51 protein-coding genes, 3 tRNA genes and 1 pseudogene (1 of these 55 running past the window's edge) are annotated in these 50,267 nt (G+C 38.7%); 37 read left to right on the top strand and 18 right to left on the bottom strand.

The genetic code is table 11. The features are described 5' to 3' along the window. From IDJ76_RS16250 to IDJ76_RS16240, 3 genes are all read left to right on the top strand, one after another. Window positions 1-295: response regulator (locus IDJ76_RS16250; protein ID WP_191164440.1), on the top strand; the 295-nt coding region annotated here is incomplete at its 5' end. Window position 296: 1 nt separating this feature from the next. Continuing rightward, window positions 297-2,054, top strand: coding sequence for a PAS domain S-box protein (locus IDJ76_RS16245; RefSeq protein ID WP_191164438.1), 1,758 nt, complete (start codon window positions 297-299; stop codon window positions 2,052-2,054). A 235-nt stretch (window positions 2,055-2,289) separates the two neighbouring features. Further along, the gene (locus IDJ76_RS16240; RefSeq protein WP_191164436.1) at window positions 2,290-4,098 is read left to right on the top strand and encodes an ATP-binding protein; all 1,809 of its coding nucleotides are present in this window, start codon (window positions 2,290-2,292) and stop codon (window positions 4,096-4,098) included. An 810-nt stretch (window positions 4,099-4,908) separates the two neighbouring features. On the opposite strand, the gene IDJ76_RS16235 is transcribed toward IDJ76_RS16240, so the two are convergent. After that, entirely contained in the window at window positions 4,909-6,090 is a 1,182-nt protein-coding gene (locus IDJ76_RS16235) for a hypothetical protein (protein ID WP_191164434.1), read from the bottom strand. 1,041 nt (window positions 6,091-7,131) lie between these two features. Next, complete coding sequence (locus IDJ76_RS16230; protein ID WP_191164432.1) at window positions 7,132-10,101, bottom strand: sensor histidine kinase; 2,970 nt, start codon at window positions 10,099-10,101, stop codon at window positions 7,132-7,134. 96 nt (window positions 10,102-10,197) lie between these two features. Between IDJ76_RS16230 and IDJ76_RS16225 the strand changes: the two genes are divergently transcribed. The 17 genes from IDJ76_RS16225 (at window position 10,198) to gmhB (ending at window position 27,522) form a co-directional block, all read left to right on the top strand. Then, window positions 10,198-10,812, top strand: coding sequence for a response regulator (locus tag IDJ76_RS16225; RefSeq protein WP_191164431.1), 615 nt, complete (start codon window positions 10,198-10,200; stop codon window positions 10,810-10,812). Between the two features lie 177 nt (window positions 10,813-10,989). Then, the gene (locus IDJ76_RS16220) at window positions 10,990-12,384 is read left to right on the top strand and encodes an exopolysaccharide biosynthesis polyprenyl glycosylphosphotransferase (protein WP_191164428.1); all 1,395 of its coding nucleotides are present in this window, start codon (window positions 10,990-10,992) and stop codon (window positions 12,382-12,384) included. A 45-nt stretch (window positions 12,385-12,429) separates the two neighbouring features. After that, window positions 12,430-12,819 carry a response regulator gene (locus IDJ76_RS16215; protein ID WP_191164426.1) on the top strand — a complete coding sequence of 130 codons (390 nt, stop codon included), beginning with the start codon at window positions 12,430-12,432 and terminating at the stop codon, window positions 12,817-12,819. A 66-nt stretch (window positions 12,820-12,885) separates the two neighbouring features. Further along, on the top strand, window positions 12,886-13,659 hold the full coding sequence (locus IDJ76_RS16210; RefSeq protein ID WP_191164424.1) for a polysaccharide biosynthesis/export family protein: 774 nt from the start codon (window positions 12,886-12,888) through the stop codon (window positions 13,657-13,659). A 2-nt stretch (window positions 13,660-13,661) separates the two neighbouring features. After that, on the top strand, window positions 13,662-16,016 hold the full coding sequence (locus IDJ76_RS16205) for a GumC family protein (RefSeq protein WP_191164422.1): 2,355 nt from the start codon (window positions 13,662-13,664) through the stop codon (window positions 16,014-16,016). Between the two features lie 47 nt (window positions 16,017-16,063). After that, on the top strand, window positions 16,064-17,392 hold the full coding sequence (locus IDJ76_RS16200) for a flippase (protein ID WP_191164419.1): 1,329 nt from the start codon (window positions 16,064-16,066) through the stop codon (window positions 17,390-17,392). Window positions 17,393-17,444: 52 nt separating this feature from the next. After that, window positions 17,445-18,635 carry a hypothetical protein gene (locus IDJ76_RS16195; RefSeq protein ID WP_191164417.1) on the top strand — a complete coding sequence of 397 codons (1,191 nt, stop codon included), beginning with the start codon at window positions 17,445-17,447 and terminating at the stop codon, window positions 18,633-18,635. Then, entirely contained in the window at window positions 18,632-19,582 is a 951-nt protein-coding gene (locus IDJ76_RS16190; protein WP_191164415.1) for a glycosyltransferase family 2 protein, read from the top strand. The genes IDJ76_RS16195 and IDJ76_RS16190 overlap by 4 nt, the downstream gene beginning before the upstream one ends. Then, complete coding sequence (locus IDJ76_RS16185; RefSeq protein WP_191164413.1) at window positions 19,572-20,711, top strand: glycosyltransferase; 1,140 nt, start codon at window positions 19,572-19,574, stop codon at window positions 20,709-20,711. Before IDJ76_RS16190 ends, IDJ76_RS16185 begins: the two co-directional genes overlap by 11 nt. A gap of 3 nt (window positions 20,712-20,714) precedes the next feature. Next, window positions 20,715-21,935, top strand: a complete 1,221-nt coding sequence (locus IDJ76_RS16180; protein ID WP_191164411.1) for a glycosyltransferase — start codon at window positions 20,715-20,717, stop codon at window positions 21,933-21,935. Then, window positions 21,932-22,471: a serine acetyltransferase gene (locus IDJ76_RS16175; protein ID WP_191164409.1), complete on the top strand. Its 540-nt coding sequence runs from the start codon at window positions 21,932-21,934 to the stop codon at window positions 22,469-22,471. The genes IDJ76_RS16180 and IDJ76_RS16175 overlap by 4 nt, the downstream gene beginning before the upstream one ends. Beyond that, complete coding sequence (locus IDJ76_RS16170; RefSeq protein WP_191164407.1) at window positions 22,471-23,532, top strand: acyltransferase family protein; 1,062 nt, start codon at window positions 22,471-22,473, stop codon at window positions 23,530-23,532. Before IDJ76_RS16175 ends, IDJ76_RS16170 begins: the two co-directional genes overlap by 1 nt. Before the next feature lie 45 nt (window positions 23,533-23,577). Further along, on the top strand, window positions 23,578-24,696 hold the full coding sequence (locus IDJ76_RS16165; protein WP_191164405.1) for a glycosyltransferase: 1,119 nt from the start codon (window positions 23,578-23,580) through the stop codon (window positions 24,694-24,696). Between the two features lie 9 nt (window positions 24,697-24,705). Next, entirely contained in the window at window positions 24,706-25,734 is a 1,029-nt protein-coding gene (locus tag IDJ76_RS16160) for a GHMP family kinase ATP-binding protein (protein ID WP_191164403.1), read from the top strand. Between the two features lie 26 nt (window positions 25,735-25,760). After that, window positions 25,761-26,351, top strand: coding sequence for a D-sedoheptulose-7-phosphate isomerase (locus IDJ76_RS16155; RefSeq protein WP_191164401.1), 591 nt, complete (start codon window positions 25,761-25,763; stop codon window positions 26,349-26,351). Next, a complete protein-coding gene (locus tag IDJ76_RS16150; RefSeq protein ID WP_191164399.1) occupies window positions 26,351-27,031 on the top strand; it encodes a nucleotidyltransferase family protein in 681 nt (226 codons plus the stop codon). Before IDJ76_RS16155 ends, IDJ76_RS16150 begins: the two co-directional genes overlap by 1 nt. Next, a complete protein-coding gene (gmhB, locus tag IDJ76_RS16145) occupies window positions 27,028-27,522 on the top strand; it encodes a D-glycero-beta-D-manno-heptose 1,7-bisphosphate 7-phosphatase (RefSeq protein ID WP_191164397.1) in 495 nt (164 codons plus the stop codon). Before IDJ76_RS16150 ends, gmhB begins: the two co-directional genes overlap by 4 nt. Window positions 27,523-27,574: 52 nt before the next feature. On the opposite strand, the gene IDJ76_RS16140 is transcribed toward gmhB, so the two are convergent. Next, a complete protein-coding gene (locus IDJ76_RS16140; protein WP_191164396.1) occupies window positions 27,575-28,792 on the bottom strand; it encodes a hypothetical protein in 1,218 nt (405 codons plus the stop codon). Window positions 28,793-28,995: 203 nt separating this feature from the next. Between IDJ76_RS16140 and IDJ76_RS16135 the strand changes: the two genes are divergently transcribed. The 9 genes from IDJ76_RS16135 to IDJ76_RS16095 all read left to right on the top strand — a co-directional run bounded on the left by IDJ76_RS16135 (window position 28,996) and on the right by IDJ76_RS16095 (window position 34,630). After that, entirely contained in the window at window positions 28,996-29,151 is a 156-nt protein-coding gene (locus IDJ76_RS16135; RefSeq protein ID WP_191164394.1) for a hypothetical protein, read from the top strand. Window positions 29,152-29,326: 175 nt separating this feature from the next. Next, window positions 29,327-30,190, top strand: a complete 864-nt coding sequence (locus IDJ76_RS20860) for a glycosyltransferase family protein (RefSeq protein ID WP_224746361.1) — start codon at window positions 29,327-29,329, stop codon at window positions 30,188-30,190. Continuing rightward, window positions 30,190-30,675, top strand: coding sequence for a glycosyltransferase (locus tag IDJ76_RS16125; RefSeq protein ID WP_191164392.1), 486 nt, complete (start codon window positions 30,190-30,192; stop codon window positions 30,673-30,675). Before IDJ76_RS20860 ends, IDJ76_RS16125 begins: the two co-directional genes overlap by 1 nt. Window positions 30,676-30,712: 37 nt before the next feature. Further along, window positions 30,713-31,111, top strand: coding sequence for a hypothetical protein (locus tag IDJ76_RS16120; RefSeq protein WP_191164390.1), 399 nt, complete (start codon window positions 30,713-30,715; stop codon window positions 31,109-31,111). Between the two features lie 145 nt (window positions 31,112-31,256). Continuing rightward, the gene (locus IDJ76_RS16115; RefSeq protein ID WP_224746360.1) at window positions 31,257-32,405 is read left to right on the top strand and encodes an endo-1,4-beta-xylanase; all 1,149 of its coding nucleotides are present in this window, start codon (window positions 31,257-31,259) and stop codon (window positions 32,403-32,405) included. 660 nt (window positions 32,406-33,065) lie between these two features. Next, window positions 33,066-33,419 carry a plasmid mobilization protein gene (locus IDJ76_RS16110; protein WP_191164386.1) on the top strand — a complete coding sequence of 118 codons (354 nt, stop codon included), beginning with the start codon at window positions 33,066-33,068 and terminating at the stop codon, window positions 33,417-33,419. Window positions 33,420-33,438: 19 nt separating this feature from the next. Next, window positions 33,439-33,903, top strand: a complete 465-nt coding sequence (locus IDJ76_RS16105; protein WP_191164384.1) for a relaxase/mobilization nuclease domain-containing protein — start codon at window positions 33,439-33,441, stop codon at window positions 33,901-33,903. Window positions 33,904-34,065: 162 nt separating this feature from the next. Continuing rightward, entirely contained in the window at window positions 34,066-34,251 is a 186-nt protein-coding gene (locus IDJ76_RS16100; RefSeq protein WP_191164382.1) for a hypothetical protein, read from the top strand. Between the two features lie 19 nt (window positions 34,252-34,270). Then, the gene (locus tag IDJ76_RS16095) at window positions 34,271-34,630 is read left to right on the top strand and encodes a hypothetical protein (RefSeq protein WP_191164380.1); all 360 of its coding nucleotides are present in this window, start codon (window positions 34,271-34,273) and stop codon (window positions 34,628-34,630) included. A 129-nt stretch (window positions 34,631-34,759) separates the two neighbouring features. On the opposite strand, the gene IDJ76_RS16090 is transcribed toward IDJ76_RS16095, so the two are convergent. Then, complete coding sequence (locus tag IDJ76_RS16090; RefSeq protein ID WP_191164378.1) at window positions 34,760-35,923, bottom strand: S41 family peptidase; 1,164 nt, start codon at window positions 35,921-35,923, stop codon at window positions 34,760-34,762. Between IDJ76_RS16090 and IDJ76_RS16085 the strand changes: the two genes are divergently transcribed. The 6 genes and pseudogenes from IDJ76_RS16085 (at window position 35,863) to IDJ76_RS16070 (ending at window position 39,020) form a co-directional block, all read left to right on the top strand. After that, a complete protein-coding gene (locus IDJ76_RS16085) occupies window positions 35,863-36,600 on the top strand; it encodes a hypothetical protein (RefSeq protein WP_191164376.1) in 738 nt (245 codons plus the stop codon). The two genes, IDJ76_RS16090 and IDJ76_RS16085, sit on opposite strands and share 61 nt — an antisense overlap. A 15-nt stretch (window positions 36,601-36,615) precedes the next feature. Beyond that, window positions 36,616-37,059, top strand: a complete 444-nt coding sequence (locus tag IDJ76_RS16080; protein WP_191164374.1) for a HEPN domain-containing protein — start codon at window positions 36,616-36,618, stop codon at window positions 37,057-37,059. Window positions 37,060-37,411: 352 nt separating this feature from the next. Then, window positions 37,412-37,552 (top strand): hypothetical protein, encoded by a 141-nt coding sequence (locus tag IDJ76_RS16075; protein WP_191164372.1) that lies wholly within the window; start codon window positions 37,412-37,414, stop codon window positions 37,550-37,552. Between the two features lie 16 nt (window positions 37,553-37,568). Beyond that, window positions 37,569-37,706, top strand: a complete 138-nt coding sequence (locus tag IDJ76_RS20855; protein WP_224746359.1) for a recombinase family protein — start codon at window positions 37,569-37,571, stop codon at window positions 37,704-37,706. Window positions 37,707-37,724: 18 nt separating this feature from the next. Further along, window positions 37,725-38,015 (top strand): annotated as a pseudogene (locus IDJ76_RS21025) (recombinase family protein); the annotation flags it as partial. Then, on the top strand, window positions 37,998-39,020 hold the full coding sequence (locus tag IDJ76_RS16070) for a recombinase family protein (protein ID WP_317173973.1): 1,023 nt from the start codon (window positions 37,998-38,000) through the stop codon (window positions 39,018-39,020). The pseudogene IDJ76_RS21025 and the gene IDJ76_RS16070, both read left to right, overlap by 18 nt. Before the next feature lie 70 nt (window positions 39,021-39,090). Here the strand turns inward: IDJ76_RS16070 and IDJ76_RS16065 are convergent. The 3 genes from IDJ76_RS16065 to IDJ76_RS16055 form a co-directional block, all read right to left on the bottom strand. Further along, window positions 39,091-39,163, bottom strand: a tRNA-Lys gene (locus IDJ76_RS16065). Window positions 39,164-39,293: 130 nt separating this feature from the next. Next, entirely contained in the window at window positions 39,294-40,301 is a 1,008-nt protein-coding gene (locus IDJ76_RS16060) for a WD40/YVTN/BNR-like repeat-containing protein (protein ID WP_191164370.1), read from the bottom strand. Further along, window positions 40,298-40,732 (bottom strand): DUF2147 domain-containing protein, encoded by a 435-nt coding sequence (locus IDJ76_RS16055; RefSeq protein ID WP_191164368.1) that lies wholly within the window; start codon window positions 40,730-40,732, stop codon window positions 40,298-40,300. The genes IDJ76_RS16060 and IDJ76_RS16055 overlap by 4 nt, the downstream gene beginning before the upstream one ends. A gap of 117 nt (window positions 40,733-40,849) precedes the next feature. On the opposite strand from IDJ76_RS16055, the gene IDJ76_RS16050 reads away from it, so the two are divergent. Then, window positions 40,850-40,933 (top strand) — tRNA-Leu (locus IDJ76_RS16050). 91 nt (window positions 40,934-41,024) lie between these two features. Continuing rightward, window positions 41,025-41,108: transfer RNA gene (locus IDJ76_RS16045), tRNA-Leu, on the top strand. Window positions 41,109-41,121: 13 nt separating this feature from the next. Here IDJ76_RS16045 and IDJ76_RS16040 read toward each other — a convergent pair. The 11 genes from IDJ76_RS16040 to IDJ76_RS15990 all read right to left on the bottom strand — a co-directional run. Continuing rightward, window positions 41,122-41,571 carry a hypothetical protein gene (locus IDJ76_RS16040; RefSeq protein WP_191164365.1) on the bottom strand — a complete coding sequence of 150 codons (450 nt, stop codon included), beginning with the start codon at window positions 41,569-41,571 and terminating at the stop codon, window positions 41,122-41,124. Then, window positions 41,568-41,816, bottom strand: coding sequence for a hypothetical protein (locus IDJ76_RS16035; protein ID WP_191164363.1), 249 nt, complete (start codon window positions 41,814-41,816; stop codon window positions 41,568-41,570). Before IDJ76_RS16035 ends, IDJ76_RS16040 begins: the two co-directional genes overlap by 4 nt. Window positions 41,817-41,821: 5 nt before the next feature. Then, on the bottom strand, window positions 41,822-42,316 hold the full coding sequence (locus IDJ76_RS16030) for a lysozyme (RefSeq protein ID WP_224746358.1): 495 nt from the start codon (window positions 42,314-42,316) through the stop codon (window positions 41,822-41,824). Continuing rightward, window positions 42,276-42,518: a hypothetical protein gene (locus IDJ76_RS16025; protein ID WP_191164361.1), complete on the bottom strand. Its 243-nt coding sequence runs from the start codon at window positions 42,516-42,518 to the stop codon at window positions 42,276-42,278. Before IDJ76_RS16025 ends, IDJ76_RS16030 begins: the two co-directional genes overlap by 41 nt. A 7-nt stretch (window positions 42,519-42,525) precedes the next feature. Next, entirely contained in the window at window positions 42,526-42,885 is a 360-nt protein-coding gene (locus IDJ76_RS16020; protein WP_191164359.1) for a hypothetical protein, read from the bottom strand. Window positions 42,886-42,913: 28 nt separating this feature from the next. Continuing rightward, window positions 42,914-46,867 carry a beta strand repeat-containing protein gene (locus IDJ76_RS16015; RefSeq protein ID WP_191164357.1) on the bottom strand — a complete coding sequence of 1,318 codons (3,954 nt, stop codon included), beginning with the start codon at window positions 46,865-46,867 and terminating at the stop codon, window positions 42,914-42,916. Further along, window positions 46,864-47,772: a hypothetical protein gene (locus IDJ76_RS16010; protein ID WP_191164355.1), complete on the bottom strand. Its 909-nt coding sequence runs from the start codon at window positions 47,770-47,772 to the stop codon at window positions 46,864-46,866. The genes IDJ76_RS16015 and IDJ76_RS16010 overlap by 4 nt, the downstream gene beginning before the upstream one ends. Beyond that, complete coding sequence (locus IDJ76_RS16005) at window positions 47,772-48,386, bottom strand: DUF6712 family protein (protein ID WP_191164353.1); 615 nt, start codon at window positions 48,384-48,386, stop codon at window positions 47,772-47,774. The genes IDJ76_RS16010 and IDJ76_RS16005 overlap by 1 nt, the downstream gene beginning before the upstream one ends. 92 nt (window positions 48,387-48,478) lie before the next feature. Next, window positions 48,479-49,753: a hypothetical protein gene (locus IDJ76_RS16000; RefSeq protein ID WP_191164351.1), complete on the bottom strand. Its 1,275-nt coding sequence runs from the start codon at window positions 49,751-49,753 to the stop codon at window positions 48,479-48,481. Window positions 49,754-49,765: 12 nt separating this feature from the next. Then, window positions 49,766-50,014: a hypothetical protein gene (locus tag IDJ76_RS15995; protein ID WP_191164349.1), complete on the bottom strand. Its 249-nt coding sequence runs from the start codon at window positions 50,012-50,014 to the stop codon at window positions 49,766-49,768. A gap of 87 nt (window positions 50,015-50,101) precedes the next feature. Further along, window positions 50,102-50,267 carry the end of a hypothetical protein gene (locus IDJ76_RS15990; RefSeq protein ID WP_191164348.1) on the bottom strand. Its footprint extends 419 nt past the window's final position, so the window shows 166 of its 585 coding nt (coding positions 420-585); its start codon lies beyond the right edge, outside the window; its stop codon occupies window positions 50,102-50,104.

Here is a 50,267-nt window from a genome sequence, read left to right as displayed (position 1 = left end):
ACAAGCGCCTTATCAGGATGCGATAACACCTGATCTGATCCTGCTTGACATCAATCTGCCAAAAGTTGATGGAATAGAGGTTTTAATTCACATAAAGGAAAGCAAAGTTTTAAAGCGCATTCCTGTAATAATGTTGACGACATCATCTGCGGAAGCAGACATTTTAAAATCTTATAATAATCATGCAAATTGCTATATCACAAAGCCCATCAGCCTGGCGAGTTTTATGGATGTGGTATCAACCATTGAGGAGTTTTGGGTTTCCTTAGTTCAACTTCCGGTAAAGAAAATATGATATGCTATTCAACCCTATCAGCATCCTTGTTATTGAGGATAATTTTGGTGATTTTTTTTTAATAGAGACGTGTTTGCATGACACGCGTATTGATACTAAAAATATTCTACACGCACAAACATTGCAGCAGGGTATAGCAATTCTGTTATCCAATACCATCGATCTTATCCTGTTAGATTTAACACTGCCTGATAGCTTGGCAGGCAACTCATATATAGAAATACAATCTTACAAAAAAAACATTCCTGTTATTATTTTATCAGGGGCAAAAAATGAAGATATGGCACTTGATATTATGAAACAAGGTGCCCAAGATTATCTGCCCAAAGATGAATTAAACCCGAAAATATTAGAAAAAACGATTCTTTACTCCATTGAGCGAAAAAAGAACCTCACCTTATTAGACCAGTCGCAAGCCCAATACCGGCTTTTGTTTGACAATAATCCTTTGCCGATGTGGACTTACGATGTAGAAACTTTAAAATTCGAAATGGTTAATGATGCAGCAATAGAACATTATGGCTATAGTAGGGATGAGTTTTTGGGGATGACCATTTTAGAAATAAGACCGGATTCGGAAAAGCAACGTGTAAAAGAGTTCAATTTCGCAAAACATACTAATAGGTTAAAACATGCAGGTGAGTGGCAGCATTTAAAGAAAAGCGGAGAAATTATTAATGTGGAGATAACATCTCATCTTCTTGAATTTGATGAGAAAAAACTGAAGCTGATAGTAGTTTATGATGTTACTGATAAATTAAGAGCAAAGGAAGAACTTGAAAATAGTGAAAAGATATTTAGATCATTGGTAGAGTCTTTTCCGAACGGCGCGATATCGCTTCTTGATATCGATTTCAACTTTATATACACCAATGGCATGGCATACCAAAAATTAGGTTTAAACCCCAAACCTAATATCGGTCAAAAGTTTCTTTGGCGGGATCGCTATAAAAATGATAAAAAAAGGGTGTATTCAGAACTCGAAAAATGCTTAGCGGGAGAAACTGTATCGTTTGAGTTTAGCGGGATTAACAATGTGTACACCAGTGTAGCCGCGCCAATTTTTTCAGAACGAGGAATTGCGGAAAAAATAATTGTGATAACGCAGGATATTACCGATAAACACAAAGCAGAACAACACTTAAAATTGCTTGAGTCGGTGATCGTTAACAGTTCCAATGGCATCATGATCGTGAATTATCCAAACGGAAAAAAAAATGGCCTCGGAATTATTTTTGCGAATAAAGCACAACAGGAGATGACCGGCTACAGCTTGAACGAGTTACTGGGCAAAAACCCAAGGATTTTTCAGGGAATAGATACCGATAAGCACGCATTAGACCAGATCAGAAACGCTATCGATAAACGGCACAAGACTTCGGTTGAACTGATTAATTATAGAAAAGATGGCACAGCATACTGGGTGAATTTATCTGTTGTACCTATATTTAACAGTAAACGCAAATGCACGCATTTTATCGGCTTAAGTAAAGATATTACGGAACGAAAAATTTCTGAACAGGCTATGCAGAAAGCAAATGAAGAGTTAATGGAGAAGAATAACCGACTTTACGAAATAGCCATGATCAATTCCCATATCATCAGAAAACCTGTTGCCAATATTTTAGGCGCAATGGGGTTGATTGATAAATCCTTAATTAATAACGCAGTGATTGTAGAGTTAATTGAAAAGATTGAAATTAGTACCCAGGAAATGGATAGTGTAATACATGATATTGCAGCAAAAGCTGTAGTTTAAATGTTTGTGTTATTTTACCCATTATTAGGTTAAAAATAAGCCAAATTCCAAACTGTAAGTATGATATTCTCGTAATAGAGTTTATTAGAATCCAAGCACATCAACATTTCGGAAATTACCAATTAGCCTTTAGCGATTTTTTCTCAAACTAATTTCGGTATGTCAGTTCAGACAATATTTTTTTTCATTATTTTATTAATAAGATCCATAAAAATAGCTCACCTAATTTAATATCATGACTTTAACCTCCCGCTGGAAATTTATTTGGCCTTACGTGATTTTAATCATGACTATTCTGTTCATGGTGAGTTTAGATTCGCGCTTGATCAGTAATTCGATAAAAGAGCATAAAACCTATGCCAGAACGATCAACCTGGCTGGAAGGCAACGGATGCTGAGCCAAAAGATCATCAATGGGTTGCTATTGGCGGGCTTGAATGATACGAGCCGGAAACAGCTGATCCAAGACCTTCATGACTGGGATAAAATGCACACCTCCCTTCAACACGGAGACGACGTTAACGGACTAATGAATTTAGACGATACGCCACTCATCAATCTATTCTATGCAATAAATCCCAGCCAACAAAAACTTTACAAAGAAGTAGTAAAATTGTCGGACACTATCAACGGAGGTATTCAAAAGCGACCTTTAGATATCGCAGTGATTAAAAATGCAATAAGATTGCAAAAGGATTATCTGGCAAAGATGGATCATATTGTTTTTGCTACAGACAAGTATGTTGAGCAAAAGCTGACCAAGGCGGCTGACGACGAAATGCTGGCAGCCCTAATTTCGGGCGTTATTTTATTACTGGAAATATTACTGATTGTTTATCCATATCATAGAAAAGCAAACCGGGATTATGATAAAATAAAAATTCAAAGCCAGGAAATCGAGGATCAGAAAGAAGAGATCATCCAGCAAATGGATTTGTTGTCTCAACAGAACCTAACATTAGACAACCTGCAAAGAACGCAGAAATTAACACTTGATGCGATAAATGCCGGGGTTTGGGAATGGGATATCATTACCAACATGCAACAATGGTCAGGGAAATTCTACCAGCTTTTGGGTTACCAGCCTGATGAAATACCTGCCAGCTTTGATGCTTTTGTGAATGAATTACTTCACCCAGACGAAAAGGCAAAACTTGATGAAGCGATTAAAAATCATTTAGCAAAACACACTCTTTACCAATTAAATGTAAGGCTTCTCAACAAAAATGGTACCTATCGTTGGTATGAAACCTCTGGCAAAGCGGAGAGAAATGCCGATAATATTCCTACTAGGATGGCCGGATCAATCATTGATATTAACGATAAGGTCACTTATGAAAGGCAGCTTGAAATATCAAACGCTACAAAAGACAAATTACTGGCTATCTTATCTCATGACTTGCGGGCACCCATAGGCAGCTTAAAATCACTTGTAGATTGGCATAGGGAGGACTACATCTCAGACGAGGAGTTTAAAGAAAGCTTGCAAAAGATCAAAACGACAGTTACTAATCTGTCCGGATCACTGGATAATATTCTACAATGGGCAATGAGCCAGATAGGGGGATTTAAAACCAATCCGCAAAACACCGGTATTGAAGATGTACTTATATTAGTCTGGAATTTACTAAAAGAAACCGCTGATGATAAGGGAATCACAATGCATTGTAAATTACTGAAAGATGGTGTCGTGTATGTGGATCAAAATCATTTATTCTTAGTTCTAAGAAACCTGATCAGTAATGCGATTAAATTCACACCGTCTGGAGGGCGGATAGATATTATGGATTTTGTTAAAGACGACCATGTTTACATTAAGATCACGGACTCAGGGAAAGGCATGACGGCAGAACAAATAGCGCTGATTTTTGAAAATAATCAGATAAGCTCTACTCCTGGAACAAAGGGTGAAATGGGCTCGGGATTAGGATTGTCGATTGCCTTTGATATGTTAAAACGAAACAAGGGCGTACTGGAAATTACTAGCGAAGTTACTAAAGGCAGTTCTTTCATTGTAGTTATCCCGAAGGCAGAAGCCGTGTAAGTTTTCATGCAACCACACGATAGATTTACTCAATCTCTTTGAATACAAAACAAGTCTAAGTCTTTAAATTTTCAGAGTTTTAAGGGAAGACGTTGACGGATTTAAATGAGGACTACCTGAATATCTCCATTTGATTTAATTGACCAAAATAGAAAAAGCAAAGGAAACAATAAACTAACTTGATTGGTTTCCATTAGCAGCCCATAGGAAAATAGGCGCTTAAGTAACTTGTAATTCATTCAATAACTTTAATTGTTCAACAAATGGTTTGAATTATATCCAGTCTGGGGAAAAGATCGTTACCGAAACGTTTTGGATCAGAAGAAAAAGGACACGGGTTTATAAGGCATGAAGATACTTTTAAATGCTGCGGGTGAACAAAAGATTATTGTTAATTTTCTATATCAATGAGAGAAAAAATGCAATTTATTGCTTTAAACTTGTGATGTAGGCTTTCTTTATATGACAGGTCTGTATATTGCGGAATATAGACTTTCGTGATCAGCTTCACCTAAATTTACCGCGGAGAATAGATCAAGTCATCAATCGCCTAAACGATAAAATAAACAGGTATGATCTTCCTGAAGAATTGGCTTTGGTCGCTTTTTTTTCGCCTTTACACTCTCACCGCATACTCGTTGCCATGATTGCTTAATAAGTGAAATATATTTTAACCTATAAATGAAAAAATGTCCGCTTTGAATTAGCGCATTTTAGGTCTGATATCGGCTATCAGACAGTGTATTTACAGTTGCGAATCGAGAATTTGATATATCAATTTCAAAAGAATTAAGATCTCAACATTTTAATTTAAGAAGAGGAGTTTTGTACGCTTAACATATAAAGACGCTGATAAATATAAAGTACAAAAATAGTTGTGATTAGAAAACCATAATTTATTAGTGAGTCGGATGTTAAAGACGTTGCCATAATCATCCACAGATAGTACTTTAAATAATAGTAGGCCGCTGGAATTGTTATTGTAAAACTTTTAATAAAAATTAAAAGATATCCTAAAATTGAAAAAATTCCGAATGATATATATACTTCGACTAATCCCACATCGGATAGGAAATAACCATAACTATCTCCTAGCGCCAAAACAGCTTTCCCGTATCTTGAAGTATCATTAGCAAATCCATTCCCAAATATTTTACTGGCTAAATTGGGTGTAAACTGCGTCAGGAAATAGTCTGCTGCTTTGATTCTTATATAATCTTTTCCGGCCGAGGCGTCTTCTTTCTGTTGGTCCCGTAGCCCGTTGCTTAATTTGGTTTCCATGCTAATGAAAGCGTAGCCTGCGACGACAAATAATAGAACTACAGCGATTTTGTATTTTGGCTTTACCGATCTCAAAAAATGGATTAAATATAATAGCAACATAACAAAAATAGTTTGTCGAGTGACTTGCAGTACCACTATTACTATACCGATAATCGCATACGTAAACCAAAGGTATTTATACTTTGCGGCGGTGGTAGTTACTTTATTAATTGCTATAAAACAAGAAAGGAAAAAAACTCCGCCCCCAGGAAAGTTGACGCGTATGATTCCCCGGTCTTCTTTGAACTCTTCATGGAAACCAAAATACACTATATTACTATGTGTGAATTGAAAAAGAAATAAAATGATATAGAGTGTACCGTAAACCAAAACGATGGTTTCAATATTCCGGATAGAAATTTTTGAGTTCAATAAGTAAAAAAATATAGGCCATATTAAATAAGGAAGGGTTGTTGGCGCGTAAGAAAGTTCTTGTCCCCAAGTAATTTGAGCCATAAAAATGGAAAAAATTATTGCACTGGTGATTAATTGAATAGGCAAGACGAAACCACCCTTAAATTTAAAAAAATATGGCAACGAAATAAGGACTGCGATCAATATATAACCATAGGTGAGGTTTTTTAAAATTCCAGACTGTGCGATCGTTGCATCAAAGAATTTTATCGAGAAAATAACCAAAAAAATTACGAAACCCAACTTCAAGTTCATTCGGGGTTAATTAATTATAATTGCCAAGCGACTATTTTGCAAAGTAATAATTCTGGATTTAGTTGTCGTATCCTTTTTCGTAATTATATTTTTGAGCTAACCATAGACCTACCAGCATTTCCGATCAATTGCGCGAAATCATGATCATTATGCAGTTTACGAATTGCGTTATGGTAACTAGGTTGCAAATTGTATAACTTTCTTTATTGATAGCATCAGTTCTCTCAATTCTAATTATGTTAGTTGATACAGTAACTGAACTTAACATATCTTCTAATACTTTAATATTTATTCCACCTATGTATGTAAGCGGCATAACCATACATAGTGCATTTTTACATCAGGTACCTACCTTTTACTACTCACATCTTGAAGTGCCTTTTTATATGTATTGTAATAAAACCTTTTAGGCTTTATTACAGCTAAAATGTATCGCATAAACGTATTATAGCAAATATATCTAATCAATCGCAAATATATTGGACCTCGACGAATTCTTATTGAAAAATCATGAGCTTTATGAAATTGATTCTTTATCCTTTCGAAATCTTCATCTCCAGAATGTTCAACAACATATCCTACATCAAATGATTTGTCATTGCAAAATTTTGTGAGATAGTAGTTAAACGACTGATGGCCAGCTTTAAAAATCACGTTGTTTACAACATACTTGCTCACAAAAAGTATTTTTATATTACTTAACATTTGATTAATAATGTAAATTCTATTTTTAAATGCGTTATAAGTGGTTTAGCGGATATTTTCTAAAAACCCCATCATTCGTTTTTATGATTACTTTTTTTCGATGATTTTATTTTTTAAGGGCTTGAGATATTCTTTCATAATGGAAACTTTAAAGTAATGCGGATTAATCACGTTAAGCCCTTTTCGACGCAGCAAAATGTAAGTGAAAATGAAGAGGAACAGCTCTGTTACCACCAGGTTACTAAAGGAGCTGATGCAACCCCAGTGTTTTATCATTAAAAGATTTAAAAAAATACTTAAAATCCCTTTTAAGGCCGTTAAATTGGTTGAAATAACTTAAAATTCATCAGAAAAATGAGAACGTTTAAAGATATCGAAAACTAAGATTTGCCATTTTTTTAATGTCTCTTTAAATTTCTTGGTTTGTATTTCGCTAATTGGAATGGCAATGGTTATAGAAGTCCCTGATCCGTTATCTATAGTTAAAAGTGCTTTTAATCTTTTGACTCTTAATTTTATGTTTTCTATTCCCATGGAATCTATTTTTATATTGTCTTCATTAAAGCCAACGCCATCATCTTGTACGTTTAGATGAACAAAATTGTCATCCAATGTGATTAAAAGCGCGGCATTATTAGCTTTAGAATGTTTAATAGTATTATAGGCTAATTCTTTGCTTATCAAGTAGATATCTCTTCTTGCCTGACTGCTGATATTGACATTAATAATATCGTCAGGAATTAATGACTTAAATTCAATCGCTGAATTCTGAAATAAATTGCTCAGCTGGAATTGAATGTAGTAGAGTAGGTTTTCCAAGTTGTCATTTTCAATATTGGTGCTCCAAATAATTTCTCTTATTTTATCAGAAATTTCACTAACCATGGTGCTAATTTCAAGTATCTCTTTAACATCTTTACGCTTTTTACTGGCCAAGTCGGCATAAAGATGTATGGCAAATAATCCAGAGCCGATATCGTCGTGAATTTCTCCGCTTATCCGTAATCTTTCTGTCCGCAAGGATTCCTGCTCTGCGTAAAAGGCACGTTGAAATGCTATCGTGTTCAGATAATAGCTTATCAAAAAATAATTGATTAACGCTAACACAAATATTATTATAAAAATCCTGACCCAAGTACGTTGCCACCAAGGGGCCAAAATCTCGAATTTATAGGTAATCACCTGACCATTTAGATCAGATTTAGGATCAATTGAAACGGCTTTAAAGGTATACGAGCCTGGTTTTAATAGTGGGAAATTTAACACCCTTGCACCAGGCAACGAAACTTTCCATATCGGATCATTTCCGGTAGTCAAAGAATATTTTAAATAGATGCTTTTGCCGTAGTAGTACGATGGGATGCCTATTTCGAAAGAAAAGTTGTTTTGGGAGTAATGCAACGGTTGATGTTCAACTGTTGAGATCTTTTGATTATTTACTGTTATGCCAAGTAAGTAATTTTTAGGTGGGCTTTTAATTGTTTTTTTATCTAAGCTATACATAAGTAAACCATTTAATGTGGTTAAATATGCGTTCCCGTTCAACTCCTCAACATCGGTTACTTGTGCGTCCTGCCTCGTCGGTAAATCGTAATGGTTGATGAACTTAAGTGTAATTGGATCTAACAGCTGCAACGGCCCTGAGCCCATTATCCACAAATGACCGGCAATTGGTTTTAGCTTAAAAACGGATGTAGATAGTAATCCTTCCGATGATGAGACTTGTTTAATTGAATTGGAGTGATATATGAGTAAACCTTTGTTGAAAGTGCCTACATAAATGCTTCCGTTTATAAAGCAAACTGATGAGGAATAAATTGGCTGATTTTGATAAAAGATTTGAGTTAATGCTTTTGTGTTAATTTCAAATAAACCGTTTTTAAAGGCGACAATTAAACTTTTTTTTTTCGGATAATAACTAACGCTTCTGCATTTTTTGTTTAAATAAAACCAGTTGTTTTTTTCATCATATCTAAAAATGCCTCCCCATAAACCGGTAAATTTTTTTTTTAACGAATCTGATCTATTTTCAGGCATTGCAAATAGTCCATCCGTAGAAGCCATAAAAGTAAATTGATCTATTTTAATAATTTCCCTTACATATTTAATAGGGAGATCTGTGATAACATTATCGTTATCGATTTTCCGTGTAAAATTTATAAATCCAAGGTAAAGCGTACTGCCATCAATAGCCGTCAGTGAATTAATTGCGCCGACATTGCCACCGAAAGATTCAGTTTTTATTATTGAATTGCTGGCTGCATTATAAGTTAAAAACCGGCCTTTTTTTGTGCCGAAAAGCAGATTGTTTTTCCATTTGAGTGATGCACTGATCAAATCGCTGTTTGAGGTGACAGATTCGATATTGAGTTCAATTATCCCCGGGTTTTTTTTGTACTTTACAAAAAGGCCTTTGTCTAAGGTGCTTATCCATTGGTTGCCTTCCAGGTCTATTACTACATCAGATATGTTGAGGTTTTGTATATAATCTTTATTGCCAAGGTGATAACTGCCTTTAATTGTATTGACCCATTGCCCGGCTGCGCTTATTGTAGTTGAATTTATAAAACTTTCAAATGAAAAAGTTTGGGCAGTTTTAACAGTATCATTTTTAATAAATATTTTTTTTACCTTACCAGCCGGGTTAGTTTGTAAAAAAGCGGTGTCATTTAAGGTAGTTATGTTAAGTGTTGAAAGATTTGCTGCCGACCCTTTAAATAGGTCGTCACTTTGGATCTGCCTGTAGGCATCATTATTTTCATAAACAAACCAGCCAGATTTTCCGTTGACGATAACACGGTTTTTCAGCACCGCCAGCGAGGTTGTAGGTGATGTAGCGCTGTTATTGCTCTTAACGTATTTTGCTGTTAAAGATTGTGTGTTTAAAACAAATAAGCCTTTATCGCTTGTTGCTACAAGACTACGTCCAAATATGGCTATTTTGGGATATCGGGATTCTTCATCAGCTTTGTAAGCCCCCAGCAGCTTCATTTGCTCATATTCTATGTAAAATATTTGCCCAGTGAAGTTATTGAACCATATTTTCCCATCACTATCTTCGCAAAGCCCAGTTGCAGCGAGCGAAGATTGAGAAGGATTGGAAAAGTTAATAATATTAATCCCATCGTACCTGGAAACACCGAGGTCCGTTGCTATCCATAAAAATCCGTGTCTATCTACAAAAAGATCGTAGATGATTCGAGTGGGGAGGTCAAGTGCAGGTTGTAATGTGTTTGATTGAGAGCTGCTGTATTTGGGTAAAGTAATAAAAAATAGAACTATAGCAATTATTGCTTGCTTAAACATTTGAAATTTATTTTTTGTAAATTAATAAATCTTTAAAACATTTATCTACATTTTAAGATTTATAATTTATATTTAAAAAATAGAACTTATAATTATATGATATCTGTTGCCATTATTGAAGATCATGACCAATATCGTAAATTATTAGTTGATATTATTTCCCAGAATTCCATTTTCCGAATTTCCGGAGATTATTCATCGGCAGAAGAAGCATTAATATCCCTTATTGCAAGCCCTCCTGATATCGCGATAGTTGATATCCAGTTAAAAAATCTTTCAGGGATTGAGTTAATCAAACAAGCCAGGCAGCGGGTGCCAAACACTTTGTTTTTGATGTGCACTGCTTTTCAGAATAACGAAAACGTTTTTAATGCATTACGAGCCGGTGCCAGTGGATATATCGTAAAAGGATCATCTGCCGATGAGATTCAAAGTGCCATTATTGAATTATATAATGGGGGTGCACCAATGAGCCCTTATATTGCTAAAAAAGTTATTAGTCTTCTGCATGGTAAAGAGGAAACCAACAATTATAACCTGACCGAACGGGAGTTGGAGGTGCTTTCTTTACTAAGTAAAGGGTTATTATATAAAGAAATTGCCGACCAGCTTCATATAACTTTAAATACAGTAAAAAATCACTGTAAAAACATCTACAAGCGCTTGCACGTACAAAACCGGGTTGAAGCACTTAATAAGTTTAATGCATAGATATTAAATTTCAAGTGTCTGATTTTAAGATACTTATAATCCTATTCCCTATAGCCCTATAGGGCTATTTTCTGGCATCTGTTTTAACCACACCTTTGTCATGTCAATAAAGTGAATCGTAAACTTTATGGCCCATGTAGCAATATGAAATTTTATACTTCTATACTTTAAGTTATAATGGAAACCCGGAACGTATTTATCTTAATCTTCCTGTTTTCGGTACTTGACCTGGTCGGTATCAATTGTTCGCATTTATTGGTATTGTATCTTTTAGGCAAAAGCGGGGATACAATTTCATTTAATTACGTTTTAATTATACTGCTTAATTTATCATGGTTTGCATCAGCTTACTTAATAAAATTATATAGGACAAAAAATGTCCAAAGCATGGGCACAATATTATTTAAAAGCATTCTTACTTTTTGTTTCCAAATTCTATGTATAGGAATTATATCCGCTATTTTTAAAAGTTTGGTGATTGATCAGAAGATTGTTTTTTACAGCCTGATAGGAGAGTTTTGCGCTCTTGCACAAGTGAGGGTGTTTATGTTTATAACTGAAAAAAGTTTTCAAAATCTGCAAAATTACAAAAGGAAGATAGCAATAGTTGGTAACACCGAACTTAGTAACAAAGTGGCGCAATACTTTATTAAAAACAAGGTGGCCTTTAATTTGATCGGGCATTTTAAGGACGATAATAAAATTGCGGATATCGCTTTCGGTTCAAAAGGCGGCATAAAAAACACGATAAACTTTGCTATTGAAAACCATGTTGATGAAGTATATACAATGTTGTCATCAGCAGATGACCCTGCCTTGGCCTCTTTAATTGAAAAGGCAGACCAGCATTGTGTTAAACTTAGGTTTATCGCAAGTTTTGCTGAACTGGAGAAACTGGATGGTTCACAGTATCATTTGAGCAGTTTTTGTAATGGCGTCCCCATTTTAACAACTGGGCCCGAGCCGCTTAATTCGATACGGAACCGCATCATTAAAAGATTATTTGATATAGGATTTAGTTTTTTCGTTATAGCTTTTATTCTTTCGTGGCTTGTTCCATTGTTAGCTATTATCATTAAAAGCGAATCAAAGGGGCCGGTTTTCTTTAAACAGTTACGCTCGGGTAAAAACAACAAGCCCTTCTATTGCTACAAGTTCAGGAGCATGAAATTAAACGAAAGTTCAAACTATTTGCAAGCTGCTAAAAACGACGCTCGAGTTACCAAAGTTGGCGCAATTTTAAGGAAAACAAGTGTGGATGAATTGCCACAGTTTCTTAATGTATTACTTGGGGATATGAGTGTAGTTGGACCTCGCCCTCATATGCTTTCGCATACAGATCAATATCGGTTAATTATTGAGCGCTATATGGCGAGACTATTTTTTAAACCGGGCATAACTGGTTGGGCGCAAGTAAACGGGCATCGCGGAGAAACAACAGACAAATTGCAAATGAAACATAGAGTAGAACATGACATTTGGTACATAGAAAATTGGTCTATCAGGAAAGACATCGGGATAGTATACAAAACCTTTCTGAATGTTATTCATACAGACGTAAATGCTTATTAAAATAGATGAACAACGTGTTCATAAACTACTGCTTAGATTGACCATGTGCAAAAATTAATCATAATAGATGACGACCCCTTTTTTCATTTTATAATAGAAAAGATCATGAACCGCCATACAGACAATACGACGGTGACTTACAGCTACGATGGTATGTCGGTAATTAATCACTTGAAAGAGAATTTGGGTGATGAGTCCATGCTGCCCGACTATATTTTCGTTGATCTTAATATGCCATTATTTAATGGGTTTGATTTTGTGAAACTTTATGAAGAATTGAGCTCGTCTATCTATAAAACAATAAAAATTTATATCGTTTCGTCATCCATCAACCCCAGGATTATAAGAGAGGTTTTGAATTACCCATTTATCTCTAATTATATCACCAAACCAATGACAAAGAAGATATTAGAAGGGATCTTAAATATCTCCTAACGTAACATCCGGTCGTACAAGCAATGGCCGGGATCATTATATACATCACCATAAAAACAATTACCAATGTTAAAATACTCCCGAATTCTGATTTGCACATTAATAAGTGCTGTTGCGCTCTGCTCATGCGGATCGTATAAAAATATCCCTTATTACCAAGATCTTAACAGAACTGGCTCAACTGATACCGAAGTTCAAAATTATGTGCCATTGACTATACAGCGCGCTGATATTTTAGGAATAAATGTTAGCAGCAAAAGCCCGGAGTCGAGCGTGTTATTTAATTATCGCGTTAACGGCAATAGCGGGGATAACGCACCAGACAACCCTATAACCGGTTTTTTGGTTGATGAGAATGGCGAGGTGCATTTGCCACTTGTTGGCGACATGAAAGTACTCGGTTTAACAACCAGTCAGTTTCGTAAACAACTGAATGATAAGATGCTTACTTTTTATAAAGAAGCTGTTGTGAGTGTGCGTGTGCTTAACTTTAGAGTTGCCGTTTCCGGAGATGTGCAACGCCCAGGTATCTATAACGTTCAAAACGAACGCATCACCGTTACGCAGGCGTTAACACTGGCTGGCGATTTAAATATCACCGCCATACGTAATATTGTGCTGATACGTGAACAGGACGGAAAACGGAAATTCATTCCACTTGACCTGACGTCTAAAAAAATATTCGACTCGCCTTACTACTATTTAAGAAACAACGATGAAATTTATGTGCAGCCTGATCGTACCAAGTACGCAACTGTAGATAGGGGGTACCGTACAGCAACATTGATACTTTCAGGCCTTTCAATTATTGCTATTGTGCTATCAAATTTATACAGGTAACCATGATAGGACAATCAACAGATACAATCACCAATCCGGCAAATGTTAAAACAGATAAACCGGTTAGCTGGGTTGCGGTATTTAATACTTACGCTTACCACTGGCCACTATTTATTATTGGTATTTTAATGGCAGGGGCAGTTGCATTCGCGTATCTCCGTACGGTTAAGCCTGCATATGAAGTGAAAGCGACTTTATTGATCAAGAACGAAAAAAAATCGTCTGATCAGCAATCAACCAGTCACGATATTGATCTTTTAAGTACGCCGCGTATAATTGAGAATGAGATCGAAATTCTTGGTTCAAAACAATTGATCAGCCAGGTAGTAAATGATTTGCAATTATGGACTACTTATCAAAAACGAGATGGTTTATCATGGATTGATGTTTACAAAGCGAGCCCGGTAAAATTGACGTTGTTACAGAAGGGAACAGTCCTGCCTGGGCAGCTTACCATCAAAATAAAAGATCAAAAAACGTTCTTATTAATTACTAAAGATGGCGCTCCTCAAGAATTCTTTTACAATAAAGCTTATACAAGCGGATTTGGAAAATGGCAATTAGCGCCAACGGCAACACTTCGGCAAAATATCGGTGCGACTATTAAATTGACAATTTCCGATCCGGATGTTACAGCATTAGGGTATCAACAATCGATATCGTCGAGCTTGCCGAATAAACTGGCTACAGTTGTTGAATTATCCCTAACCGACGAAGTGCCGCAACGGGCTAAGGAAGTGCTGGATAATTTAATATTTAATTATAACCTGGCCGACGCTACAGAACGCGACCAGGATGCTAAAAAAACAATCGACAGCATAGATAAATCAATCGAATTATTGGGTGGCCAGGTTACAAAGGAAGAGAAAGGGATAGAATCTTACAAAAGCAGTAGAGGCTTAACGGATTTAACAGCAGCATCGCTAACAAGCCAGCAACAGCGCCAGGATAATACGAAAGACCTTAATAATGTTAACGTGCAACTGGGTGTTGTAGAAGGCATAGAAAGCTATGTAAATTCCGCAAAAAACTCAGGTCCGCCGTCTACCAATGGTATTGATGATCCTACCCTCATAAAATCGATTGACAGGCTTTACGAACTGCAATCAAAAAGAGATGTTTTACTGGAAACCCTACCGCAAACCAATCCGGATGTAAGGGATGCCAATCTTTTAATCCAGAAAACACAGGGTGTAATAAAAAAGAACATAGACAATTACAAAGAAACCTTAAAAAGTAAAAGGAACGGGCTGCAGTCTGTTAATAATAATATCGAATCGGTTATTAAACAGATTCCAACCCAAGAGCGCCAATTTGGAAACTTAACCAGAAACCAGGCGGGTAAAGAAAATATTCTTAGCTTCTTACTTCAAAAAAGGGAAGAGTTCCGACTGAGTTTTGCGGCTAAGATCAAAAGTGATCGTATTGTCGATCCGGCTTATGTTGCTTCTGTAAAAACTAAAAAATCTGTTGTGTATGCATTGGCTTTACTTTTAGGAATGGGAATCCCAGCAGGGTTGATTTTCTCCAGGAATAAATTAAACGCGGGTATAACCACGTCAGAAGATATTACAAATTCTGTAAACGTTCCTGTAATTGGTGAATTACCTTTTGACGCTACTCAAAGCACCATCGAAAATAACGTTAATACCAATGCGGTGAGCGAACAATTCCGGATACTGCGCACTAAACTTCGCTATTTGGCAAAGGATACCGGTGAAGCACGGGTTACTTTACTAACATCAAGTATAGCAGCCGAAGGGAAGAGTTATGTAAGCAGGAACCTTGCGGCAGCATTGGCGTTTGCCAGCCGCAAAACTGTAATACTGGAGTTAGACCTTCGTAAACCCAAAATTGCCGAAGCATTTAAACTTAGTAAAGGCCGTTTAGGAATAAGTGATTATTTGATAGGAGGGGTGGCTTTAGAACAGATCATCCAACCATCAGGTATAGATAATGGCCTTGACATTATCAGTAGCGGGTCAGTGGTTAATAACCCGTCAGAGTTGTTAGAAAAAGATAACCTGGGCGAGTTAATTAACCGGTTAAAAACCTTATACGACGATATCATCATAGATAGCCCTCCGATAAAACTGGTTGCCGATGCGATGATTCTATCCAGACTGGCAGACACCACGCTCTATGTTGTACGGCAGGGCTTTACCAAAAAAGCCGACCTCAATGCCATCAAAAATCTGTTTAATCAAAAAAGTGAGCTTAATATCCACATCGTTTTTAATGGGATACATCGCCTTAAATACGGTTATGGCGACAATTACAATAACGACTACTATAGCTCAACTAATGGGTCAAAATCTAAGCCGTCTATATTCAGCAACTTTTCTGAGAGGCTATAGCTAAGACTTTAGCTTAATTAAACGTCACCGAAAATTAAATAATCAAATTGAGTAAATCAATAAAGCAATTAACCAAAAACCTGTTTTCGCTAACATTAGTGCAAATAGCTACATACGTATTGCCGTTAATTTCCGTGCCCATTGTTTCGAGGATCATAGGGCCGGAAAAGTATGGCACCATTAATTTTGCAGTTGCTTATGTTGCTTATTTTACGTTGCTTATAAGTTACAGTTTTGATTTTTCGGCTACTCGCAAAATATCAAAAGATCCGGATAACGCAGAAAACAGGAATAAGGTTTTTAGTGAGGTTTTTTACACCCAATGTCTGCTGTTTGTTTTATCTACCATCACATTTGTTATTTTACTTTACATGGTAACCCAGCTTCGGGAAAACAAAACCGTAGTGATATTTTCCTACCTACTTTGCGTAAGTACCCTATTTACTCAAAACTGGTTGTTCCAGGCCATGCAAGATCTGTCTAAGGTAGCCTTATTCAATCTAATAAGTAAGGTTTTGTTTACCGTCGCCATTTTGATAGTGGTGCGCAAAAATCAGGACTACATTTGGCAGCCTTTGATAATTAGTATAGTACAGGCTGTGATTGCAATTTGGTCTTTTAGCTGGGCTTTTAAAAAGTACAATATCAAATTAATAAAGCTACCGCTATCCAGATGCTGGGAGGTTTTGAAAGAAGAGCGGATCATATTCTTCTCGCTCGTGTTTGTAAATCTCTATTCAAGCACCAATACAGTAATATTGGGCTTATTTCAAAACGCTACTCAGGTTGGTTATTACACCGCTGCACAGCGGCTTATAATAATTGCACAATCTGTTTTAGCTATGCCTTTAGCCCAGGCTTTTTATCCGTTTATTGGTAAGGCATTTGGCGAAAGCCGGGAGCAGGGGCTGCGTGTTGCACAAAAGCTCATTCCACTTATTATAGTGTTTTTGGGTTTCGCCACAATCGCCATGTTTGTTTTAGGCCCCTGGGTAATAAGGATATTTTATGGTCACCGGTTCGAAGAAGCTATTCCTGCTTTTCAGATACTAACTATAGTTCCTTTGCTATTCTCGCTAAACAATGTATTGGGTATTCAGATCATGCTGAATCTTGGTATGGACAAATACTTTTTTAAGATTACGGCCTGTGCCGGCGTATTGAGCATTTTATTGAATTTTTTAATCATCAAACGCTACGGCTACATGGGTACAACGGTTAACTGGCTGATAACTGAAATTTTTTGTTTCGGAAGTATGTACTTCGTGTTGTACAGGCAAGGCTTAAACCCAATCAATGTTCAATATTTTAAATTATCGGCCATGAAGGAGTATCTCAATCCCATTAAAAATAAAATACTACGGTCAAAAGGATAAAAAATCGATTTAATATAAAGTATAATAAACGCTATGAAAAATAGCTGGAAAAATGAACAAAAGTACAATTTTCTTATTCCTGCTGGTGATCTTTTCTTTAAAGATCTTTGATGCTACCATTGCTGCAACAGGGGTATTAAAAGCGTTGTGCTATGCATTTATGTTTGTGGGTATCGCTATATCGCTTCCGCATTTTTTTAAATTTAAAGGGGGCTTTGTACTGGCAGTACAGTTAATTTCTGTTTCGGTGCTTATATCAGTGTTTATGGCTCAGTACACATGGGGCCAAGGCTTATCAAACAGCCCAACAACTATCCCGTATGCAATTGGGTTCGTTTTCTTTTTCCTGATGAGTGTTCGTGTCCCGATCAAGACAGTTGAAAATATTGTAATGATATACGGGGTAATTTATATCCTGCTTTTTCTTTTTCAATTTACGCATTCTGGTACAGTTTATTTTGGCCGTGCGCAAGAGTTTAAGTTAGACCGTGGGATAGTCCGCGTTAACTTTCCGGGTGCCGGGGTGTTTTTTCTGGCCTGTTTCATAGCTATTAACCGGGTGACCAGTTTGGCAAACAACTATAAATATTTGTATCTGCTATTTGCACTGGTGGCCGTGGTGATTATTATTTTACAGGTTACACGCCAGGAAATTTTTGTAATGCTTTTAGTTTACCTGATCCACTTTTTAAGAAGCGTTAAGCTGCCTTATAAATTAGCCGTTATAGCACTTTTTACCTTGGGTGGTTATTTGTTTATCCATTCAAACAATACGGTGAGCAAAGGTTTGGGCGAACAGCAAAAACAAGATGCATCATACGGAAAGGATTATATCAGGATTCTTGCTGCCGATTATTATCTCACCCAATTTACGCCCAACGGTATAAGCAAAATATTGGGTAACGGTTTTGCCAACGATACATCAAATTATGGCAAATCTTTAATAGCGCTGGGTGACAGGTATGGTTATTTTTTAACAGACGTGGGGATAGTTGAGGTGTATATTTCGTTCGGGATATTTGCCATAATTGGTTATGTTTTAATATTCGTTAAAAGCTTTACCATCCCCGTTCCTTCAGATTATTACTATCTAAAGTATTATTTGTGGATGATCATGTTAACTTGTTTGACATCCGATTTCCTGATCTCTTATTACTTTTTGATCACAACTGTTTTGGTGCTGTATTGCTACCAGGTAATTTATGAACAAAACAAACTAAAATTATCTACAAACCAATCATGAAGTATACAATAGGCATACCGGCATACAAGGTTACATTTTTAAAGGAATGTATTCAAAGTATTTTAGATCAGACTTGCAGGGATTTTGAGGTGGTAGTGGTGAACGATGCATCGCCAGAGGATATTGATAGTGTTGTAAAAAGTTTTAATACGCAACGTATAAGATATTATACCAATGAAAAGAATTTTGGGGCTGAAAACGTGGTCGACAATTGGAATAAATGCCTTTCATATGCGAAGGGTGATTTTTTTATATTAATGGGCGATGATGATAAGATGGCCCCGGATTATTTGGAGGAGTTTGACTCCTTAATCGAAAAGTATCCTAAATGCGGCGTATATCATTGCCGCACGGTAATCATTGATGAAAACTCAAACGCGGTACAACTTACTGATCCGCGACCGGAGTTTGAAAGTGTGTACGATACCATATTGCAAAGAATAGAGGAAAAGCGGCTGTTTTTTATATCTGACTATGTTTACCGAACATCTACGTTAAGAGCAAATAATGGCTTCTTTAAACTGCCTCTTGCCTGGGGATCAGACGATATATCATGCTATATCGCTGCCACCAAAAACGGTATAGCACATACCAATAAACCTGTATTTATGTACAGGCGTAACTCACAAACCATATCTACTGGTGGTAACATTTATTTAAAAATGGATGGTGCATTGGCTGAAGAAAAATGGCTGTTGGAGTTTGTTGAAACAGAACCAGAAAATACCTCGGATAAGATACTGCGACAAAGTATCATGCGAATCATACGGCTGTATTCGCAAAAAAAGAAAATAAGAACAATTTACGCGTCCGAACAATTGCACCCCCTTTCACTAATAGCAAAATGGTTTAAGCGCAGAAAACAATATGGACTGTCGATAGATGAATTAATGTATGCCGCCCTGATGAGAATCAAGGAAAGCAGGAAAGGAAAATATGAACAATAATACACCCACAAAGCCTAAAGTTACTTGGGTAACCCCGGATCATTTTTTAGACACAGACTTTAATCCCGATCTTTTTAAGGGGTTATTACAGCATTTTGATATACACTGGATAGTAATGTTCCCAAGTAAGAATGCAAGATTTAGCGAATCAGATTTGGATGATATAGAAAAACTTCCAGGACTTACTATCGAATTTATTTATTGGACAAGCAGGGCCCGGAGCATAAAAACTTTGCTGTTTTATGAAAAGGTTTACAGGAGCATCAAAGCGTCAAAGCCAGACCTTACTTATTTCAATTACGTGCCTACAAACCCTTTCATATTACCCTTGTACTGGCGAATTAATCAGGAAAAAACAATTGTAACTGCGCATGACGGCAACGTTAAGTCGAGTTTTAAGATGCCAATGCTTTCGGCTATGGTATTTAAACTTGCCTTTAACGCTGCAAAATATGTAAACATGTTTTCGCCTACGCAGGCAGCATTATTCAGCGCTTCATTTAAAGATGCGAGAATCTTTATTATTCTACTTGGCTTAAAGGATTTTGGTGTAAGCAGACTTGAAAAACGTACAGATAGTATCGTGTTCTTTTTCTTTGGCTCAATTAATTCCAACAAAAATGTCGGCCTGTTGATAAGGGCGGCCTGCAACCTTTATGACAAAGGGGTTAGGGGTTTCAAAATTTCCATTAACGGCTTTTGTAACGATTGGGATAAATATGCATCGCAAATTAAATATCCTGAATTGTTTGAGCTTGATATCCGGATGATAAAAAATTCAGAGATAGCCGACCTTTTTGCAAAAAACCATTATGCTGTATTTCCTTACAACGAAATGTCGCAAAGTGGCGCAATTAAGGTTGCTTTTAACTACAATTCACCGTTAATAACATCCGATTTGCAGGGCTTTACAGATGAGGTTAAAAATGGGCTGAATGGCTACGTATTTAAATCTGAAGACGTAAATGACCTTGAAAGGGTTATTACGGAGCGAATAACTCATCACGATAGTGAATATGCTTTAATGCGGGATCAAATAAAACGCTACAATCAGGTAAATTATTCAATTGAAGCTTTAACAGGCAAATATCGACAGATGTTTCAAAATGTAATTTCTGCAAATAAATAACGAATGAGTATATCCGGCAATAAAAATATATTATTCTTCCAAAACTCTATTCTCCCGGCAAACGGGGGGGTGCCACGTGTTTCGGATATCATATCCAAAGAACTTATCCGCAGGGGATACAAATGCTATTTCGTTTTTTACGACAAAGATAACAATCTGTACGCCAGTGACTGTAAGTTAAAAGTTGATTTTAAGGGTAACTATCAAAAGCTTGAGATGGATATTATGCGATTCGCAAAGGAAAAGCAAATAGATGTGTTTTTATGCCAAAACACCTATTATAATCCCTTTATAAAGGTATTTAAACAGCTTCGTAAAGTTTACCCCTTCAAGCCTTTTCTCTGTTTTTTACATGCCTCACCAGATTACTGGCAATTCTCTTTTAAAGAAAAGATCGATTTTTCGTCGGGCAGTTTTCTGAAAAATGCTATCAAAAAGATTGCTAAAAAAATAGTATTCATCTTTCGTAACCCATATTTAAAAACAACAACTGCTCTTTATGACCTGTGCGACAAATTTATTTTGCTGTCCGATTCCTTTCATGAATCATTTTTAGAGATCTACCAAAAAGAAAAAAAAGATAACAAATTGTTAACCATTCCCAATCCTCTAACTTTTGATAAATATCTGTTAATGGAAGAGATAAGTGCTAAACAAAAAATAGTATTGATCATAAGCCGCCTTGAAGAAAGCCAAAAGAAAATTCTTAGCGCTCTTAGGGTTTGGAAGCTGCTGCCTAAATCAACCCGCAATAGCTGGAAATTAATGATTGTTGGTTCAGGACCAGACGAGGCGGCTTATAAAAATTATGCTAAAGAGCATAATCTTCATGACGTTTGTTTTACGGGCCAGCAGGTTGATGTAATTAAGTATTATCAGCAGTCGTCTATATTCCTGATGACCTCCATTTGGGAAGGGCTGCCAATGTCGCTTTTGGAAGCGCAGCAAAATGGAGTGGTGCCTGTTGTATTTGATAATTTTTCATCGGTTTACGATGTTGTTTCGGATGGTGATAGCGGATACATTATCAAACAAAATAATGTGATGGAATTTCGGGATAAACTTTGCGAACTAATGGAAAACGAAGGTCTGAGAAGGCAAATGGCTTTAAATTCAATTAAAAGTAGCAAAGGTTATCATGTATCTAATATCGTAGATCAATGGGAGCGGTTGTTAAGCAGTAAATATGCCGATGTGAAGGCTATCAATCCAATAGCGAAATGAGTTTTATAAAATTCATATTGCAGGACTGGCAGTCCAACCGGGGGAATGTTAAGGGCCGCGTGTTTATGCTGTTGTTTAGGATAGCGAATTTCTGTTCAACCCGCCGCATGTATTTCTATCTGGGATGCCTTTACATCATTTTTTACAAAATATTTATTCAATGGCTTTTTACGCTTGAGGTACCCTGGAATATTACAGCCGGTAAAGGGTTGGTAATATTTCACGGACAGGCATTGATTATTAATAAGGATGTAGTCATCGGCCGCAATTGTACTATTAGGCATTGTACAACAATTGGTACTAAGCAGAAGTCAGACGGGTCTGTAACTCACGCCCCGGTTATCGGCAATAATGTGGATGTTGGGAATAACGTTTGCATTATTGGCCCAATCCATATTGGCGACAATGTTAAAATCGGCTCCGGCTCAGTTGTCGTTAAGGATATTGCAGCGGATTGTATCGTTGCAGGTAATCCTGCAATTGTAAAAGGCAATTCAAACCGCTTATTAAAAGATTCAACTATAAATATCAGGTAATGGTAAGGGAGTTTAAAATAAATAATTTTGATTTGCTGAGGCTGTTTGCTGCGCTTGAAGTAGTGCTGTTACACTCGTTTCCACACTTGCATCTTCCGTATCCTGCTTTTTTACGGGTGATTTTGAATTTCCCCGGTATAACAATGTTTTTTGTAATGAGCGGGTTTCTGATCTCTGCATCTTTAGAAAGAAATCATGACATCGTCGTTTATTTCAAAAACAGAGCATTCAGGATTTTCCCCGCTTTGTGGACATGTATTGTATTAACCATAATCGTAATCGCCCTTGTCACAAACATCAGCTTTTTTAACATCAAGGCCGTGTATTGGTTTTTTGCTCAACTTGTTGGGTTAATTTATACACCTGAATTTTTGAAAGGTTTTGGTTTCCGATCATATAACGGGAGTTTGTGGACTATTCCGTTAGAGCTTCAGTTTTATGTCGTATTGCCAATTTTATATTTTATTGTCAATAGGGTATCATCCAAACAAAGCATACGCACCGTTATTATCATAATAAGCTGCGCTTTGTTTTGTTTTATAACCTACTTTTTAAAAGTGCATTACGATGCCGATAATTTTAATTACAATAATATCCCTAAACCATTACGGTATTCATTTATTCCTAATATTTACTTGTTTCTCTTCGGGGTCGTGCTACAGCGGTTAGAGATTTACAAGTCAAAATGGGTGTATGGGAAAGGAGCATTCTGGCTGATGGCTTATTTATGTGTTAGTTATTTAGTTCCAACTTCCAATACAACTTACATTTTCAAGCTTTTATGCCTGGGTGTTACTACTATTTCACTGGCCTACACGCTGCCTACGTTGTCGAATAAAATTTTTAAGGGTAACGACATTTCTTACGGCGTGTATATCTATCATGGTTTGGTTTTAGGGGTGATTGTGCAGTTTCAATTATTTGGAAATGCACTTTACATCCCCGTCATTTTAGCCACGACTATTGCACTTGCCACTTTATCCTGGGTGTTTATTGAGAAGCCTATTATGAAAAGTAAAAAGAAAACTATCCATCATTTAAAAACGATCGAAAACACCTAATATATTCTGGTCATCGATATCGATGTTAAAACGAATCTTAAAATTATGTTATTAAAACAAGTGATTATTATCGGCCCCAGTGTAGAGCGTACTAAAGGCGGGATGGCTTCAGTAATACAAGGCCTAACAGAAAGTAATGCTGATGCTTATGGCTATCAGCTAACCCATTATACATCTCATGTGGAAGGGAACGCTATTGAAAAATTATCGTTTTTCTTTACCTGTTTATTTAAATTATTATTCAAACGCAACATCGCCCTGGTACACATACACACTGCTTGTGATGCCAGCTTTTACCGAAAAGCGATTTTTGCATCAATATGCCACAAAAAAGGGGTGCCGGTAATAATGCACATTCACGGTGCCGATTTTGATACTTTTTATAGTAACGCACATAAGGCTATACAGCGTATTATACGACGGTCGCTAAAAAGGTGTAATAAAGTAATTGTGTTATCTGCATATTGGAAAAAGTTTTTTGAAGAAACTATATGCCTGAATAATGTCGTGGTACTTTTTAATGCGGTAAATGTTGACGCTTTTAAAAGTTGCAGCGTTATACCTTACAATATAGGGGCTTTTCTATTTCTGGGGAGATTAGGAGAACGAAAAGGAATTTACGATTTGGTTAAAGCAATTGACATCCTTGTCCACCAGGAAAATATGCAGCATCTACAGTTTTACTTTGCAGGTGATGGCGAGGTAGATGAGGTGAAAAAACTGATAACTCAGCTTAATCTTGACCAATATATCGACGTTTTAGGATGGGTTGGGGAGGATCAGAAAAAAGAAGTTTTGCTTAAAGCTGATACCGTGGTTTTGCCATCTTATAACGAAGGCCTCCCCGTAGCACTGTTGGAGGCAATGGCCGCAGGGAAGGTGATTTTGAGTACTGCGGTCGGTGGCATACCAGATTTAGTGACTGAGCAAGTCAATGGTTTTTTAATAACTCCTGGTGATATAAACAGTTTAGTGACTACAATTAAACATATTTATCATTCACCCGGCCAAATGGAGTTAATTTCTAAAAACAACGTAAAGAAAATACGGAACGAATACAGCTCGGTAAAAATCAATCAACAGCTATTCCAGCTTTATAACGACACATTATTGGCGGGAAATAAATCATTACCTGCGCAACTGCAAAATCAATCACAATCTTAAATAAGTTAGATGATCATTAGAAGTAAAGCACCGTTAAGATTAGGCCTTGCCGGTGGCGGGAGCGATGTATCCCCGTATAGCGACCTGTATGGCGGGTTGATATTAAATGCGACGGTAAACATGTTTGTTTATTGCACCATTGATGTTGGCTTAGATGATAGAATATATTTTAACGCACCGGATATAGAACACACCGTTCAATACGACTCTGCATTGGTGCTCCCGATGGATGGAAAACTTGATATCTTAAAAGGAGTTTATAACAGAATTATAAAAGATTACGATATAAAAGCCCCTTTGAGTTTTACAATGACCACCTACTCCGACGCGCCTCCAGGCAGTGGTTTAGGTTCATCATCTACACTTGTGGTTGCTGTTGTAAAGGCTTTTGTAGAATGGCTTAATTTACCTTTAGGCGAATACGAAATTGGCCATTTAGCTTACGAGATAGAACGAAATGATTTGGGCTTGACAGGTGGTAAACAAGATCAATATGCCGCAGCCTTTGGTGGCTTTAATTTTATGGAATTCCATCAGGATAGGGTAATTGTAAATCCGTTGCGTGTTAAACGCTGGATTGTTGATGAATTAGAATCGTCGCTTATTTTATATTATACAGGTGCTTCAAGGTCGTCTGCAAGTATAATAGACGAACAAAAACGGAATACGTCTTCTGGTAACCTTGTAGCGATAGAAGCTATGCATCAGATAAAGCAAAGCTCATCTGACATGAAAGAGGCGATACTGAAAGGAGATATCCCTATGCTGTCGAGAATTTTGGCACATGCATGGGACAACAAAAAAAAAATGGCCAGTTCAATTTCTAACGACGATATAGACAGCGTTTTTAAAGTTGCTTTAGAAGCAGGTGCTTACACAGGTAAAGTTTCAGGTGCCGGCGGCGGCGGTTTTATCATGTTCCTGGTAAACCCCGTTAAAAAGGTACAGGTTGTATCGGCATTGAACGCGCTGAATGGACGAGTTGTCCTATTTCAATTTAGCGAAGGCGGATGCCACGGATGGAAGATTTACAATTAAATTACAAACTCATTAATATTGAAGCTATGGATAATAAAATAATTGCGCAGATTTCGTCGTCAATTGCAGCTAAGGAGATTTTATTGGCTGATAAAGAGCAACTAAATTTAATAAAAGAAGCGGCCCAGATGGTTGTAAACGCCTACCAAATGGGTAATAAAACTTTGTTGGCAGGTAACGGCGGCAGCGCGGCTGATGCCCAACATATAGCCGGCGAATTTGTAAGTAGGTTTTATTTCGACAGGCCAGGCTTATCTTCGATAGCTTTAACTACAGATACTTCTGTTATAACAGCGATTGGCAATGATTACGGTTACGAAAAACTCTTTTCTCGCCAGGTACAGGCTATCGGCAATACCGGTGATGTTTTTATCGGGATTTCGACTTCAGGTAACTCACCGAATATTATAGCCGCATTATTAGAATGCAAAAGTAAAGGTCTTAAAACCATCGGACTAACTGGCGACAGGGGGGGAGAGATGACCAATTTATGCGATATTTGTATAGAAGTTCCGTCGTCTGAAACGCCAAGGATACAGGAAGCACATATTCTTATTGGCCATATAATTTGTTTCCTTGTAGAAGAAGAGATCTTTGGAGCACTAAAACCCGAATAATGGAAGTAATTATTTTAGCAGGGGGCATGGGTACACGTTTACGGGAGGTTGTTGCAGATGTTCCGAAACCAATGGCCCCAATAAAAGGAAAGCCGTTTTTAGATTATTTGCTTAACTGGGTGTTAGAGTATGAAGTAACTAAGCTGGTTTTTGCAGTAGGTTATAAAGCCGAAATTATTAAGGGTCATTTTGGAAATGTTTTCCACGGAATACCTGTTTTTTATTCGGAAGAAACAGAACCATTGGGAACTGGCGGTGCAATAGTCAAGGCACTTAATTTTATTGAAGGCGAGAACGCTATGATTATTAATGGTGATACCTATTTCCCAATTAATCTTGATTGGTTTAATATGTTTCACCAAACATCCGGACGCGCCCTTTCAATAGCATTAAAAGAAATGAAAGATTTTGACAGGTATGGCACGGTGCTTTTAGCCGGTGATACAGTAACAGGTTTCAAAGAAAAGATGCCGCTTGAAACAGGGCTGATAAACGGTGGAATTTATTCGCTGAATAAAGCTTTTATACAAAGCATGATTTTACCTGCCGTGTTTTCATTTGAGCAGGCTATTTTAGAGCAGCAATCTTTAACAGGAAATTTAAAAGCAGTAGCTTTCACCAATGTTTTCATAGATATTGGCATCCCTACCGATTATAAAAAAGCTTGCGAGGAATTATGAAAAAGGCCCTCTTTTTAGATCGGGACGGTGTGATTAATATTGATAAAAACTATGTATACAAAATAAGCGACTTTGAATTTGTAGATGGTATTTTTGATCTGTGCAGAAAATTTCAAAATGATGGCTACCTTATCATTGTTATAACTAATCAAGCGGGAATAGCGCGAGGATATTACACCACCAATGATTTTAAAAAATTAACTGCCTGGATGACAGAGCAGTTTAAAGTCGAGGGCGTTATGATTGATAATGTATACTTCTGCCCTCATCATCCCGATTTTAATATCGGTTGTGATTGCCGAAAACCTAACCCCGGTATGATATTAGATGCTGTAAGGGATTTTGATATCGATCTGTCTTTAAGTTTGCTTATCGGCGATAAACAAAGTGACCTGGATGCGGGAAGTAACGCCGGCATTAAAAAGCTTATTCTGACTAAAAAAGATCAATCATTAAGAACCCTGGAGTATAACGGCGTTAAATTGCTTTAACTATATTTCAGATAATGGAAAAGATTTTAAGGCTGCAAAAGCTCAGTTGATATTATTGGTGGCCGCTTGCTGATGTGGCAGTGTGATTGAAGATTTCACCATTATTTTTTCTGATAAAAAGTGAAGTTGCCGTTTTGGATGTTATGCTGATGTTTTTAATCCCCGCACCAGACATGGTCAAATTGTAGCTATTAGCGGGTTTATAACTCTGTCTGTCTACTACCGGGATTGTCGCTTTGTCGTCCTCAATATAAAGGTTAAAGTCGTTTCCGCCGGTGAAAGCGGTATTTGTAATTGCCGTGCCACCCGCCGCAGGCAAAAGATATCCGCTTAAAAACTTGTTCCATCTTGCTTCTCCGGCAATAGTTGAACCATCAAGGTAAATTGGCTGCGGTACCCCCTCAATGTCAACAAAAGTAAATGTGCATTGCTTTGCGCCACTTAACCAAATCCCCCTGTAAGCAATTGAACATTCGTAATTGGCGAAAGTAATTAAATTAGGAAATTTTTGACCGCGACTATTGCTGCTTTTAAGATAGAGGCCTGCATATGGAATTTTTTTGCTGCTTACCGCTCTGATAAATCCAAAATGACTGTTGCCATAGTTGGTAGTACTGCTTGTATTTTCAATCATGATGCTGTGGTTATTATTATTTATAGCAGTTAGATGGGAAACATTCATGTCGAAAAAGTTTTTACCGTAAAAGGCCGGGCTGGTCCGTGAATTGGATTGGATAAATATATTATCTATACTGCCGCCCCACACAGAAATTTCAGAATTACCGGAATCGTCTAATAGCAATCCGGCATTTGACTCAATTCCGGCATAGATATAAAGATCACGTAGCACAATACAGGCTTTATTTTTTATTACAACAGCATTCTTCCCTTTTGTATTTTGGATTATCCGCGCGGATAGCCCGTTACCACAAATTATAATTTGCTTATTCGGTGGTAGGTCATTGTCCCAGCCCGTAATTGTCAACTCATCAGTCAATATATAGTCGCCCGGCCCAATGAAAATACTTCCGCCGACGGTTCTTGAAATCGCATTAATAGCAGTTTGCAAAACAGTATAAGCATCCCTGCCCTTTAATAACGATAATCCGCTTCCGTCGCGTGGATATGCAGTTATACTTTCACGGTTGTTTTCGATGACATAATCATAAACTTGCACAGGTTTTGATTGAGAGAATAATTCAGATGCGCAACAAATACTTAAGCAAAATAGCAATGAACAAAATTTTTGAAATCTACTTTTAGTTAACATGAAGATGCGGATTGTAAAAAAGTGTTATTTTAAGACAGTATTATGCTAGGCTGTAAATTTTTAAAGCCTAGGTGTTCCGTAAGTTGTTATAAGCTGATAAAAAAATATGCTATATTTGTATCTTAACTAATGGGTAACCTGTATTCAATTTTTTTAACCTAATTAATGTAACCATGCGCTTTCCATTTTCGTATAAACTACATATGAAAAGAGCCCGCGCTGTATTGTTTAGAGAAGGTACGCAGAATTTGGATATTAGCGATGAATCTAAAGCTGTTGCTACTAAAACGTTAGTAACATTAATTTTGGCCAATTTGTTTTGCGCGTTGCTTTTATATATTATCTATCTGGTTTTTTAACCGATATCATTTTTTAATTGATCTCACAATCTTAGGTTCAAAAAATTAATTAGCTTCTTTACAATTTTTTGATCTCAATGTTTTACATCAAACTGTAGCCCTATAGGGCTATTGATGTTTTAGTGTATTAACCACACTTTCGTATCGATCTAATATTATTTAAAGATCGATATCTATGGAATCAAAGCAAATCATTTTTTTACGCTCAATTCTCAGTTTGAGCGATATGCTTGTGCTTAATATGTGTTTATTTGTAGGCAATTACCTTTCCAATAAATACGGTTCTCAAAATTACGCCGACTTATATATCCAAACCTTGTTACCTGCTAATGCACTTTGGGTTTTAGTAACAAGTGTGTTTAGAGTTTATGGCGAATATACTATTTACAAACTTTCTGATATAAATAAAGCAACATGGCGTAGCATTTTATTGTACGCAATATTAATTGAATTGTATATTAAAATTACAACGCCGCACACCTTTCCAAGTAATTTTGTGTACGTGTTTTTCGGACTCGTCGCACTATCTTTTTTGATTAGCAGATATTCGTTTTCTGTAATAGAAAAACTCATGACAATCAATTTCAGCAAGCGCACGGCATCTGTGTTAGCGATTGCTTCTATTGGCGGCCATTGGATTGAACTGCAAAGGTTAACCCCTTTATTCAAGGATCATGATGTAACCTTTATATCAAATAAGAGTTTTTTAGATAGTAAAGTAAACGGAAGCAAATATTACAATGTACCTGATGCAAATAAAGATCAAAAGTTTAATCTGATTAAATGCTTTTGCATGGTATTTGTCCGTGTAGCTGTACTTAGGCCGGGCGTTATTATTACAACAGGCGCCGCGCCAGGCTTGATGGGTATCGTTATAGGGAGAATATTTGGAGCGAAGACAATTTGGATAGATAGCATAGCTAACGTAGAAAAGTTATCCTTAAGTGGCCGTATCGCCACTAAAATTGCTGACAGAGTTTACACACAATGGTCACATCTTTCTACCGGAAAGATCGTTTATAGCGGCAACTTACTATAATGGTTTTTGTAACAGCCGGAACACAACTACCTTTTGATCGTTTGGTTAACGTTGTTGATCAGATTGCAGCGCAGTATCCCGATACAATATTCGTAGTGCAAGCTTTAAAGTCGGCAGTGCAAACCAATCACATACAATTGGTTGATTTTCTATCTCCCCGTGATTTTGATAAGCATTTTTCTAATGCAAAGCTAATCATAAGCCACGCGGGCATGGGGACAATTATATCAGCCCTGGTCAAGAAAAAGCCTATAATAGTTATGCCCCGGCTCGTTAAGTTTAATGAACATAGGAATGACCACCAACTTGGCACAGCAAAGCAAATGGACATAGATGGCTATGTTCATGTAGCCTACGATGAACAGGAATTAATTGCGCAGTTCAAAAGCATGTGGCCGGATAAGTTGATAATCCGAAAAACAATTGCTAATGAGGCATCTAAAGAATTTATTCAGGATCTCGACCATTATATCAAGTCCCAATAGAACCTATCTTTTATAAATATTTATATAAACATTAATTATGAAAAAAACATTGACCCTAATTCTTTTGGCATCTGCTTGTCTTTGGAGTTGTAAAAAAGACAAGCAACAAATCAATGATCAGGAAAACTCTGACAAAGCCAACGGCGTATTCAGAATTGTAAGTAACGCAACTGCAAAATATAATCTTAATATTTTAGAAGTTTCTAGTTTGGGGCTACCTGACACAATACAAAACATAACCACCAATAGCGTTTCGAATTTTATATTTGGCTTCAGTCCACGCGTAGGGAGTAGGATAATTATTAGAGCAACCGCGCCTAACGCTACCAACTTAAATATTACTCTTGGCTACAAAGCTGTAAGACTTGGCCTTGATTCAGTAAAACGAGTTGGAAATGGCCTGGCTGCAGATTTTCAGTATACTATAAAAGATTGATTAAAATTTATATCATCTAATAATTTATTAAAATTATACCCCTCGGTTAATTCCAGAGGGGTTTTTGGCGTAATATAATTTGAAATAACACAACATCCCAATTTATCGCCCCGTATACAACCAAACATTTAAATGGTTTGATGTTATGGGGAGATTTTTAAAATTTTTTGGATTTTTTTTATTCCTAATAGGTTTATTATTGTTTGGAAGTAGTTGTATTAAAAAAGACCCTTTTATAATTCCAACGACGCGGTTTACAGAAACCACTAACCCCACTCCAACTGCTGTAACTCCAACATTAAGAAACTCGGCATCATTTCCGGTGGGGACTGCTGTCGACGATTCGCCGATGAATACCAACAAAACCTACTCAACAATTTTAGGCAATGAGTTTAGCAGCATTACGCCAGAGAGTGCAATGAAATTTGACCGGGTGGAGTGGAAGCAAAATAATTTTGATTTTTCAGCTGGAGATGCAATGGTTGATTTTGCGCTATCACACAATCAACGGGTGCACGGGCATACGCTCGTATGGCAGCACGCACTACCAAACTGGGTTAAAAGTTTTTCGGGCGATTCAACTGCCTGGGAAGGGATATTTAAAAATCATATCACTGCAATGGTTTCCCACTACAAGGGTAAGGTTAAATCATGGGATGTGGTTAACGAAGCTATCGACGATAATGATGGTTCGCTTACAGATAAAGACAAATATGGCCCCGGCACCGGAAGTTTATGGCGACAACACTTAGGGGCCAATTATATCGTTAGGGCGTTTAAATATGCTCATGAAGCGGACCCGGCATCTTTATTATTTTATAACGATTATGGTAACGATAATGGCGGATGGAACGATGCCAAAATAAAATCTGTAATATCTATTGTAAACAGCGTAAAAAATGCTGGCGGCACTATTTCCGGAATCGGCATTCAAATGCATATCAATCTAACTACCGATAATAAAAACATTAAAGAATCTCTTAGACAGTTTGCTGCAACAGGCTTATTGATTCACATATCTGAACTGGATATTTCCGTAAATCCATCAAATAACCCCTTGTTCGTTTTTTCAGAAAACTTTAAAACGTTACAAGCAGAAAAATACCAATTTCTTGCAAAAACATATAGAGAAGTGGTCCCGAAAGTACAACAATTTGGTATAACAACCTGGCAGTTCAGCGACGCTTACAGCGAAGCAACATTGTCTGGAAAAAATGATTTTAGACTGCTTTTTGATATGAATTATCAGAAGAAAGCCGCCTACGATAGTTATTTAAAAGGGTTGATGAATTAGTATTGTCATTATAAATGCCATGAAATCCAATTCAACTAGGATTGCAAAGATTGATTATGCTACAACGGGGACAATTCAGCCGGAACGATTCCTCCATCAATGTTGGCCTCAAATTAAAGGACTACACCACTGACGCACAATAATAATGCGAAATAGCACATTTTTTGATGATGAATCAAAAACAAAAAACCCTTTAAATCAACGATTTAAAGGGTTTTGATAATTATTGATAGTTGATTTGGCGGAGAGATAGGGTTTTGAACCCCAGGACTTGTTACATTCAACAGTTTTCAAGACTGCCGCAATCGATCATACTGCCAGCTCGCGATAGAGAAAGTAAATATCTTCTTTAATTGCCAATTTATAAAAGCAAGACTTTATTCATTATAGCTTTAACTTTTTTAATCCAATTCAACGTCGATTCTAATTGATATTGAATCCCTAAATAGTCTAAAGCAAGTTATGTTTTGGTTATACCAAAACGACTTGCCTTCGGGTTCGCTATGCTCATGATTGCTACCTCACTCCGTTCCGCAGACACTTAAAAACAATGGGAAAGTATTGTGCGAATTTTCATTCGCCCATATTTATGTTTCTGTACTACCGAAATGCTTGTCATAAAAGATTTTCCCTAACCCGCAGTTTTGCTTACGAATCAAAATGAGCAAAATGGCCCGGCCTAAAAAAGAGAAAGAACAGAAGCTATCAAAAGTATTGGTAGTTCGCCTGACCGAAGGCGAGTTAAAGCAATTGGAACAACTCAGTATCATGTGCAGCCAGCATGTTTCCGTGTTGGTCCGGAATCGTCTTTTCTCGGGCAACTACCCTAAAGCTGTAACTCCGAAAATCACTGTCCAATTATACGCGGAACTCAACCGTATCGGCGTAAACCTGAATCAACTGACCAGGCAGGTGAACTCCGGCAAACTAGCGGTAGGATTGCTACAGGTATTGATTGCACTCTTTGCCCAGCAGCAAACCATCATTCAACATTTATTAGATTATCGCTGTTGAAAAGTTCGGATCAAACTTTATGGGTGCGTTAGCTTATAATCTAAAAAAGTTGAACCACCCGGATAGGAAGCAGCGGGCGGAGTTATTAGCCACCAGCTTCATTTCCATATTGCCGGGCGATATAAAGAAAGAGGTAGAACTGATCAGGCAGCTGCGGCCGGCATTGGGCAAATATGTCTGGCACACCAGCCTCAACTTTTCTAATGACGAGAAACCATCTAACCTGACTAATGCGAATTTACTGGACATTGCTTTTGACTATATGAAAGCCATGGGTTACGATGATAACCAGTACCTGATCGTACGGCATCATGATGCAGACCACCCGCATGTTCACTTACTGGTTAACCGCATCAGGTATGACGGCAGTGTGGTATCAGACAGCAATAATTACCGTAAAAGCCTTTCGGTATTGAGGAGTTTGGAAGAACAATATAACCTGGTATCATTAGCGCAGGATAACAGCGGAACCTTGCAGCAGTAGAACTTTATAACCCGCGAGCCGGGTAACGACATAACAGCCGAACTTTACAGCAAGAGAACAACAGAGCAGCGTAACCGTGCAACCCAACGGTCACTGACTAAGAACGAGATTGAAAAAACTGTCCGTACAGGTATCCCTTCTGACAAAAGCCTTTTACAGGCTTTGCTTGAGCCGATCATCTACGAGAGAAAACTCACCTTACAGGAGTTTATCAGCCGCAGCGAGCAAGCGGGTATATCACTTCTCTTTAACCAGGCCAGCACCGGCAGGATAAGCGGGATAACTTATTTTATCAATGACTTTAAGATCAAAGGGCAGGCATTAGGTAACCGGTTTAAATGGGCGTAGCTGATCAAATATATAGACTATGAGCAAGACAGAGACAGCAAGGCAATTAGCCTTGCAAACCATCGCACAAAAGCAAAGTACGGAGCATATACAACAGGTACAGGAAAGCCAGGAGAAGAACAATCCACAAGTGGACGAAGAGCGGGCGTTACTGATTCAAACGCTAGAACAGATGCAGCTCAACGCGACAGCCAATACGAAATTCCTCAGGGAAATGACAGCCAGCCAGCAACAGGCCCTACAAAGGATAACGGCCTTGGAGAACAAAGCGAACAATCAGCAGGCAGTTACAAGGAGATGGAGGAATATAGTTCTATTGACACTGACGGCAATAGTTATGCTGATACTGATTTACAAAGTTATCCCGGTATTGAGATAGCGGATGATATAGATGATGAGGCTATTCATGGCAGGAACAGGCACAAGCAACGAAAAGCAAGGACAAATAAACGGTGAACAAATGTGCAACCCAAATCGACTAATTCGCGATTTGCGAATGGTTTATAGATTAGTAGTTTTGTCGAACCAGTTTATCAATATCCATCATTTGTGATTCTGTAAGGGCGACATCCGGTCTAAGATTATTGTCACTAATTTTACCAGCCGGTCTGATATGTTCTTTTACCCCAAAACGAACAAATATCTGTGTGTGTGGCAAATTAGTATAATACATTTCACCGAATCCGTTAGGATGTCCGTTGACAGGAGTCTGGCCAATTAATTTAGCTATATGATTATCCCTGATCAATGTTGCAAAGGATAGTGCGCTCGAAAAAGTTGCTGGGCCTATGACAATTATCACCTTACCTGAAAACGTATTTGGCACAATCTCCGGATTTACTTGTTCAGATGGGTAGCGTAATACTTTTCCCACAGGTTCAGCTGCGTAGCTTGGATTTTCTATACCCCAAGACTTCAACAGTTGCAAATATTCGTCACTTCTTTTCCAATTGGTTTGATAATCCATATATGGTTTGCCATATATATAACTTATAAGATAGTCGCCGACAGATGAATTGCCACCTTCATTATGGCTTATGTCAATCACCAACTTATTCACTCCATCTTGTTTGATCTGCCTGAAAATACCGTCAATCTTATGTTTGATAGAATCTAAGCTATATTTACCTTTCGGCTTTACGTCAAAAGAACATGCATTAATGTAACCGGCGTCATTATGTCGTGTATAGGAAAATCGTTCTTCACAATCTGCCTTATTAGCTTTAATCGCTAAATAATTATCCCATTCTTTTAGTGTTATCCCGGTAATATTGAACGATTTTCCATTGTTAGTTTTTAGTAAAAAGGTTGTTTTTAATTTGGATGCCCAAGGATATAAATAACCAAACTGCCGGAGTGCCGTTGCCGTGCGTTGCTCGGGAAATCCGGTTGTTGCTAACGCACATTTTTGCACCAGTTCTTTACGAGATATTCCGTTGATACTAAGAAGTGTTTGCCCTTTAATACTGTTGTATTTGCTATCTAAACATACATCAATTGCATAGTTCCCGGCTACCTGTTTCAGTGTAAAAGGCAAGTAGCCCGTCAGGCCTGCTCTATTTTCACAAGCTGACCATAAGCCTGGTCGAAGCCGTACACCTGTTAAAGGATATGAAAGGGAAGCCTGACGTATCGGTAACGGACGAAACGCTTTCGTTTGAACAAAGAGCATGGAGTTATTATCCCCTGTCACTCACTAAAGAGCAGCAGCTTAACCCTTACCTATTTTTAGAAGCCTTCTTTGGTAAGTATAACCTGCCGCAATATAGGGAACACTTGTATGACTGGCTGGAGTATGGCCTTTCGGTTAAACCCGCCGGGGAGTTTATGGAAGCGGAAGATCTGCTTACCGTAAATGAAAACCTGCAAAAACTATTTGATGCCGCTTGGTTCATTTTCCAAAGAACTTCAGCAAAGCCTTCACTAAGAAATGATGTTAAGGAAGAAAAAGTGCTTTTTTCGCTGTCTGCTAACCTGTCTTCGGCAGAAAGGGAGGCAATCCCTGTTTCGATGTACCAGCTTGACAGTGGTTTGCAGGGAAAGCAAAGTGCGTTGATCAGCAGCATTGTATCGATCATCATTCATAAAATCAATTCGGTAAAAGCAATTGTCTATTTGGGTGCTGCACCTCTTAATAAACTTTATCTGCTCGTGCTGACCGATAACGAGGAACAGCGGCAGTCACAGGGACTGGCAGGGATGATAGAAGACAGTTGCAGGGAAACAGCCAACGTAGTCGCTTTGGTACATCATTCCTCCGCGCTGTTTACCGGCTTAAAGCGTGGCAACCGGTTTATGAATACTGCGCTTACCCGTTCGCCCGCATATTTATCAGGAGATTTGTTATGACCGTCTGCCTTGCCTTTGACGGATCTTATAAATGACAACTCACTAAACCAATGGGAACACTGGTATAAGCTGGCAACGGACTTTTGGAATGGTGCTCAGTTTCATTTAAAGCAGGAAGCGGATAACGCTGCGTTATTCTGCCTTCTTCAAAGTGCGGAATGTGTCCTTATTACTTTAGTACGTGCGGTATTAAATTATGATATCAATAACCACAACCTGTCACGGCTGCTGGCCATTATTGAAATGTTTACAACCGATATCACCGCCGTGTTCGGTTTGGACTACCACCTTTACCGATCCCTTTTTGGTGTGCTTAAACACGCTTATGTCAACGTAAGGTATAAAGATGGGTATAAGGCCAATCATAGCGACGTAGTGATGTTGTCGGGCAATGGAAAAGCTTTGTTAGGTGCAGCGAAAAGGGTTTATGAGCGGCACAAGCTGACAAGTGTTCTTTAACCTTCTTCGGGAATTGCAGCTGCGGCAAGCGGCTCATTACATCACGCGTATGCACGCTACATTCATTACGCCGCCAGCCTCGCTGAAAAGCAGGAATAACTTGTACCTCGTTACACCTGCGGAAAAGAAACAAATAGCTGGCTGAAAAAAAATCAATTCCTATAACTCTGTCTTATAAATTATTAGTTTAACTGATAACAAAATCAATACTAATTACTAATTGTTGCTTTTTAGTGCAGATATAATAAAGACCAACCCGGCCCGAAGCCGTCAGCTTATTGTTCGGTAGTACCGAAATGCTTGTCATAAGGTTTCTCCCAAATCCTTCATCATTGCTTCTTAATCGGAAACAATGGAAACTGGAACAAAGGAAAAGCGGAAAATAAACTCGGCCGATGCAGTAGCGATCCTCAAAAAATCAGGGGTCGAAATAGATGAAAAAAAAGCGCGAGAAGTCTTGGATTTGATGTATTTTTTTGCTAAATTAATGTAAATCAGAACTTTAAGACATGAAAACAGCAGATTTATATATACGTGTAAGCACCGATGAACAAGCCGACAAAGGTTACTCACAGCGTAACCAGGAAGAGGTATTAGTAAAATACTGCGAGATCAATAAGATAACGGTACGGAAGATCATTTTTTAGGATCATTCGGCAAAAACGTTCATTCGCCCCGAATGGACAAAGCTGCTCGGCTTCCTACGCCAGCAGAAAAATAAGACAGACCTGGTGTTGTTCACCAAATGGGATCGTTTCAGCCGTAACGCGCCTGATGCTTACCAGATGATCGCTACCTTAAAAAAACTGGGAGTAGAACCACAAGCCATCGAGCAGCCGCTTGATATGGAAGTTCCTGAAAATAAGATGATGCTGGCGATCTATCTAACAGCACCGGAGATTGAGAACGACAGGCGGGCTTTAAACGTGTTCTACGGGATGCGCAGGGCAAGGAAGGAAGGCAGATACATGGCGACTGCACCAGTAGGCTATAAGAACAGAACATTAGATGGCGGAAGGAAAACTATCGTACCCTATGAGCCGGTAGCATCCGTCCTGCAATGGGCGTTTGACGAATTGAGCATAGGCCAAAATACAGTGGTGGAAATCTATAGACAGGCAAAGGCAAAAGGGCTTCCATGCAGCAAGAACAATTTCTGGCATGCTTTGCGAAACCCGGTTTACATCGGGAAGATCGTTATCCCTAAACTAAAAGAGGAAGAAAGCTATATGGTGGACGGCCAGCATGAGCCGCTGATCAAGCCAAGCGTTTTTTACGAGGTACAGGATGTGCTGGAAGGACGTAAAAGAAGACTGAAGACCAAGATCGTAACGCAGGATATGTTAGCTTTAAAAGGCTTTATAAACTGCCCGAAGTGCGGTAAGGTGCTTACTGGCAGTGCGTCAAAAGGAAGAACCGCCCATTACCATTATTATCACTGCAACTCAACCTGCGGGTATAGGACACGGGCAGAAGAAGCTAACAGCATATTTGAGGAACATTTGAAAGACTATGTATTAAGTCCAGATGCCGCTGCGCTGTTTAAATCGGTTATACTGGACGTTTATAAAAACGAGCATCAAACTACCGGGAACAGCAGGAAGCAGTTTATAGACCGTATAACCGCGTTAAATAACAAAGTAACCAAGGCAAGGGAACTGTTATTGAATGATGATATAGATGCCGCTGATTTCCGTGCGGTGAAAGTGGAAGCGGATCGGGAGATCATAACACTCGAAAGTAAGATCAGCGAGTTGAGAACTAACAACATGAGCGTAAGCGAGGTGGAGAAAACGCTGGATTCCGCAATGGCGAAGCTTACTTCTATTGATGCATTGTATTGTAAATCTGATCATTACGGAAAACGGAAACTGATTGGTTCGATATACCCCGAAAAATTCACATTTGAGGATTTGAAAGTTCGAACCGCGAAGACAGGGGATATATTTAGTTTTATTTAACTGATAAACAAGGAATTACAGAACAAAAAAAATGGGACAACGACCAGAAATTCTGTGTTGTCCCATAGAGTGATCCCGCTGGGATTCGAACCCAGGACCCCAACATTAAAAGTGTTATGCTCTACCAGCTGAGCTACGGAATCAACTTTTTAACTTTTCGCTGCTGCTAGCGTTTCCGTTTAAAGTGGTGCAAATATAGGATTTTCAGATATTCCCTGCAAGCCCTTTCCGAATTTATTTTAAAGTATAAAATAAGGTGTTCATTGTCAGTAACTAAAGTTTAAAAATTCCTATTCTTCCTCTATCTCCAGCAAACAAAATGAGGTTACCACGTTTCGCTTTACGGCAAACATTGTAACTTGTTACATCAATTTTACGCCAAGTTTTACCTCCATCTGAAGTTATGTTACTGCCCGGTGTACCTGTTGCGATAAAAATATCATCATTTAAATATTCAACACATGATTGAAAACCAGCAGGTTGCTGTATGGCAAGAGCCGGTTTACTATTGATGCTGTAGGTTGCAACAGAGTCTATCCTATTATCTTTTGAATAATCGCCGCCTACAATAATTGTTTTTTTATTCCCATAAGCGATAGAGAATGCTCCCTGACTACCTTTACCATGTAAAATGGGGATGTTTACTGCAACCGGATTGTTTTTAACATTTTTATCCAAAGTTACTAAGCGGGCGTTACTACCACCGGTAACTAACGAGAAAGTATTTTTGGTTCTCCTAAAACAAGTGCCACTGGCGGCAAACGCCGCTTCATCGGGCAGTGCAAGGGGTTGGGTTTTGGCAAGTGCCCATGTATCACCAGCATCAAAAGTCTCCAGAATTAGAAATTTATTATTTATTGGATCGCCCAAAACCGCCCCGTGCTTTGTGCCATTAAATTCAAGTGCATCTAAAAAGTATGCTTTGTCGTTATTTTGATAACAAAGCTTCCAATTTATCCCGCCGTCAATGGTTTTTAAAATGAGTGCCGGTGTGCCGGAACTGACGATGACAGCCTCTTTGTCAGAAAAAGCTTCAATATCCCTAAAGTCGGCTTTTTCGAAACCTTTAACCACCGGCCAGTTCCAAGTCTTTCCTGCGTCTATTGTAACACCAACGGTACCTTTACTGCCGCTTACCCAAGCTATGTTATTATCTACAACAGATAACCCTCTTAGGCTACTCGTAGCGCTCTGATTAACAAGTGTTATAGTTTGCGCTGTTAAAACCCTGGGGAGCAATAAAGATATTATACACAAACAAATGAGGTAACTTACTTTCATTTTATCCGGCTAAAGTTCTCTGTTCTACCCAGTAATGAGATACCCATATATCCGCGAACTTTAAGTATATCCCCTTTTAAAGTCATTTTGCAACTATACGTTTTGCCGCTTTGAGGGTCATATATAGTGCCGCCTTCATAAACATTGTCGCCATCGTAAACAAAATCTTTCAGGATTTCCAGGTTTAATTTAGGCCGAGATCTCAGTGTGGGATCAGGATTAAACTTATCCAGTTTAGGTTTGCCATCCTCATCAGGCACTTTCATCCAAACCAATTTGCCAAAAAACTTGCTGCCTTTTTTATAAATCTGTATCTGCCCTTCGCTGGTAGGACTTAGCCATTTTCCTAAAATAGCATCAGCGTTTTGGGCAGATACAGTTAACGTACAAACGGCCATAAATAAGATGGCTAAACATGCTTTTTTGATCATAAAATTGTAATTGGTATATCGAAGTTACCTTTTACAAGGCGTTTTACAAAGCCGTTGCATATTTTTTCATTTATTTTAATAGCATAGGATAAAAAATTATATTTGCAGCCTCATAATGCCCGGATGGCGAAATTGGTAAACGTTGCGGTCTCAGAAGCCGTTGAGAATTGTCTCTTGAGAGTTCGAGTCTCTCTTCGGGCACATCCACAAAAATGAGCGTCTTAAATTAGAAGTTCTAAATAAGCATATCTTATTTAAGGTTTTTAATTTAAGACGTTCTGCTTATATGAGAGCCCAGGTGGCGAAATTGGTAGACGCACCATCTTGAGGGGGTGGCATTCGTAAGGATGTGGCGGTTCGAATCCGCTCCTGGGCACTACCTTAACTTATCAGGCCTTTTTATATCGCTGCTGATAGTACCACTCAACAATGCAAACTCCGTCGCTCCAAGACAGCTTACTGTCTGACGCTAATTGAGCTATCAATACAGATAGGTTGTGCAAATAGCTACTTTTAATACTGCTATCCAAATTTTGTAAAGTTTGTATTGCGCATTTCGTTATCTGCTGTGCATCTCTAAATTGTCCACAATCGTCAGCCAGTTTTAAATTTATTAGGATAGTCGGTAACTCTTTTCTCAGTGCTTGTTTAATTGTGTCATCAATATTGCCAGGGATGATCGCTGTCAAAGCATCTGCCAGCGGCGAATCGACAAACAATTTTACACTTTCTGTTACAGTAACACCAATATGCACTGCTGTCTTAATAGATGACGGAAAACTGTCAAATAGCGATTTGATATTGAGCCAGAAGCGTTTTAGAAAAGATATTATACTCATATTTTTTTAATTTTTATGTGTTCAACTTCGCGCTGTAAAAGTGCCACCTGGCCTTCTAAAACTCTCAGGCGGATTTCGTTCACTCTGTTTTGTGCTTCTTGTTGCATACGCACATCGCGGAGATCGCTTTTAAGTTCGAAATAAGTGGTCATTATAGAAATAACGATACTTGCTGTGCTGATAATGGTAACCACAATATTCTTTATAGTGATACCCTTTAACTCACGATGTTCAAAAGTGGTCATGATGATTAAATTGGTTTTAAAAAAAGTTCACGTTCTTGCTTACGCCGGGCAGATAGTGTTTTAGAAATCATCTTTTTGCCGGTACTTGGTTCTGTTATTTTATCCCATAACAAAAACTGATATGCAGCGCCTTCATAATCTGCTGCATTCAACTTGCGGAGCAGGGTTGATTTTTTCAAAGCGCCGGTACCAACATTATAGGCGAATGAAACAAGGGCGTCAAACTGGTTTTGATTTAAGGGCACTTTAACAAGGTTTTCAACAGCATTCATATACCCTGTCAAAGTGTCGGTAAGTAAGGCAAGTGCCTGAGCTTCGTTGGCAAGGTAATCCCCGCGCCTGATAGTTTTGCCGTAGCGGTATCGGGTAGATCCATAGCCAATAGTCCAAATACCCGCAGTATCTTGATACGCTTTTAGTCTTAGCCCTTCGAAGTTTTTGATTACAGCAATACCATTGTCACTTAGTGTTGTCATTCGATATGTTTTTATAGGGTTCATATTGCTTAACCGCAAATTGGGCTATGGCCGCGATTGTTCCACCGATTGAGGCGATTATGGTTATAATATGGCTGGGAATTAATTGGTTTTCTGCCAGAGAGATAGACAATACGACTAAACTTGCTCCGAATACCTGGGCTTTTTTAAAAAATGAAGGAGTGTCATTTGTTATACGCTCCCAAACGGTATACTTTTTTTCCATGATTAAATTATTTAGGGGGTTTAGAACTTTCTTTTTTAGCAACTTCAAAAGCTTCGTAGTCCTTTTGAATGGCGTTCTGCTGTATTTCGGTAATCGCTTTCCTTACCGCAATAGCCAATTGCTCCAGGCGAGTAATTTGTTCGCCAGACAATTTGGGACTTGTCTTGACCTGCGCCCAGTCGTCGGCCGAAAGGGTGATGGCGTAAATGGCTTCGGCGTTTAGTGTGAGTGGAATCTGATAAACCTTTTGCGGATCGACTGTAAACTCTTGCTTTTGAACGTCCATTGAGTCCGCTTTCGGTTTTTTCTGGGCCATTGCGGAATAGCTTGTGCCCGCCAGGGCGATTAATAAAATTGCTTTTTTCATGATTGTATAATTAAAGTTTAAAGATTATTTATGGCTGAACAGGAGCTGCTATAGCCAACCAGGTACTTGCCGCGTACTTGAGATACACCATACCCCCAGCTGTGATATTTCCGCAGATTACCCGGAAACCCAGCGCGGCCGATGGGTATGTGCTGTTTAGATTTGCAGAACTTAAGGCGGTGGTAGTTGAATTAAAGGCCGTGAGGTCGATCGTTTCATACCTGCCGGACGCATTCCTTACCAATGTGCTATAGCTGCCCGATGTGTAAGCATTAGCAACATTCTGTAGAATAGGGCCATTGCTGATCATGGAACTGCCGAAATACGCATTCCCGCCATTTACCCACAGTGCGTAAGCGCCGTTGGTTGTGGTTAATGTACCACCAGCAGCATTTGATAAAACAGGTGCGCCAGCTATGTATAAAGTTGCTGTAGTGCCTATCGTTTGGTTATTATTAGCAGTCAGCGTAGCTATTCCCAAGCTGTTTACTGCGGCAAACGCAGAAGTAGTGGTAGCTGCAAAACTATTTAAAGTGATATTATCTTGTCTACTTGCCAAACCCAATGTGCTAAAAGCACTACCACTTGAATAAGCTGTATTTGACATCTGGAATAAAGCTTGTGGACTCGCAGTTGAACCGATATTAATACGTCCAGTTGTAGAAAAACTACCTACATTATTCAGTACGGCAACAGCACCAGCCGATGATTGCCATTGTTGTATATTACCAGTTGCGCCTGCATTTGACAGATTTACTATTAATGCAGGATTGGCATCGGCCTGATTTCTTGATATAACAGCTCCTGTAGTTGGTAAGATCAAATACGCATTATTGGTTGTAGCCGTATTGGAAAACCCATTAAGATAAAAAGTGCCATTAGTATTGATGCCCGCAACGCCTGTTCCGTTTTGCTGCCACTGTTGGATAAATGAACTGCCCGATACGTTATTTACAATCAAAGGAATATTACCATCTGCAACATTTCTGGATATAACCGTCCCGGTTGCTGTCGTTGAAACTGATGAGAAGTTAGCATTTGATGAATTCTCGAACGATATGCCCTTCAATGTTTTAGTTAGCGTTTTTGTACCGGTAATAGTTTCATCAATGGCTTTATGAACGATGGTGCCGAGCATGGCAGTGGTGTCAGTTTTAGATAATTTCAACGGCATTTGCGAAGCTAAATTGAGCCTGCTCACAACGGCTCCCGCTGTATCTATCGCCGTATTTATTGCAGTTGCTCCGGTGTAATTACCACCTAAAAACCCATAACCCATTGTATGCGCGGCTAAGGTAACGTTCGATGTTAAAGGGAAGCCTGCCACTGTCCGGGCCGTGGGCACATATCCGGTTAGTGCAGATGTTACCGCGCTTGTAGATGGGTAATCCGTTGAGGAGTTAGTAAGCGTAGTCTTTTTGTTAGACAATATTTCGTAACGGCCATCAAAGGCTGTGAGATTAGCATCAAACACATTACCCGATAAGCTCAAAAAGCTACCGTTTGTATAGGTACCTGCCCCGCTAATCTGTCCAAAATAAATCGGGTCGGTGCCGATTACTGGCGCTGATCTGCCGATGTAAGTCCATTGCGTGTTTTTGTTGGCCGTGCCAACAGTAACGAGTACGGTGGCCTGCTCTAACTCCGCGCTTTCATCAGCATCCGAAACACGCGTCCATGCACCGGTAGCTACCAGGTAAATACCGTTTTGGGCCGGCGCTGTCTGGCTTCCTACCAATACCCGGTTACCTGCAACTAAGGCTATACCATCAACTGTCTGTGTACCCGATAGCGTTATATTTCCGGTAGTTTTTACGCGCACAGCGTTCTTCCAGGTAATGCCGGTTAACAAATTATCAATATAGCCTTTAGGAGCTGCTGATAAAGCATTGGTTGGGGTGATTGAAGGTAGTATTAAGTCTCCTGTAAGTGTACCGCCTGTAGTTAATAAATAACTTCCCGCTGATTGATAACGCGCATCATTAGACGCTAAACTATAAACAGGTGAGCTATTTATAAAGATACTACCGTTTGTATAAATATTTCTTCCGTCTATATTAAAGTCGCCCCCTGAAAGGCGCATCTCGCCGTTTAAATTAACAGTTCCAGTAAGATTAATATTAGCACCTGTTTTATTTACGTCGAAATTACCACCACCGCTCGCTAAAAAATAACCGTCAACTCCAGTTTGTTTAAGATTAGTCGCTCCAGTTATAACATTAATCGCTGTGCCATTATTTCCGGTTATTTTCTGGGTTCCATTGAAACCATTATCTGCGTTTACCTTTGCGTAGTCCTCATCGCTTGCCGCCTGTAAATATCCAGAGCCATCTACAGATAGTATCTTGCCAACGTAAGCTGGGTTATCAAAATGAACTGTTGGCCCATTTGTAAAATTCACGTTACCGTTTAGAGAAGTATTCCCATCTATTAAAAAGTTACTTAATAAATGAGTAGGAACCCTAAAGATAATACCAGGATTGTCCGCATTCCCATTAAGGTCATTAAACGATGCAATTTCGTTACCCGTAATTGCTCCGGCAATCTTAAGTCCATTACGACCGTAAGTAGTGATATTCATTGATACTGAGCCAGGTGCAATTTGTCCCCCCCACGGAGTTGATGGATTGCTTCCAACTTGCGTACTACTTCCTAAAACTAAAGCATTCCCTCCAAGATTTAAGTTATTTGTAGCACCACTATATGGAACAAGCGAAATAAAATCATCTGTTGTTGCTAGCGTAAAAGCACCAACTTTATTAGGGGTAGAGTAAGCCGAACTTCCAACTGAAAAACGCAAAGCAACGGGGTTTATACCATCGTCTGTATGCGATATATAAGCATCACGACCGGCGGTATAAATAGAAGAAAACCTAATTGCTGATTGCTGTTGTAATTGAAGATTTTTCTCAAAAAACGCAAAATCATTAAATTGAGCCTGCCCCAGAAACGTTGAATAGCTATTAAATGGGGTATTGAAACCATTATTAAATATTTGTAAGCCGTCAAATGTATTACCCCCACTCAATTTAGCATAGGCCATATTTAAACTATCAACATAGCCTTTATCTACTAAAGATAAATCAGTGAAGTTTGATCTGTAATTATCGGTGTAGTGTAAACCTTTACTATTTAATTGGTCTACAATAGATAAATCTGAACTAATGCCACTTTGTTGCCCCGTAGTTGGGCTTATTGTGTAAATACTAGTTGCGGAAGGAAAAACGCTAAGTCCTGAAATTGATGTGCTTGTATTTACTCCTAAGTCAATGAGCGGCAATTCGTCAGGGTCACCCGCGTTTCCCGCCGGGGCCCTTGCTTGAAATATAAAATTTCCTCTTGCATTTCCCCCCGATATTGTGAACACTTTATTTAATGCTTCAATAGTTGTATTTTGTGTTAAATTGCCACCCAATTGTATATCACTACCCACCTGCATCAAACCATTAGATGCCGTTACTGCTGTGCTATCAGTTTTAAACACGTTAACCCAATTTTCACTGCCAAAGCCTATGTTTTTTTGAATAACGTATGACCCGCCGCCCGCTACTTCACCGGCGCGGAATTTTGCTGTTGAGTTTCTGTAAGTAGTCAACCCTAAAAACGGCCCGTTATTAAAAGAACTGACCTTTAAGTTTCCCGCGCTTATATCTCCCGGTATTAATGAGCCTCCGTACGACGATAAACCTATTGTTCTTGCGCCTAGGTCCTGAAAAATATTGAGCCCGGTGAAAGAGTTCCCCCCTAATAAATTAGCTTTATTTGCTGAAATACTATCTACGTATTTCTTCACCCAGTTTCTTCGTGCAAAGTTTACCCAGTTTCCATTGCTGTAGGCGAAGAAAGAAGTATCGCCTGCCGTGATCTTTTTATACCAGGTAAAATTTGGACTAATTGCTGTAGGCGCATTCGGTGGGATATCTTGTGCCCGTAAGCCCACGGCATAAAGCATAAGTATTAATGTGTATAAAAGCTTTTTCATATTAAAGTGAGGTTTGAGTATTTTATAATTATCTGCCCATCAGGATACTCGGGAAAGTCAAAACTGATTGCTGTTTGGATTGGTATTCCCGAAGCTCTATTCACAAATCGTTTAGCAGATATATCCGGTCGATCCTGAAGGTTACCATCTTCGTCTGAAATCTGCACCAGGAATTCCCCATTGCCATAATTTTGAAAAAAAACAGATTGCCAGTTATTTATTACTATTGGATTGGCTGAGCTTGCGGTAAATTCAAAAACATAAGGTTCGGAAGGTGTAAAAAACATACTTATTCCATTACCCCAAGAATCCGCTATTTTAGGCCCAAAAAAGGTATAGGTATTAGTATTGATATAAAAATCTCCATTTAGTCCTAACTCGTTTGATGGGTTTAGGAGACCACTTAAAATTGTTTTGCCGTTTATCCCTGGCAGGCCAGTATCGCCTTTTAAACCCATTGGGCCTTGAGGGCCGGTTTGCATCGAAAAAACCTGTGTCCAGCTTCCGCTACTTTTTAGGTAGAAAATCCCCTCAAGCGTATCGATGTAACTATCTGCATTTTTGCCTGTCGCTATTAAGGGAGGCCCTAATCCAAAAAGCAATGTGCCGTCACCGGAACCCGTCTGCGGTAGCGTGTAGACCACTGTCCATATCCCGGATGTTTTTTGAGCGAACTGACCGGTACTTGTTTTAAGGAATACATCACCATTTTTACCGGTGTTGTTTTGTGGTAATATCGCCCCGAAAGTAATAGCCGCGCCCGATGTTAAGTTACTTGTTAAGTATTGTAGCAGCAGGCTGATGGAAAACTGGTAATCGACACCGTTATTTACCAGAACAGATATATCGTTAGCGTTTAAACCGGATGATACAGGTAATTCGCTTATTTTTTTATCTGTGGCCATTAGATTAAATAATCAGTTAGAAATTGGTTAAGATCAAAATTGTCTGCTGGGTAGTTGAGATCTGAAATATCAACACTGCGGATACGCGGCCCTGCTTGCCTGGCGCTTTTGTTTCTGCGATTGTAATGCCATACCGGGAATTGTTCATGATGGTCCAGCAGAAACCGCTCTACCTCGTTTGCATAGGCGTTAGCTGTGCTTCGCTGTTGTTGCACCAGCTTTACAATGTCTTTCATCGGTACAGCATCGGCATTGTCATAGCGTTTGGTTACGGGGCCGGTAGCTGTATAATGCACAGCATCAGCTTCAATAAACCGGGCGAATGCAAAATAGGATAGCACCGGTAACAAGCCCTGGTGTAATACAATATGCCCTTGCTCGTCCAGGTATTCGCTGCCGTTTAGCAAATCTTTATAGTGCTGGGGGGCGTCATCTTTTAAAGTACCATCGATATCAAGCTGTTTGATCAGGTCGTAAAACAAAATGTAGCCTAAAAACGGCTTTAAATCCAACTCTTGCGCTTTTTGAATGAATACTTTTATCCGTTCTGGCTTTACGTTAGCAGCAATATCTTCGTAGCGTTGCAGGGTGGCCAGGGTTATTAAATTTAACATAGCGATGCCCTCCAACCTCCGCCAGCCGGCGGAGAAATTTTTAATTTCTTCATGTTTTTTTGTTTAGATGTTTTTATCGCCGGCTGGCGTGTTTAGGCACACATTGCTTCTGCCTCGGCCTGTTTAAAGCCGTAAGCGTAAACCAATGCGGCAATTTTATTGGGGGTCGGGAGGGTTGATTGCAGCAATTGATTAATTGCTGCCCCCGCTTTTATCCCCGCTACCTCATCAGCAATATTTGCGGGGATGGGGGTGATAGACCAATTGCCGGTTTGATTGATATCGGTATGGTAGTGACAGAATAAACCTGCCAGTGCTTCGCTAAGCTCCACCCTGTCGGGGGCGGTATTATCGTTTAATTCGGATATCGCCTGCTTTTTCTCACTGCCATTGCTTAAACCGGATGTTTTTTCGGCGTTGATCAATTCTTTGGGTACAGAGAATCCCTTAATGATCCTCGCTTCAACGGACCGTTCTGTACTTTCGAAAAGCTTATCGTTGTTCTGAATAGCATATGGCTGAAACTCCGGTTTAGCACTTTCGTCCTCATACTCTATCACTATTATTTTTTGAGCGCTTTTGGCCCCTTGGAAAATGCCCAGGTCTTTCTCTAACTGCGACGGTGCGTCTACACCATGGGCAATATTTGAGCTATTGTCGGCCTCTTTGCGGCGCGATTGCATAAACAACATGGTTGATGGAAGAAAGCCTGTAGTCACCTCACGGTTATTAAAGATCTTTATACCAGCCTCAGTTTCAAAATCTTCCCAAACCGAATCGGCTTCAATTAACGGATAATCATTTATCTCCGGGTTGAAATATAATAGTTGCCCTTTATATTTCTCCCATCCACCGGCGGCTTCTACCTGTTGTTTGATCACAAGCTCGTTTGGATTGTACTTATCCATAAAGGTAATTTTGCTGCGCATGATGTTTTTCCATGTCTTGCGGCCCCAATCGCTGTAGATGGCAAACTTGTCTGAGGTTTCGGTATTGTCGGTATCGCCTATGCGCACATCCTCAAACTTTACATAATTAACCGAGGCTATCTTGAAGTTGGCGTTGTAGTTTACATGAATAGCGAATCCACTGAACAGCGCTTTATCTTTGGCAATAGCTTTCAGTAGTTTGGCTACGGTTAAACCTTTATCGTTAACGATCTGCTTACCTAAAGCGGCTTCTTCAAAACCATTACCGCCAATAAATTTGGTGCGCTTGTTCCAGCAATCTTTGGCTGTGGGCGATTGTGCCACCAGCTCCAGCATACGTTGAGGATAGGCGTTATCCATATCGTAATTTAGGATGCCGAAGGTTTGGTTAGGCCTTACCAATATACGCCGTTCTATTTGTGGTAAATAGGTCTTCATTTAATTAGTGAATTATTGATTTAGTGAGTTAGCGGTTGGTTTTGAGATTCGCTTTCGTTTGACTTTTGGCCTGCTGCTTTTTATGTCTCCTTGACTTTCGGACTTCCCGCCTTCCGTACTAATAACAAATAGTGATACGATATGCGGGTATTGCTTAAGATACCATTTGGCTTCCTCATCTGTTAAATTGTCGTTAACATGCACCGCTGTCGAACCCGGGGCGAACTGATGCTTGCCGGGTTTTAAGTTGTATTTTTTCATTTTTTAGTCATTAGGTCATTGCTTCGCAGTCATTGGTTCATTAACCATCTTAAAATGACTCAATGACCTAATGACTAATAATTTGAACTACGCTACCAATGCTTCCAGCGCGGCAATAGTGCTCGCGTAGGTCGCTGTGCCGCTTTGTGGTGCGATAGAAACCGCACGTGGCGGGTAGGGTTCTTTCAATTTATCAGGGTTGGTTAACTTGATTTTGTACCCGCCATCCAAAGTTTCGTCTGCGGCATTACGT

The organism is Mucilaginibacter glaciei, assembly GCF_014773245.1.
Lineage (GTDB): Bacteria > Bacteroidota > Bacteroidia > Sphingobacteriales > Sphingobacteriaceae > Mucilaginibacter > Mucilaginibacter glaciei.
The sequence above is the reverse complement of the archived record's forward strand: the minus strand, read 5'-3'. Positions and strand labels throughout refer to the sequence as shown.

Bases quoted from the DNA above. Each gene is read 5' to 3' on its own strand.
- IDJ76_RS16185 (WP_191164413.1), top strand. From the start codon at position 19,572: ATGAACAATAATACACCCACAAAGCCTAAAGTTACTTGGGTAACCCCG.
- IDJ76_RS16095 (WP_191164380.1), top strand. From the start codon at position 34,271: ATGAGCAAGACAGAGACAGCAAGGCAATTAGCCTTGCAAACCATCGCA.
- IDJ76_RS16225 (WP_191164431.1), top strand. From the start codon at position 10,198: ATGATATCTGTTGCCATTATTGAAGATCATGACCAATATCGTAAATTA.
- IDJ76_RS16060 (WP_191164370.1), bottom strand. From the start codon at position 40,301: ATGAAAGTAAGTTACCTCATTTGTTTGTGTATAATATCTTTATTGCTC.
- IDJ76_RS16010 (WP_191164355.1), bottom strand. From the start codon at position 47,772: ATGGCCACAGATAAAAAAATAAGCGAATTACCTGTATCATCCGGTTTA.
- IDJ76_RS16140 (WP_191164396.1), bottom strand. From the start codon at position 28,792: ATGTTAACTAAAAGTAGATTTCAAAAATTTTGTTCATTGCTATTTTGC.
- IDJ76_RS16040 (WP_191164365.1), bottom strand. From the start codon at position 41,571: ATGAGTATAATATCTTTTCTAAAACGCTTCTGGCTCAATATCAAATCG.
- IDJ76_RS16170 (WP_191164407.1), top strand. From the start codon at position 22,471: ATGGTAAGGGAGTTTAAAATAAATAATTTTGATTTGCTGAGGCTGTTT.
- IDJ76_RS16015 (WP_191164357.1), bottom strand. From the start codon at position 46,867: ATGAAAAAGCTTTTATACACATTAATACTTATGCTTTATGCCGTGGGC.
- IDJ76_RS16115 (WP_224746360.1), top strand. From the start codon at position 31,257: ATGGGGAGATTTTTAAAATTTTTTGGATTTTTTTTATTCCTAATAGGT.
- IDJ76_RS16135 (WP_191164394.1), top strand. From the start codon at position 28,996: ATGAAAAGAGCCCGCGCTGTATTGTTTAGAGAAGGTACGCAGAATTTG.
- IDJ76_RS16030 (WP_224746358.1), bottom strand. From the start codon at position 42,316: ATGAACCCTATAAAAACATATCGAATGACAACACTAAGTGACAATGGT.
- IDJ76_RS16025 (WP_191164361.1), bottom strand. From the start codon at position 42,518: ATGGAAAAAAAGTATACCGTTTGGGAGCGTATAACAAATGACACTCCT.
- IDJ76_RS16220 (WP_191164428.1), top strand. From the start codon at position 10,990: ATGGAAACCCGGAACGTATTTATCTTAATCTTCCTGTTTTCGGTACTT.
- IDJ76_RS20860 (WP_224746361.1), top strand. From the start codon at position 29,327: ATGGAATCAAAGCAAATCATTTTTTTACGCTCAATTCTCAGTTTGAGC.
- IDJ76_RS20855 (WP_224746359.1), top strand. From the start codon at position 37,569: ATGAAAACAGCAGATTTATATATACGTGTAAGCACCGATGAACAAGCC.
- IDJ76_RS16005 (WP_191164353.1), bottom strand. From the start codon at position 48,386: ATGTTAAATTTAATAACCCTGGCCACCCTGCAACGCTACGAAGATATT.
- IDJ76_RS16070 (WP_317173973.1), top strand. From the start codon at position 37,998: ATGCGCAGGGCAAGGAAGGAAGGCAGATACATGGCGACTGCACCAGTA.
- IDJ76_RS16235 (WP_191164434.1), bottom strand. From the start codon at position 6,090: ATGAACTTGAAGTTGGGTTTCGTAATTTTTTTGGTTATTTTCTCGATA.
- IDJ76_RS16055 (WP_191164368.1), bottom strand. From the start codon at position 40,732: ATGATCAAAAAAGCATGTTTAGCCATCTTATTTATGGCCGTTTGTACG.
- IDJ76_RS16240 (WP_191164436.1), top strand. From the start codon at position 2,290: ATGACTTTAACCTCCCGCTGGAAATTTATTTGGCCTTACGTGATTTTA.
- IDJ76_RS16165 (WP_191164405.1), top strand. From the start codon at position 23,578: ATGTTATTAAAACAAGTGATTATTATCGGCCCCAGTGTAGAGCGTACT.
- IDJ76_RS16075 (WP_191164372.1), top strand. From the start codon at position 37,412: ATGGAAACTGGAACAAAGGAAAAGCGGAAAATAAACTCGGCCGATGCA.
- IDJ76_RS16160 (WP_191164403.1), top strand. From the start codon at position 24,706: ATGATCATTAGAAGTAAAGCACCGTTAAGATTAGGCCTTGCCGGTGGC.
- IDJ76_RS16090 (WP_191164378.1), bottom strand. From the start codon at position 35,923: ATGCTCTTTGTTCAAACGAAAGCGTTTCGTCCGTTACCGATACGTCAG.
- IDJ76_RS16210 (WP_191164424.1), top strand. From the start codon at position 12,886: ATGTTAAAATACTCCCGAATTCTGATTTGCACATTAATAAGTGCTGTT.
- IDJ76_RS16085 (WP_191164376.1), top strand. From the start codon at position 35,863: ATGAAAGGGAAGCCTGACGTATCGGTAACGGACGAAACGCTTTCGTTT.
- IDJ76_RS16110 (WP_191164386.1), top strand. From the start codon at position 33,066: ATGAGCAAAATGGCCCGGCCTAAAAAAGAGAAAGAACAGAAGCTATCA.
- IDJ76_RS16000 (WP_191164351.1), bottom strand. From the start codon at position 49,753: ATGAAGACCTATTTACCACAAATAGAACGGCGTATATTGGTAAGGCCT.
- IDJ76_RS15995 (WP_191164349.1), bottom strand. From the start codon at position 50,014: ATGAAAAAATACAACTTAAAACCCGGCAAGCATCAGTTCGCCCCGGGT.
- IDJ76_RS16125 (WP_191164392.1), top strand. From the start codon at position 30,190: ATGGTTTTTGTAACAGCCGGAACACAACTACCTTTTGATCGTTTGGTT.
- IDJ76_RS16020 (WP_191164359.1), bottom strand. From the start codon at position 42,885: ATGAAAAAAGCAATTTTATTAATCGCCCTGGCGGGCACAAGCTATTCC.
- gmhB (WP_191164397.1), top strand. From the start codon at position 27,028: ATGAAAAAGGCCCTCTTTTTAGATCGGGACGGTGTGATTAATATTGAT.
- IDJ76_RS16035 (WP_191164363.1), bottom strand. From the start codon at position 41,816: ATGACCACTTTTGAACATCGTGAGTTAAAGGGTATCACTATAAAGAAT.
- IDJ76_RS16190 (WP_191164415.1), top strand. From the start codon at position 18,632: ATGAAGTATACAATAGGCATACCGGCATACAAGGTTACATTTTTAAAG.
- IDJ76_RS16175 (WP_191164409.1), top strand. From the start codon at position 21,932: ATGAGTTTTATAAAATTCATATTGCAGGACTGGCAGTCCAACCGGGGG.
- IDJ76_RS16155 (WP_191164401.1), top strand. From the start codon at position 25,761: ATGGATAATAAAATAATTGCGCAGATTTCGTCGTCAATTGCAGCTAAG.
- IDJ76_RS16205 (WP_191164422.1), top strand. From the start codon at position 13,662: ATGATAGGACAATCAACAGATACAATCACCAATCCGGCAAATGTTAAA.
- IDJ76_RS16230 (WP_191164432.1), bottom strand. From the start codon at position 10,101: ATGTTTAAGCAAGCAATAATTGCTATAGTTCTATTTTTTATTACTTTA.
- IDJ76_RS16150 (WP_191164399.1), top strand. From the start codon at position 26,351: ATGGAAGTAATTATTTTAGCAGGGGGCATGGGTACACGTTTACGGGAG.
- IDJ76_RS16195 (WP_191164417.1), top strand. From the start codon at position 17,445: ATGAACAAAAGTACAATTTTCTTATTCCTGCTGGTGATCTTTTCTTTA.
- IDJ76_RS16245 (WP_191164438.1), top strand. From the start codon at position 297: ATGCTATTCAACCCTATCAGCATCCTTGTTATTGAGGATAATTTTGGT.
- IDJ76_RS16105 (WP_191164384.1), top strand. From the start codon at position 33,439: ATGGGTGCGTTAGCTTATAATCTAAAAAAGTTGAACCACCCGGATAGG.
- IDJ76_RS16180 (WP_191164411.1), top strand. From the start codon at position 20,715: ATGAGTATATCCGGCAATAAAAATATATTATTCTTCCAAAACTCTATT.
- IDJ76_RS16120 (WP_191164390.1), top strand. From the start codon at position 30,713: ATGAAAAAAACATTGACCCTAATTCTTTTGGCATCTGCTTGTCTTTGG.